Here is a 55589-nt window from a genome sequence, read left to right as displayed (position 1 = left end):
GACGAAGGCGGCGGCCCGGCCCTGGATGCCGTAGGCGCCGGCCTTGCCCATCGGTTCGCCGGTGGCGCAGTAGGCGGCGATTTCTGCTTCCGTGAGCGCCTTGAACCTGACTTCGGTGCGCGACACATCGCAGAAAACGGATTCCGGGGCATTGCGCCCGCTGGGCGATGCAAGCACGATGGCCGTGTGCACTTCATGGCGCGTGCCCGACAGGCGTTGCAGCATGCTTGCGGCGTCGGCCGCGTCGGCGGGCTTGCCCAGGATTTCATCTCCCATGATCACCGTCGTGTCGGCGGCCAGCACCGGGTGCAGAGACAGCGGCTCCGGCGACCGCGGCCAGGCATGCTCGGCCGCAGCGACGTCCACGCCCAGCCAGTGCAGGGCGCGCAAAGCCTTCTCGCGCGCCGTTCGCTGGACATAGGCGTCGGGGCTTTCGCCGGGCAGGCGCGGCTCGTCCTCGCCCGGCGGCGAAGGCACGTGCAGCACGGTGTGGGCGATACCGGCCTGGCATAGCAGTTCGTGCCGGCGGGGGCTGGCGGAGGCCAGGTAGATCATCGGCCGTTCCTCAGTCAAGCTGGATCAGCGTCATGCTGTCGGTGCCGACGTCGCTGTCCAGGACTCGGCCCCGGGTCAGGATGGCCCAGTCGCCCGGCTGGATGAGCTGCTTGTCCTTCAGCGCGGCCAGCGCCAGGGAGCCCAGTTTGTCCGCCGGCATGGCGGCCGGATCGAAGGGCATGGCGTAGACCCCGCGAAACAGGGCCACGCGGCGCTGGGTGGCTGCGTGGCGCGTGTAGCAATAGATGGGCACGCCGGAGCGGATGCGAGACATGATCAGCGGCGTGTGGCCGCTTTCGGTCAGGCTGATGATGGCCTTGACCCCCGGGAAATGGTTGGCCGCATACATGGCGGACAGGGCGATGGTTTCATCGCAGCGGCCGAACACCTCGCCTACGCGGTGCTGCGAACGCGTGGTGCCGGGCTCTTGTTCGGCCCCGAGGCAGATGCGGGCCATGGCGCCGACGGCTTCGACCGGATATTGGCCCGAAGCGCTTTCGGCCGACAGCATCACGGCATCGGTATAGTCCAGAACGGCGTTGGCGACGTCCGAGACTTCGGCCCGGGTGGGTACCGGGCTGTGCACCATGGATTCCATCATCTGGGTCGCCGTAATCACCAGTTTGTTGTGGGTGCGCGCATGCAGGATGATGCGTTTCTGGATGCCCGCGAGGCGGGCGTCGCCCACTTCGACGCCCAGGTCGCCGCGGGCGACCATGACGCCGTCGCTGGCATGGATGAGGTCGTCCAGGGCCTCGTCGTCAGCGACCGCTTCGGCGCGTTCGATCTTGGCAATGATCCACGCCTGGCTGCCCGCTTCGCGCACCAGCTTGCGGGCCTGGTGGATGTCGCGGCCATAGCGCGGGAAAGACACCGCGACGTAGTCCACGCCGATCTCGGCCATCACCTTGATGTCGGCCCGGTCTTTGTCGGTGAGGCTGTCGGCCGAGATGCCTCCGCCCCGCCGATTGATGCCCTTGTTGTCCGACAGCGGGCCGCCTTGCTCGACGACGGTGTGCACGGCCAGGCCGTCGACGCTCTGCACGCGCAATATGACCTTGCCGTCGTCGAGCAGCAGCTCGTCGCCCGGTGCGCAGTCCTGCACCAGGCTGGGATAGTCGATGCCCACGATGTGCTCATCGCCTTGCTGGGGCGGGTGCGCATTGCTCAGGGTGAAGGGCCGGCCCGCCGTGAGTGTAACGGCCTTGTCGCGGAAGCGGGCTATGCGTATCTTGGGCCCTTGCAGGTCGCCCATGATGGCGATGTAGCGGCCGTGCTTCGCAGCCAGGGCGCGCAACTGACGCACGCGCTGACGGTGGTCGTCCGCCGAGCCGTGCGAAAAATTCAGGCGCGCCACGTCCATGCCGGCCAGGATCAGTCGTTCGATGATTTCGTCGCTGGAGCTGGCCGGGCCCAGCGTGGCAACGATCTTGGTGCGGCGTTGTAGCATGCGGAAACGGCCTCCGTCGGGGCGCCGCGATCAGGCGCGGTGATAGGGATGGTTGACCATGATAGCCCACGCCCGGTAGATCTGTTCGGCCAGGACGACACGCACCATGGGGTGGGGCAGGGTCAGGGACGAGAGCCGGATCATGGCATGACAGGTTTTTTTGAGTTGGCCGTCCAGACCGTCGGGACCGCCGACCAGCAGGGCCACGTCGCGGCCCTGTTCTCGCCAGCTGGACAGCTCGGCGGAAAGAGCCATGGTGGTCAGGTCGCGGCCGTGCTCGTCAAGCGCGATGCGCAAAGCCTGGGCCGGAATGGCCGCTTCGATGCGCTTGGCTTCGGCCTCCATCATCTGCGCCGGTGTTTTTCCGCTGCTGCGGGGCTCGGGCTTGATCTCGCGGAGTTCGAGCGCGCAGTCGGAAGGCAGCCGCTTGGCGTAATCCTTCCACGCCTCTTCGACCCAGCGAGGCATGCGTACTCCGACGGCGATGACGAGAAGCTTCATGTTGGGGCGCGGATCATTGACGCGCTTCCGGCGGGGCGCTCAGGCGTCGTCGCCGCTGTCGAACGAGCCCGAAAACACGGGCTGGGTGGACTGGGGCAGCAGCTTGACCCGGACCGGCTTGTCTCCCCAGACTTCTTCGAGGTTGTAGTACTGGCGGATGCTGGGCTGCATGCAGTGTACGACGATGTCGCCCAGGTCGAGCAGCACCCATTCGCCGGTGTCCTGGCCTTCGTAGGCCACGATGGTGACTTTGTGGCGCCTGGCGCTGTCGGCGACGCTTTCGGCCAGTGCGCGCGTCTGGCGATTGGACGCGCCGCTGGCAATGACGACGCGGTCGAACAGGCTGGTGATGTGGCTGGTGTTGAACACCTTGATGTCCTGAGCCTTGACGTCTTCGAGGGCGTCGATGACCAGTCGTTGCAGTTTCTGAATATCCATAGGGTGACTATAACGTGAAGGGCGTCGATTTAGGAAACGGCGGACCGGTATAGCCCGTGGCGTTCGATGTATTGTGCGACGGCCGGGTGAAGCAGCCCGTCGACCGATGCGCCCTCCGCCAGCCGCTTGCGGATCTCCGAGGCCGAAACCGGCATGGGCGGGAACGGTATCTGCAGCAGCGGCCGCTGCGAGGCGTCCAGCAGCGCCTTCAGGTCCGGCGGCGGCGCCGCATCGGCGCCGGGACGCCGGGCCACCGCGAGGCGGGCCAGGGCGGCGATCTCGCGCCACTGGTGCCATGTGCAGAAGTTGGCCAGCTGGTCCGCGCCCAGTATCCACACGTATTCGGGGCCCGCGGGAAGCTGGCGCAGGGTGTCGACGGTGTAGGTCTTGCCCCCGCGCTCGATCTCGATGGGATTGATGCTTAGCTTGGCCGTGCCGGAGAGGGCCAGTTCCAGCATGGCCAGCCGCTGGGCCGAGGTCGCCGCCAGGGGGCCGCGCTGCCAGGGGGCGCTGGCGGGCAGCAGCTGGACTTCGTCGAGGGCCAGCTCGCGCAGGGCCGCCTGGGCCAGCGCGACGTGGGCCAGGTGCACGGGGTCGAAACTGCCCCCCAGCAGGCCGATGGACCTCACAGCCATTCGCGGGGGCGCAGATAGTCGTACAGCTCGGCCTCGGGCGTGCCCGCCTCGGGCTGCCAGTCGTAACGCCACGAAGCGAGCGGCGGCATGGACAGCAGAATGGATTCGGTGCGACCTCCCGATTGCAGGCCGAACAGGGTTCCGCGGTCGTAGACCAGATTGAACTCGACGTAGCGGCCGCGGCGATAAGCCTGGAAGTCGCGTTCGCGTTCGCCGTAGGAGGTGTCGCGCCGTTTCTCGACGATGGGCATGTAGGCGGGCAGGAAGCAGTCGCCGACCGAGCGGGTGAGATCGAAGCAGTCGTCGAAGCCTTCTTGATTGAGGTCGTCGAAGAACAGGCCGCCCACGCCCCGGGTTTCGTTGCGGTGCTTCAGGAAGAAGTATTGATCGCACCACTTTTTGTAGGCGGGGTATTTGTCGTCTCCGAAGGGCGCCACGGCATCGTGGCAGATGCGATGGAAATGGCGCACGTCCTCTTCGAAGGGATAGTAAGGAGTCAGGTCGAGCCCGCCGCCGAACCAGAATACGTCGTCGCCGCTGCCGTCTTCGGGCGCTCGGGCGACGAACAGCCGTACGTTCATGTGGGTGGTGGGCACATAGGGATTGCGCGGGTGCAGCACCATCGACACGCCCATGGCCTCCCAGTGGCGTCCGGCCAGGTCGGGCCGGTGGGCGCTGGCCGAAGGGGGCAAGGCGCGTCCGCGCACATGGCTGAACAGCACGCCGGCCCGTTCGAAAAGCGCGCCGCCCTCGAGCAGGCGGGAGAGCCCGCCGCCGCCTTCGTCGCGGGTCCAGCTGTCGGATTGGAACGAGGCGCCGTCCGCTTCTTCGAGAGCCTGCACGATGCGGGCCTGCAGGCTGGTGAAGTAGTCGTAGGCTAGAGAGATGGGCACGGACATGGTCGTTTCCTTGTTTGCGCTCGGCGATCGTGTCGGTCAGGAGTCGGCGTTGGGCAGGGCGCGCCAGCCGATGTCACGGCGATACTGGCTGCCTTCGAAGCGGATCTGCTGCACGACGCCATAGGCCGTTTCCTGCGCACGCTTCACGGAGTCGCCCAGCGCGGTGACGCACAGCACGCGTCCGCCGGAGGTCCTGAGCGTGCCGTCCGGGTCCAGCGCCGTGCCGGCATGGAAGACGGTGCATTCGTCTGTATTGGCGGGAATCGAGGTGATGGCGTCGCCGGTGCGAGGCGACTGCGGATAGCCGGCCGAGGCCATGACCACGCCCAGCGCGGTGCGCCTGTCCCAATCGAGCTGGGCCTGTTCGAGGGTGCCGTTGACGGCGTGCTCGAAGACGGTGGCCAGGTCGCCCTTGGCGCGCATCATAATGGGCTGGGTCTCGGGGTCGCCCATGCGGCAATTGAACTCCAGCACCTTCAGGGGGCGGGTGGCGTCGGGGCCTTCGCCTATCATCAGGCCCGCATACAGAAAGCCGGTGTAGGGATGGCCGTCTTTGGCCATGCCCTGCAAGGTGGGGTGGATGACTTCGCGCATGATGCGGTTGTGCAGCGCGGGAGTAATGATGGGGGCCGGCGAGTAGGCGCCCATGCCGCCCGTATTGGGCCCCTGGTCGCGGTCCAGGAGCCGCTTGTGGTCCTGGCTGCTTGCCAGCACCAGCACCTGCCGGCGGTCGCACATGACGATGAAGCTGGCCTCTTCGCCCTGCAGGCATTCTTCGATGACGACACGGGCGCCTGCCGCTCCCAGGCTGGCGTCGCACAGCATGTCGTCGATGGCGCCGATGGCTTCTTCCACAGTGGCGGCCACGACCACGCCCTTGCCGGCGGCCAGGCCGTCGGCCTTGATGACGATGGGGGCGCCTTGTTCACGGACATACTGCCTGGCCTGGTCGGCATCGGTGAAAGTGCGGTAGGCCGCCGTGGGGATATTGTGCCGCAGCATGAAGGCCTTGGCGTAATCCTTGGAGCTTTCGAGCTGGGCGGCGGCCTTGGTGGGCCCGAATATCTTCAGCCCCGCGGCCTGAAAGGCGTCGACCACGCCCGCGGCCAATGGCGCCTCCGGCCCCACCACGGTAAAGGCGATGCCTTCGCTGCGGGCGAAGTCGATGAGCTCGTCCGCGCCGGTGAGAGAGAGGTTTTCGAGGCGTTCGGACAGCGCCGTGCCGCCGTTTCCGGGCGCGACGAACACTTTCTGGACACGCGGCGATTGGGCCAGGCGCCAGGCAAGCGCATGTTCGCGGCCACCGCCGCCTATAACAAGAAGTTTCATGGGTGTTGGAAGCTCAAAATGACGCTGTGCGCCGCGCCATGGGCGAAGCGCACGGTTGTAAACGGATTATCGGAAAGCGTAACGCGAAAAACCTATGGAGGAATATATCGTTTTCCAGCATGGTCATGCCGTGCCCGCCCGCCTTGCGCGCACCGCTGCGGCTCAGGCGGATTCGGCGGACTCGTCGAAGGCGGCCGTGGTGTATACCTCTTGCACGTCGTCCAGGCCCTCGAGCATGTCCAGCATTTTCTGCATCTTCTCGGCGTCGTCGCCGGCAAGCTCGGTTTCGTTCAGCGCCTTCATGGTAAGCGCCTGCACTTCGGGCGTCAGCCCGGCGGCCTCGAAAGCTGCCTTGACGGCGGCATAGTCGGATGGCGGGCAGGTAACCTCGATGACACCTTCCTCGTCGGTCTGGACGTCGTCGGCGCCCGCTTCGAGGCCGATCTCCATGACCTGCTCTTCGGACGTGCCGGGCGCGAAGATGAATTGCCCGCAATGCTTGAACATGAACGCCACCGAACCTTCCTGGCCCAGATTGCCGCCATGCTTGGAGAAGGCGTGGCGTACTTCGGCCACGGTGCGCATGCGGTTGTCGGTCATGCAGTCGACGATGACCGCGGCGCCGCCGATGCCGTAGCCTTCGTAGCGGATTTCTTCGTAGTTGTCGCCGTCGGCGCCGCCGGCGCCGCGCGTGATGGCGCGCTGGATGTTGTCCTTGGGCATATTGGCCGCAGTGGCCTTGTCCCATGCCAGGCGCAGGCGCGGGTTGCTCTCCGGGTCGGGGCCGGCCTCGCGGGCGGCTACCGTGATTTCACGTATGATTTTTGTCCAGAGCTTGCCTCGTTTTGCATCCTGGCGACCCTTGCGATGCTGGATGTTCGCCCATTTACTGTGACCGGCCATAGTTAATGACTCAATATAAATGCAGAAGATAAACGGGGATTTTAACGCGTGCATCGTCGCGGTGCCGGAATTACACTACGGCTGCCGTCCCAAGCTATCGACAAGGTGAAAAATGGCTGAACCGATCTTTGTTGCACAAAGCGCCGAGGCGCCCGTCGTGATGCTGCCCAGGCTGGCCAATCGCCACGGCTGCATCACCGGCGCGACCGGCACCGGAAAGACCGTCACGCTGCAGGTGCTGGCCGAGGCCTTCTCGCGGCTGGGCACGCCGGTTTTCATGGCCGACGTCAAGGGAGACCTCAGCGGCATGTCCCAGGCCGCGCAGAACACTCCCAAGCTGCAGGCGCGTCTCGAGAAGCTCGGCCTGCCCGAGCCGCGATGGGGCGCATGTCCGGTCACGTTCTGGGACGTCTTCGGCGAGCAGGGCCACCCTGTGCGCGCCACCGTGTCCGACATGGGTCCCTTGCTGCTGGCCCGCATGCTCGAACTCAACGACACCCAGGAGGGCGTGCTGAATGTCGTGTTCAGCGTGGCCGACGACGAGGGCATGCTGTTGCTCGACATGAAGGACCTGCGCGCCATGCTGCAGCACGTGGCCGAGCGCGCGGCCGAATTGCGTCCGCGCTACGGAAATGTATCGGCAGCCTCGGTCGGGGCCATACAGCGCAGTCTGCTGCGCCTGGAGGCGCAGGGCGCCGAGCTTTTCTTCGGCGAACCCATGTTCGACGTCCACGACATGTTGCGGGTCGATGCCGGCGGCCAGGGCATGGTCAACATCCTGGCGGCCGACAAACTCATGCAGGCGCCTCGCCTGTATGCCGTGTTTCTGCTGTGGATGCTGGCTGAAATCTACGAATCCCTGCCCGAGGTCGGCGACCTGGACCGCCCCAAGCTGGTGTTCTTCTTCGACGAAGCGCATCTGGTCTTCTCGGATGCGCCCAGGGCCCTGCTCGAAAAGATCGAGCAGATCGTCAGGCTGGTGCGCTCCAAGGGAGTCGGCGTCTATTTCGTGACACAGAACCCGGCCGACATCCCGGACAGTGTGCTGGGCCAGTTGGGCAACCGCGTGCAGCATGCCCTGCGCGCCTTCACGCCGCGCGACCAGAAGGCCGTGAAGGTGGCGGCCGAAACCATGCGTTCCAATCCGGCGCTGGACATCACCGCGGCCATCACCGAGCTCGGCGTAGGCGAGGCGCTGATCTCCATGCTCGACGAAAAGGGCAGCCCCGGGGTGACACAGCGCGCCTGGATGGCGGCGCCGGGCAGCCGCATCGGCCCGGCCACCGACGCCGAGAGGCAGGCGGTGCGCCAGGCCTCGCTGTTGGCCGGCAAATACGATAAAGCGATAGACCGCGAATCGGCTTATGAATTGCTGCAGAAGCGCGCCGAGTCCGGAGGCGGGGCGAACGCGGCAAGCCGCGGGACGGCGCGCCCGGACCGGCCTGCAACCGCGGCTCAGACGGCGGACAACGGCATGCTCGGCGCCGTCAACGACTTCTTGTTCGGGTCGACCGGGCCCCGAGGCGGGCGGCGCGAAGGGGCCGTCCAGTCGGTGGCCAAGAGCATGATGCGCCAGGCCGCCAACAAGCTGATTCGCGGCGTGCTGGGGTCGCTGGTCTCCCGCCGCTGAACCCTTTGCCCTGTTTTCATCCGGAGTTTTGCAATGCAGACCGAAGTTATACGCATTATGCGCCACGGCGGACCCGAAGTCATGGAGATGTCCGTCCAGGACGTGCCCGAACCCGGAGAGGGCGAGGTCACCATCGAACAGAAGGCGATCGGGCTCAACTTCATCGACATCTACTTTCGCACCGGCCTGTACCGCCATCCGCTGCCGCACGGGCTGGGCTTCGAGGCGGCCGGCAAAGTGGTGGCGGTGGGCCCGGGCGTCACGCACGTGAAAGCAGGCGACCGGGTCGCTTACGCGCAGAGCCCGCTGGGCGCCTATGCCGGGGTGCGCACCATGCCCGCCTGGCAGGTGGTCAAGCTGCCGCGGGGCGTGGATTTCGAGTCGGCCGCGGCCATGATGCTCAAGGGCCTGACGGTGCAGTATCTGTTTCGCCAGACCTATCGCCTGCAAGGCGGCGAAACCATATTGTTCCATGCCGCCGCGGGCGGCGTCGGCCTGATCGCCTGCCAGTGGGCCCGAGCCCTGGGGGTGCGTTTGATCGGCACGGTGTCCGGACCCGAGAAGGCCGAGCTGGCCAGGCGCCATGGCGCCTGGGAGGTCATCGACTATTCGCGGGAAGACGTGGCGGCAAGAGTCTTGGAGCTGACCGACGGGCGCAAGGTGCCGGTGGTGTATGACGGCGTGGGCAAGAGCACCTGGCTGACATCGCTCGACTGCCTGCAGCCCCGCGGCTTGATGGTCAGCTTCGGCAATGCCTCCGGGCCCGTCGACGGGGTGAACCTGGGCATCCTGGCGGCGAAAGGGTCTTTGTACGTCACACGTCCCACCATCAGCGACTACACGCCGACGCAGGAGAAACTGGCCGCCGCCGCCAAAGACCTGTTCAGCCTGGTGGGCAAAGGCAGCATCCGGATGGAGATCGGCCAGCGCTTCGCCCTGCGCGATGTAGGCCGCGCGCACGAGGCCCTGGCTTCGCGTCAGACCATCGGCGCCACTGTCCTGCTGCCCGATTAAAGGCCGGGTAAACAAGAGGCGGAGCCGCGTTCAGTCTTCTTGATGATAGCGCCGCACGCGCTCGACTTCGTTCTTGGAGCCCAGGACGACGCCGATGCGTTGATGCAGAGCTTGAGGCTTGACGTCCAGGATGCGGGTTTCGCCGTCCAGCGCGGCACCGCCGGCCTGCTCGACGATGAAGGCCATGGGGTTGGCCTCGTACATCAGGCGCAGCTTGCCTTTCTTGCCCGAGGGACGTTCGTCGCGCGGGTACATGAAGATGCCGCCGCGCGTCATGATGCGATGCACGTCGGCCACCATGGAGGCGATCCAGCGCATGTTGTAGTCTTTGCCCAGCGGCCCGGTCGAGCCGGCGAGGCAGTCGTCGATATAGCGCTTGACGGGCGGCTCCCAGTGCCGCATGTTGGACATATTGATGGCGAATTCGGCCGTGTCCTCGGGAATCGTCAGGTTTTCTTCCGTCAGCAGCCAGGTGCCCATTTCGCGGTCGAGCGTAAAGGCCGCCACGCCGTTGCCCAGGGTCAGCACCAGCATGCTTTGCGGGCCGTACACGGCATAGCCGGCGGCAACCTGTTGGCTGCCCGGCTGCAGGAAGTCGCTTTCTTCGATGTCGCGCCCGGGGGCGTCCGAAGGTGCATGCAGGACCGAAAAGATGGTGCCGATCGAGACGTTGACATCGATGTTCGAGGAGCCGTCCAGGGGATCGAACAGCAACAGGTATTCGCCCTTGGGATAGCGGTTGGGAATGCGGTGCAGGGTTTCCATTTCTTCGGAAGCCATGGCCGCCAGGTGGCCGCCCCATTCGTTGGCCTCGAGCAGAATTTCGTTCGACATGACGTCGAGCTTTTTCTGTACTTCACCCTGCACGTTCTCGCTGTCGAGGCTGCCCAGCACGCCGCCCAGCGCTCCTTTGCTGACTGCGTGTCCGATCGCCTTGCAGGCGCGGGCCACCGTCTCGATCAACAGCCGGACTTCGGCCGGCACGGTCTGGTGGGTGCGCTGCTGTTCAACCAGATATTGGGTAAGCGTCTTGCGGTTCAAGAGGGACTCCTGTCAGATGTTCAAGGCTTTGGAGATGATCTCGGCGACGTTGCGCGAGAGCGGCTCGTGTTGCTGTATGCGCTGCAGCGCATCGCGCACGGCATCGCGGTTTGGGGGGATATAACGGGCCCAGTTGTCGAAGGCGCGCGCCAGGCGCGCGGCGATCTCGGGGTTGAGTGCGTCCAGGGCCAGCACCTGCTCGGCCCAGAAATCGTAGCCTTCAGGCCGGTGCACGCCCAGCATGTTGTTCATGCAGAACTGGAAAATCAATGACCGGGCCCGATTGGGATTGCGCAGCGTGAAGGCCGGATGCAGCATGAGGGCGCGAACGGTGTCGGTCCGGGTGGAGCAGGCCGTGGCCTGCAGGGCGAACCAGCGGTCGACCACCAGCGGATCGTGCTGCCACTGTTCGTAGAAGTGCTGCAGGGCGCGCGTCGCAGCGGGTGTGTCGCCCCGCGCCACCAAGGCCGACAAGCCACCCATGCGGTCCGTCATGTTGCGGGCGCCTTCGTACTGCGCCAGCGCCAGGCTTTCTGCCTGAGGGTGCTCGCCCGCCGCCAGATAGGCCAGGGCGAGGTTCTTGAGGGCCCGGCGGCCCGACGCGACCGCATCGGGGCTATAGTCTTCGGGCTCGGCGGCGGCGCAGGCCTCGTAGGTGTCGAGCCATGCATCGGCCAGTGCGCGGCCCAGGTGCGCGCGAAGGCCTTCGCGGGCCTGTGCCACGGCCAAGGGGTCCATGGGGTCGGTTCTTTCGAGCAGGACTTTGGCGGCGGGCAGGGTCAATACCCGCGCACGATAGGCATCGTTGAGGCTTTCGTCCTGAAGCAAGGCGCGCCAGGTTTGCACCAGTATGGTTTCGCCTTGCTCATTGTGTGCGGACCGCGCCATGGCCAGCAATCGGCGCGTGGCCAGCTCCTGTCCGGCTTCCCAGCGGGCGAATGGGTCGGTGTCGTGGCGCGCCAGCAAGGCCAGCTCGGCGTCGTCCCGCTCGTACTCGACAATGACCGGCGCCGAGAAATTGCGCAGCAGCGAGGCCACCGGCCGTTCGGCAATGTCGGGAAAGGTCCAGCTCTGTGATTCGGCGCACAGGTCGAGAACGACGGTTTCGTGGTCGCGCCCTTCGTGGCGAAGGGTCAGCGTGCCTCCCCGTGAGTCGAGCAGCCCCAGGGCAAAGGGAATGTGCAGCGGCGGTTTTTCCAGGGGTGGATTGTGCAGTTTCTCGATGCCGACCGGCGCGCACTGCTGGCGCAGCGTGATGCGGCATTCGCGGCGTTCGGCATCGTGTTGCAGCGTGACATGCACGCGCGGGGTGCCCGCCTGCGAATACCAGCGGCGGAAGACGTCGAGCGACTTGCCGGGGTGGCGCGCACGGTAGACCGAATCCATGGGGTCGACGAAATCGTCGCAGGTGACGGCCTGGCCGTCGTGGCGTCGGAAGTACTCGCGTATTCCGGCCTGGAAGCCTTCTTCGCCCAGCAGCGTGTGCTGCATGCGTATGACTTCGGCGCCTTTTTCGTAGACGGTGGCGGTGTAGAAGTTGGTGATCTCCTGATAGCTTTCCGGCCGGATCGGATGGGCCATGGGGCCGGCATCCTCGGGGAACTGCGCGACGCGCAAAGCCGTGACGTCGTCGATGCGCTTGACCGCCCGCGCGCTGCGGGCGGCCTCTTCGGACAGGCCGTGAGCCATCATGTCGGCCGAAAACTCCTGGTCGCGAAAAACCGTGAGCCCCTCTTTGAGCGACAGCTGGAACCAGTCGCGGCAGGTGACCCGGTTGCCGGTCCAGTTGTGGAAGTACTCGTGGCCGATGACGCTTTCGATGCCGTGGTAGCTGGCGTCGGTCGCGGTGTCGGGGTCGGCCAGCACGTAGGACGAATTGAATATGTTCAGGCCTTTGTTTTCCATGGCCCCCATGTTGAAGTCGCGCGCCGCGACCACCATGAAGCGGTCCAGGTCCAGCTGCAGGCCGAATCGCCGTTCATCCCATTGCACCGACCTGTGAAGGCAGTCGAGCGCCCACTCGGTCTTGTTGCGCGAGCCCTTGTCGCTGTATATCTGCAGCAGCGCATCGCGCCCGCCGCCGGTGCGGATGCGACGCTCGAGGCAGTCGAAGTCTCCGGCCACCAGCGCAAAGAGATAGCTGGGCTTTGGGTGCGGGTCTTCCCAGACGGCTTCGTGCCGCCCGTCCTCGAGCTGGCTGCCGGCCACCAGATTGCCGTTGGACAGCAGAAGGGGGTAAGAGGCCTTGTCGGCGCGCAGTGTAACGGTATAGCGCGACATGACGTCGGGCCGGTCGGGATACCAGGTGATGCGGCGAAACCCTTCGGCCTCGCATTGGGTAAAGAGGCTGTCGCCCGAAACGTAAAGACCCATCAGGGCGGAGTTTTCGGCGGGGCGGCATTCGCTGACCACGTCGACGGTAAAGCGCGGGCTTTTTGGAAACAGTGTCAGTGTTTCGTCGTCGAGACGGTATTCGCCGGGCCCGAGCTCGACGCCGTCGATGGCGACGGATATCAGGCTCAGTTCTTGCCCATTGAGCAGCAGCGGCGGCAAGCCGCCGTCAACGTTGCGCTCGACCTCGAAGCGTGCGTGCACACGGGTACGTTCCGCATCGAGATCGAATTGAAGCGCCACCTGAGGCAGCTTATACGGGTAAGGCTGATAATCGTGGCGTGAGATGGCGGGGGCGGTGTCTGTGCGCATGTAAATCGATCGGCCAAAGGGTTCGTGAATACAATGTATTGTAGTGGCAGGGTGTCCCCTGCGGTACCGCTGCGGCGGTGCAACCTTTTACGCCGCCGCGGGTCTGAGTTCTGGTGATCGCCATCTTTGGGAGCAAGGTATGTTGCAACGCACAATACGAGAAGCGGCCGCATGGTCGCGCATGCTTTTTGGCGTGGCCGCCCTCATGCTTCTGGCCGGCTGCGCCTCCACTTTATCGGCGCGCGTTACGACCTTCCAGCAATGGCCTGCCGACTCCCAGGGCGCCCATTACCGCATCGTGCCCCCTTCGGGCGATACGCTCGAGGTCCAGGCGTTTTCGGACATGATACGCGCGGCGATCGGACGCACCGGCCTGGTCGAAGCGCAGGGCGGCCAGAAACCCCGTTTCGACGTGCATTTCGAATATGGCAGCACGACGTCGCAGGAATGGGTCCAGCGCTTCTATGATCCGTATTTCGACGGCTTCGGGCCTTGGGGCTGGGGCGGCTATTACGGCGGGTACAGGGGTTGGGGCGGCGGAATCTATTACACGCCGTCCGTCGTGAACGTGCCGGTACGGGTCAATAAAAATACCCTTACCGTCACCATCAACGATAATCAGCGCCAGGGTGCGCAGGTATATAAATCGACGGCCGTCAGCACGTCCGGAAGCTTGGTTGAAGTCATGCCTTATTTGGCTCAGGCGGTATTCGACGGTTTTCCGGGCAACAACGGCCAGGTCCGCAATATCACTTACGAGCTGCAACATTAACGAGGCCGGAAATCGCAGCGTATTATGCTCGCCGCAACGCCTGTGCAGGGCTTTTTCGAGGGCGCCGGGCGCCCTCGGGCGGATTTTCTCAGCGTTTGATCAGGAATTGATCGCGGCTTTTACCCGCGGCTTCGGCTTCGCTGATCCAGCGCGGCGCCTTGCCGCGGCCGGTCCAGGTGGCACCTGTCTCGGGGTGCTTGTATTTGGGCGGCACGGTGCGTTTGGCCGCGGTGGCGGCCCGGGCAGGGCGGGCGGTTGAACGGGCCGGTTTTTTCTTGGTATAGGCGGCGGTGATTTCTTCGGGAGAGATGTCGTATTCGCGCATTGAACGCACGATGGAGGCTATGACAGGCGAGCGTTGCTTGGTTTGAAGCGCCTGGGCTTGCTTTTGAAGACGGGTAATTTCTTTCTGGATTTTCAACTGAAGTGCGGCGTACGTGTCGCGCGTCATTATCTTTCCTTGCCAGATAATCCATTAATAAAGGGGATTGCGAATAGACGTATTATTATGTGCCCGTATATTAATTCAATTGCATTATTAATAAAAGGCGCCAAAGCAAAACGTTCCAGCGGGCTTTTTGAATATGCACGCCTACCGAAACTTTATATTCAAATTTTTCCTATACCGATATTTGATTTTCTTGCGCGGCATATTAATTTTCAATGAATCAAGATGTCATTTCGAAAGATGTTTTATTATTACATTCGACATTTTTTGTAATTCTTTCGATGCGGCGATTGAATAAATGGACAACATGAGCAATATCGATGACTTTTGCGTGGCAGCCATACAAACCGTGTCCAGCGCGGACGTGCGCGATAATCTGGAACAGGCGGCAGCGTTAATACAGCAAGCGGCCGAACGCGGCGCGCAGATGGCCGTCCTGCCCGAATATTTCTGCCTGATGGGGCGGCGCGACGTCGACAAGGTCGCCCTGCGCGAGCAGCCCGGCACGGGGCCCATCCAGCAATTTTTGCGCGAGTCGGCCAGGCGCCATGGCATATGGCTCGTGGGCGGTACGCTGCCGCTTGAAAGCCCCGATTCCGGCCGCATCTATAACACGACGCTGGTCTATGACCCGCAGGGCGAACAAGTGGCGCGCTACGACAAGATCCATCTTTTCGGTTTCCGGCGCGGCGATGAGTCCTACGACGAGTCGGTCACCATTCGGCCGGGCGAATTGCAGCCGCGCACTTTCGATGCCCCTTGCGGCAAGGTGGGGCTCTCCATCTGCTACGATTTGCGGTTTCCCGAACTGTACCGGGCCTTCGGTGAAACGAGCCTCATTGTCGTGCCCGCGGCGTTCACGTATACGACCGGTTCGGCCCATTGGGAGACCCTGCTTCGAGCCCGCGCCATCGAGAACCAATGCTACGTGCTGGCGGCCGCACAGGGGGGCAAGCACGAGAACGGTCGCCGGACATGGGGGCATTCGATGCTGATCGACCCCTGGGGCGAGGTGCTGGATTGCCTGCCCGAAGGCCCGGGCCTTGCCGTGGGCGTCGTGAACCAGGGCCGCCTGGACGACGTCCGGCAGGCCCTGCCGGCCCTGCGGCACCGAACGCTGTAACCCACACTAATCACACCGTTAATTTATGAAAATCGCCGATCCTGCCATCCACGCCCTTGCCACTGCCAAGTCGTTGCTGCTCGACCCATGGGGTCTGACCGAGGCCGACATGGCGCGTGCCCTGGGCGAGATATTCACGCACAAGGTCGATTATGCCGACCTCTATTTTCAATACACGCGCAGCGAAGGCTGGAGCCTCGAAGAGGGCATCGTCAAGACCGGCAGCTTTTCCATCGGCCAGGGTGTCGGCGTGCGCGCCCTCAGCGGCGAGAAAACCGCCTTTGCCTACTCGGACACGCTCTCTCCCGATGCCTTGCTGTCGTCCGCGCGCGCGGTGCGCAGCATCGCCCGCCAGGGGGCCGGCCGGCAAAAGATCGTCGCGCGGCCCGATGCGGCCGGCCACGATCTGTATCCGGCCGTCGATCCGCTGAACACGCTTTCGGCGCCGGACAAGGTGGCGCTGCTCGAACGCCTCGAAGCCATGGCCCGCGCCGCCGACCCGCACATCATCCAGGTCATGGCCGGCCTGGGGGCCGAATACGACGTGGTCCTGGTCGCGGGCAGCGACGGCAGATTGGTGGCCGACGTGCGCCCGCTGGTGCGCCTGTCGCTGACCGTCATCGCCGAGCGGGATGGGCGCCGCGAGATGGGGCACGGAGGCGGCGGGGGCCGCGCCGGCCTGGCCTACTTCACCGACGACGTCCTGCGCTCTTATGTGCAACGCGCCACGCACGAAGCCCTGACCAATCTTTCCGCCCGTCCGGCGCCCGCCGGAGAAATGACGGTGGTGTTGGGGTCCGGCTGGCCCGGCATCCTGCTGCACGAGGCGGTCGGGCACGGCCTGGAGGGCGATTTCAACCGCAAGGGCTCCAGCGTCTTCGCCGGCCGGGTGGGCGAGCGGGTCGCCTCCAAAGGCGTCACCGTGGTCGATGACGGCACGCTGGCCGACCGGCGCGGCTCGCTCAATATCGACGACGAAGGCAACCCCACCCAGCGCAATGTCTTGATCGAAGACGGCATTCTGAAAGGCTATCTGCAGGATTCTCTCAATGCGCGCCTGATGAAGACCGCCGTTACCGGAAACGGCCGGCGCGAATCCTTCGCCCACCTGCCCATGCCCCGCATGACCAACACCTATATGCTGGCGGGCCGGGACGATCCGCAGGAAATCATCGCTTCGGTCAAGAAGGGGCTGTATGCCGTCAACTTCGGGGGCGGACAGGTCGACATCACCAACGGTAAATTCGTGTTCTCGGCCTCCGAGGCCTACATGATCGAAAACGGCAGGATCAGCTATCCGGTCAAGGGGGCCACCCTCATCGGCAATGGTCCGGACGCCATGACCCAGGTCAGCATGATAGGCAACGACCTCGAACTGGACTCGGGCGTGGGCACCTGCGGCAAGGACGGCCAGAGCGTGCCTGTCGGCGTCGGCATGCCCACTATCCGGATGGAAGGCCTGACTGTCGGCGGGACGGCCTGAAGCACCTCCCAAAAGAGTTACCATTTGTATCTGAAGCCGCTGCGGTCCGCAGCGGCTTTTTTCATTGCAGGGCGGGGGTTTCCAGCATATTTCGAACCCGCAACCTTACCCAAATACGGCGGTAATCCGGTTGACTCGAATGGTTCTGGACAATATGATTTGAGTAGAAATCAATTTAACTGAATTATTTCCTATCATGACGGATTTCGTTGAACCCCAAGCGTACGATTTGCGTATTTTGCGTGCCCTGCGCCGCATTACGCGATCCATTGCGCTGCATTCGCGGCAGCTGGCGGCGGGCAGCAACATTACTGCCCCGCAGCTCATCTGCCTGCGCGCGATCGTCGAGAAAGGCCCCATGACGGCCACGGCCATCAGCCGCGAAATCCATGTCAGCGCCAGCACGGTCGTGGGTATTCTCGACCGTCTGGAAGACAAGGAACTGATTCGGCGCGAACGCGGACGGGAAGACCGCCGCATCGTATTCGTTTCGGCCACTCAGGCCGGTATCACGCTCGCTCGGGAAACGCCTTCGCCGCTGCAAAAAAAGCTTGCGGACGCCCTGAACGAGCTACCTGAACTGGAGCAGGCCACGATTACGCTCTCGCTCGAGCGCATCGTCGATCTCATGGAGTCCGGCGGTGTGACCCCGGTCGAAGTGTCGGCCGAGCTTGCTTCCCCAATACTAGAGGTTCCCGACGGGCGCATCCCGCCTGAATCGGGTTTGGTAGTTTGATTGACGACACAGAAACTTATCTCTCCGCGCAGCCCGATACCGTGTCCGGCACGAGCCAAACGCAAACCGGACACGACACAGCACTGCGCCTTCCCAACAAGGCAGACGCTTCTGCCATTCACAAGCTCATCGAGCAGTGTCCGCCGCTGGACCTGAACTCGATCTACACCTACCTGCTTCTTTCCGAGCACTTCCGGCAGACCTGCGTGCTTGCCGATGGGCCGCAAGGCCCGGATGGGTTCATTTCAGCCTACATCCCCCCCGGCAAGCCCGACGTGCTGTTCATATGGCAGGTTGCGGTGCACGAGCGGGCGCGCGGACGCAGTCTCGGGCGGCGCATGCTGCTCGACCTTCTGGCAAGGCCGCAGCTTGCCGAGATACGCTACATCGAGACCACTGTGGGGCCCGACAATGCGGCCTCGCGGGGCATGTTCGCGGGACTGGCCCGCCACTTGCAAGCCGATGTCTCGGAGAGCGCTTTCTTCGACAGCCACTTGTTCGGCGATGCGGGCCATGACGACGAGCGGCTGATCCGTATCGGGCCATTGCGCCTGCCTCCCCCCGATATATAGCTGTTGCGGTTTTTTCGGCCGCCGCCCGGCGGGGCGGCTCGGGTCCGCGAGGGCCCTGGCTGTTTCTGAGACGTGAATCCCAATAACTTGAGAGGAAGATGATTATGGATTTGAATATTTTTGACCGGATGGAGTCCGAGGTCCGTGGCTACGTCCGGTCGTTCCCGGTAATTTTCAATCAGGCTCGCGGCTCGGTGCTGGTGGACGAAACCGGCAAAGAGTACATCGACTTCTTCAGCGGCGCGGGCACCCTGAACTACGGCCACAACAACCCCATCCTGAAGGCCAAGGTCATCGAGTACCTGAACTCCGACGGAGTGATTCATGGCCTCGACATGGCCACCACGGCCAAGAAGGATTTTCTGGAAACGGTCGACCGCGTGCTGCTGAAGCCGCGCAACTGGCAGTACAAGCTGCAGTTCACGGGACCCACCGGCACCAACGCCGTCGAGGCCGCCCTGAAGCTGGCCCGCCTGGTCAAGGGCCGTCCCAACGTCATTTCGTTCACGCACGGCTTTCACGGCGTGAGCGGCGGTTCGCTGGGCGTGACCGCGAACGCCAAGTTCCGCGACGCCGCAGGCGTATCGCTGGCCAACACTTCGTTCATGCCCTACGACGGCTATTTCGGCCCGGACGTGAACACCATCAGCTATCTGGAGCGCATGCTCGAGGATCCGAGCAGCGGCATGGACCGCCCCGCCGCGATCATCGTCGAGACGGTGCAGGGCGAGGGCGGAGTCAACGTCGCCACGGTGCGCTGGCTCAAGGACCTGGAAAAACTCTGCCGCCAGCACGACATGCTGCTCATCGTGGACGACATCCAGGTGGGTTGCGGCCGCACGGGCAGCTTCTTCAGCTTCGAGTCGGCCGGCATCAGCCCCGACATCATCACCTTGTCCAAGTCCCTGTCGGGATTCGGCCTGCCGATGTCGCTGGTGCTGTTCAAGCCCGAACTGGATATCTGGAAGCCCGGCGCCCATAGCGGCACTTTCCGGGGCAACAACATGGCATTCGTGACCGCCTCGCAGGCATTGGATAGTTACTGGGCCGACGAAGCATTCGCCACCGACGTGCAGCGCAAGGCGGGCATGGTGCGCGACTGGCTCGAGAATCTCGTTCATAGCTATCCCATGGCTGACTTGAGCGTGCGCGGCCGCGGCCTCATACAGGGCCTGGTCACGCCGGTGGGCGACGACATGGCCAATCAATTCGCGCGCAAGGCGTTCGAACAGGGCCTGGTCATCGAGACTTCGGGCGCCAATGACGAAGTGCTGAAGGTGCTTCCCGCCCTGACCATCCCCGAGGAGCAGCTCAAGGCCGGGCTGGAGATTATTGAGCGCAGCGTGGCGCAGGTTCTACAGGAAAAGGGCGTGAGTTCCAGCGCCCATGTTTTGAAATTTGGAGGTAAGCGTCGATGATAGTCAAGAACGTGAAGGACGTGATTGGCACCGAACACGAAGTCAAGACCGAGACCTGGCTCAGCCGCCGCGTGCTGCTGCAGAAGGACGGCATGGGTTTCTCGTTTCATGAAACCGTCATTTTTCCGGGCACCGAGACCCACATCCACTACCAGAACCATCTGGAAGCCGTGTGGTGCATCGAAGGCGACGGAGAAGTCGAAACCATCGCCGACGGCAAGAAGTACGCGCTGGGCCCGGGCGTGGTCTATGCGCTGGATCAGCACGACGAGCACTGGCTGCGTGGGGGCAAGGAGCCCCTGCGGGTGATCTGCGTGTTCAATCCGCCCCTGACGGGTTTCGAGGTTCATGACGAAGACGGAGTCTATCCGGCCGCGGTCACCGACGCGGCCTAGGCTTTCGAACATCGGGCGGGCGGGGCGGCCGGCGGTTTGCAAGCCGCCGCGCCGATCCGGCCCCGCCTTGAAAGGAGCAAGCTATGACTATGGGTGATTTATACGTTTCGCGAACGGACCGTGGTTCGGCCATCATCGCCCGGCAGGACCCGGTCGTATACGAGGGCGGCAGCTACGCCGACGCGCTGGACGCCGAGCAGATCGCGAGCTACAACCGCGACGGCTTCATCATGCTGCAGGATCTCTTCAGCGACGACGAGGTCGAAGCCCTGCTGGACGAGGTCAAGCGCATGAGCGTGGACGCCGACATCACCAGCCTGAAGGAAGCGATACGCGAGCCGGGCGGCGACGCCGTGCGCTCCATCTTCCGCGTGCACGAACTGAGCGACCGCATCGCCGCGCTGGCGCGCGATCCGCGCCTGATCCACGTGGCGCGGCAGATACTGGGCTCGGAAGTCTACATGCATCAATCGCGAGCCAACATGAAGCCCGGCTTCAAGGGCAAAGAGTTCTACTGGCATTCCGATTTCGAGACCTGGCACGTCGAGGACGGCATGCCCAATATGCGCGCCCTGAGTTGCTCGGTACTGCTGACCGACAACAACGAGTGCAACGGGCCGCTGATGCTGATTCCCGGTTCGCACATGCAGTTCATCTCGTGCCAGGGCCGGACGCCCGACGAGAACTACAAGAAGTCCTTGCGGGCCCAGGAATACGGCGTGCCCGATCCGCTCAGCCTGCAATTGCTGGCCGACCAGGGCGGCATCCGCCAGATGACCGGCAAGGCCGGCTCGGTGGTGTTCTTCGACTGCAACGCCATGCACGGCTCCACGGGCAATATCTCGCCCTGGCCGCGCGCCAACGTGTTCATGGTGTACAACAGCGTCGAAAACACGCTCAATCCGCCCAAGTACGGCCTGAAGCCGCGGCCCGAATACATTGCCGCGCGCAAGGATTTCTCGCCGCTGGAGCCGGCCGACGCGACCAGCGCCGTGGCGTGACGGCCTGAAGGTTCGCCTTGCGGCGAGCCCCGCACGATCGAAAAGCCCGAAGCCGTTTGCGGCCTTCGGGCTTTTTTGCCGCCGGGCCGCCCAAAGGCTCGGCGCCCCGGCAAAAAACGGCCCCCTTTGGGAGCAGCAAGCAGGCGTAGCCTGCGTGGCGTGGAGGCATTTTCTGCAGGGAGCGGCCGGTCGCTTCCCTGTGGAAGGGCCCTCAAGCCGGATTCAGGAAGGCGCTCAGGAATTCACGGGTACGCGCTTCGCGGGGTTCGGTGAACAGCTGCTCGGGCGGGCCGTCCTCGAGCACGCGCCCTTTGTCGAAAAAGCAGATGCGGTCCGATATCTGCTTGGCGAACTGCATCTCGTGCGTGACCAGCAACATGGTCAGGTCGTGCTCCTGGGCCAGCCGCTGGATGACGGTAAGCACCTCGCCCACCAGTTCGGGGTCCAGCGCCGAGGTGGGTTCGTCGAACAGCATGATGCCGGGCCGCATGGCCAGCGCCCGCGCGATGGCCACCCGCTGCTGCTGGCCGCCTGAAAGCTGGCTGGGGAATTTGTCGGCGTGCTCGCTCAGCCCGACCAGCTCAAGATATTCGTCGGCGCGCTGGCGCGCCTCCTGGCGCGACAGCTTGAGCACGTGCACGGGCGCTTCGGTGATGTTGCGGCGCACCGTCATGTGGGGAAACAGATTGAACTGCTGGAACACCATGCCCATTTCCTTGCGCATGTTGCGCAGATGGGCCTCGCCGGCGGGCACCAGGCTTCCGTTGCGCTCTTCATGCCACAGGGGTTTGCCCGCGACGTAGATGACTCCCTGGTCGATGTTTTCCAACGTCATCAGGATGCGCAGCACCGTGGACTTGCCCGAGCCCGACGGGCCGATGATGGTGACTTTCTCGCCCTTGTCGACGTGGAAATCCAGCTCGTCCAGTACGGTGACGTCGCCGAAGCGCTTGACGACACGCTCGAAGCGGATAATGGCTTGTTCGTTCATTTCAGCGGCAATCCTCGTTTTGGAAGGCGGGCGTCCAGATAGCGCACCCCCGCCGACGCGATCAGAGTAAGCACCAGATACAGGGCGCCCACCATGGAAAGCGGGATGACGTAATGGAAACTGCGGTCGCCGATGATCTGGGCGACCTTGAGCATCTCCAGCACCGATACGACCGACAGCACGGGCACGTCCTTCATGATGGAGACCAGGTAGTTGCCCAGCGCGGGAATGATGCGCGGCACGGCCTGAGGCAGGATGACGACACCGAAGGTGCGCAGCGGCGACAGGTCGAGCGCGCGCGCGGCTTCGGTCTGCCCTCTGGCCACCGACTCCAGTCCGGCGCGGTATACCTCGGACATATAGGCGCTGTATTGCACGCCAAGGGCCAGCGCGCCGGTCAGGAAGGCGGGCAGCAATATTCCGTATTCGGGCAGCACGTAATACAGGAAGAAAAGCTGTACCAGCAGGGGAGTGTCGCGCAGGAACTCGGTCAGTGCGCGCGCCGGCCAGGCGATGAAGCGCGAGCGCGCGGCCTTCAGCGCGGCCAGAACCAGCCCCAGCACGGCCGCCACCAGAAAGCCCAGCACAGTGGCCTGGATGGTGACCACCAGGCCGCGCAGCAGGATGGGCAGGATCGAGGCGGCGAACAGCCAGTCGTTGCTCGTGTCCCATTCGATGCCGAAAAGCATTAGACACCCCCCGCGCGCCAGCGCCCGACCGAGCGCTCGAGCAGCTTCATGATGGCGGTCAGCACCAGCGCCATGCCAAAGTACATCAGCAGCAGGATGGCGTAGATGGTGGTGCTGTCTTGAGTGAAGTTGCGGATCTGCTCGGCCTTGAAGGCCAGGTCGCCCAGGCTGATCAGCGAAACCAGGGCCGTGTCCTTCAGGTTCTGGACGGCCAGGTTGCCGAAGCTGGGCATCATTTCGGGAATGGCCTGGGGCAGGCTGATGCGCCACAGGGTCTGGCGCGGCGTGAAGTCCAGCGCCTTGGCCACTTCGTGCTGTTCGCGCGGCACGGCCTGCAGGGCGCCGCGCACCACCTCGGCGCCATAGGCGCCGATATTCAGGCTGAGGGCCAGCGCGCCGGCCGCCACCGGAGGCAGGCGCAGATTGATGCCCAGCGCCTCGCCGATGAGCGGCAGGGCGAAGTACAGCCAGAACAGCTGCACCAGCAGCGAGGTGCCGCGAAACACTTCGATGAAACCTACGGAGAGATAGCGGGCGGCCCGGTTCGGGGAGAGCCGGCCTACGCCGAACAGAAAAGAGAAGAAGGCGCCGCCGATGGTCGAGATGACGGTCAGCTGGACGGTGACCCATGCGCCTTCGAGCAAAGGCACGATATAGTTCATCCACTGCATGTCGGTCTCCTCGGCTCGGCCGCGGGCGTCGTGCCTGGGCGGGTGCACGGGTGTCTTGGTTCGTCCATGATCATCGGCCGGTCAATGGGCTGCGCACAATTGCTCGCGCGTGCGTTCGAAAGATTCCTCGGCGTCTATTTCGCTGAAGCCATGCCGGGCCATGATTTGCCGCCACGCCTCTGTCTGTTTGAACCGGGCCAGCTCTTCATCGACGGCCCGGACCAGGTCTTTCGAGTCTGTATTGAAGGTGAACGCGCCCCAGCTGCGGACCGGTTCGCCGTCGATGACGGGATCGGTGAATTCGGCGGCAGCCTCGACCCTGTCGTCCTTGCCCGCCAACTGATGGATGGTGGCGCTGGTGGCCGCGTAGGCTCCGGCGCGCCCCGTAGCCACGGTGGAGATCGCGTCGGAGTTGCTGGAGATGGTCACCATCCGTTCTTGCGGCACGTCTAGGGCCTGCATCATTTCAAGCTGGTCGGCGCCGGCCATGATGGCCACTTTGTCCTGGGAGCGGGCGAAGTGTTCGAAGGAGTGGATGTTCTTGGGATTGCCCTTGGCCACCAGCAGGCCTTCTCCGTACGAACTATTGGGTTGGGAGAACAGGACGTGGCCGCAGCGCTGGGGCAGGATGGCCATTTCAGCGGCGACCATGTCGAAGCGTTTGGCGCGCAGGCCCGGGATGAGGGCGCTGAAAGTGGTGCTGATCCACTCGATTTCTTTGATGCCCAATTGCTGGGCGATGTGCTGAGCGACGTCCGGCCCCACGCCTTGCGGTTTGCCGCGCAGGTCCATGTAGCCGTAGGGAATCTCGTTGGCGACGGCGATGCGCAGGCTGCCGCGCTTCTTGATCTGTTCCAGGGTGACGGCCTGGGCAAGCCCCGCCGCGCCCGCCAGCAGCGCCATCGCCATCAGCAATGCCGGCCATTTCTTCAGGGGTTTTTTGTCTGATTGGATCACGCCGTCGGATCGCTGCGCCCGGGGGCGGTGCGTGTAATTGATTCTCATAGGAATGATACCGTACAAAATCATTTCACTTCAAATCAATATCGAATCACGCCGCCTCAGGGCGAAACGGGATGCGGCTCGGGCAAAGCGACTGGCAGAACGAGGTTGGGGGACCTGATTCCAAACGCGCCATTGAACCGCTTTGTGGCAACGACTCGACAGCGGGGGATTTTTTCCTTGTCTGCGCGGGCTGGATCGTGGTAGCATCTACAGCATGAATCGTGCCGCTTACGCTTTCTTTTATTTTTATGCTTTTCCAACACCGCTGGTGGAGGAAGGGAAGCGTAGTACGCACTAAAACACCCAATTCCCAAAAAGCCGCCAGCAAAGTAGCTAGGCGGTTTTTTTTTGCCGCTGGGCCGCTGGCAATTACTGGAGTAGCTCGTGTCACACAATACCGACGATTTACGTATCCGAGAAATCAAAGAACTCAGCCCCCCCTCGCACGTCATGCGCGAGTTTGCCAGCACCCGCGAAGTGTCCGAAACCGTCTACGCCGCCCGCCGCGCGGTGCACGATGTGCTTCACGACGCGGACGACCGCCTGGTCGTCGTGATCGGCCCGTGTTCCATCCACAATACCAAGGGGGCCCTCGAATACGCCAATCGGCTCAAGGCCCAACGCGACCGCTTCCAGGGCGAGCTCGAGATCATCATGCGGGTGTACTTCGAAAAGCCCCGCACCACGGTGGGCTGGAAAGGCCTCATCAACGACCCGAACCTGGACGGCAGCTTCAACATCAATCAGGGGCTGCGCACCGCCCGCCAACTATTGCTCGAGGTCAACGCCATGGGCCTGCCGGCGGGTTGCGAATTCCTCGACATGATCACGCCGCAATACATCGCCGACCTGGTGTCCTGGGGCGCCATCGGGGCGCGCACCACCGAAAGCCAGGTTCACCGCGAGCTGGCTTCCGGTCTGTCGTGCCCGGTCGGCTTCAAGAACGGCACCGACGGCAACGTGCGCATCGCCATCGATGCCATCAAGGCGGCCTCGCAGCCGCATCACTTCCTGTCGGTCACCAAGGGCGGCCATTCGGCCATTGTCTCCACGGTGGGCAACGAAGACTGCCACGTGATACTGCGCGGCGGCAAGGCGCCCAATTACGATGCCGCCAGCGTCGAGGCCGCCTGCCAGGACCTGCTCAAGGCGGGTCTCAAGCCAAGAATCATGATCGACGCCAGCCACGCCAACAGCAACAAGGACTACACCAAGCAGCCCGAGGTCATCGAGGACGTCTGCGGCCAGGTGGCCTCGGGCGACCAGCGCATCTGTGGCGTGATGGTCGAAAGCCATCTCGTGGGCGGCCGCCAGGACCTCGTCGCCGGCAAGCCGCTCGTCTATGGCCAAAGCATCACCGACGGCTGCATCGACTGGGACGCTTCCGTGCAGGTGCTCGAGCGCCTGTCCGAGGCGGTGCGCGAACGGCGCCGGGTGGCGGTGCAGTCCAGCGCGGCCTGATGTCCGCGGCCGCGCCACCCGCCGCTCTGCCTTTTGCCGAGCCGATCACCGCTGAACCGGAGCCGACATGAACCCATTGCTGCAAGGCCGGGCCGATCGCCGCGCCATTCCGCCGGGCTTTCTCGATGCGCTGCGCGAACGGTTCGGCGCGGCGTTTTCCACGGCCGAGGCGGTACGCGAGCATCACGGGCGCGACGAATCCCCTTATCCGCCCATGCTGCCGGACGGCGTCGTCCATGCTTCGAGCGTCGAGGACATTGCCTGGGTGGCCGCCCATTGCCATCGGCATAACGTGCCGCTCATTCCTTTTGGCGCCGGCTCCTCGCTCGAGGGCCATGTGCTGGCCGTGCAGGGCGGCATCAGCCTGGACCTGTCCGGCATGGATCGCATTCTGGCGGTCGATGCCGGAGACCAGTGCGTGACGGTGCAGGCGGGGGTCAGGCGCAAGCAGCTCAACGAATATCTTCGCGATACGGGGCTTTTCTTCCCGGTCGATCCGGGCGCCGACGCGACCCTGGGAGGCATGGCGTCCACGCGCGCCTCGGGCACCAACGCGGTGCGATACGGCACCATGCGCGACAACGTGATGGCGCTCAAGGTGGTGACGGCCGACGGCCGCATCGTTGATACCGGCTCGCGCGCGCGCAAGTCCTCGGCGGGCTACGACCTCACAGCCGTCTTCGTCGGCAGCGAGGGCACGCTGGGCATCATCGCCGAGGTCACCGTTCGGTTGTATCCGCAGCCCGAAGCAGTGTCGGTTGCGGTATGCAATTTTCCGACGCTCGAGGACGCGGTGAACAGCGTCATCGAGATCATTCAGATGGGGGTGCCGATCGCCCGCGTGGAGTTCATGGACACGGACGCGGTCCGGGCCACCAATGCATACAGCAAGCTGGATCTGACTGAATCGCCGCTGCTGCTTTTCGAGTTTCATGGCAGCCCGGCGGGCGTCAAGGAACAGGCGCAGACCGTCGGCGAGATCACGGCCGGACACGGCGGCACAGACTTTCAGTGGGCCGAGCATCCCGAGGACCGGACGCGCTTGTGGACGGCCAGGCATCACGCCTATTTTGCCGGCGTGCAGTTGCGGCCAGGCTGCCGGGCTACGACGACGGACGTCTGCGTACCGATTTCGCAGCTTGCGCATTGCGTCAGCGCAACCGCGGCCGATCTCGAGACGGCGAGTTTTCCGCACACCATCGTGGGCCATGTGGGCGACGGCAACTTCCATGTGCTGATGATGATCGATCCGGACAAGCCCGAAGAGTGGCGCGAGTCCGAGCAGATCAACCGGCGCCTGGTCGAGCGCGCCATTGCCATGGGCGGCACCTGCACCGGCGAACACGGCGTGGGGCTGCACAAAATGGAATTCATGCAGGCCGAGCACGGCGATGGCGCGCTCGACCTGATGCGCGCGCTGAAGCGGGCTTATGACCCGCGGGGCATCCTCAATCCCGGCAAAACGATTCCTCCGGGCGAAGAGGGCGTAATCTAAAATAATGCAATGACTTCTTCTTCCGCAAGCAAGGGACGCGTCGTCGTCGGCATGTCCGGGGGCGTCGATTCGTCCGTCAGCGCCTGGCTGCTCAAGCAACAGGGCTACGAGGTCGTCGGCCTGTTCATGAAGAACTGGGAAGACGACGATGATTCCGAGTATTGTTCCACCCGCCAGGACTGGCTGGACGCGGCCAGCGTGGCCGACCTGATCGGCGTCGAAATCGAGGCCGTCAATTTCGCGGACGAGTACAAGGACCGTGTTTTTGCCGAGTTCCTGCGTGAGTATTCGGCCGGCCGCACGCCTAATCCCGACATCCTGTGCAATGCCGAGATCAAGTTCAAGGCCTTTCTCGACCATGCCATGTCCCTGGGCGCCGAGCTTATCGCCACGGGCCACTATGCGCGTGTGCGTGAAGTCGCCACGGAGCAGGGCAGCCGCTTCGAGCTGCTGAAAGGGCTCGATGCCACCAAGGACCAAAGCTATTTCCTGCACCGCCTGAACCAGGCGCAGCTGTCGCGCACCTTGTTTCCGCTGGGCGAGCTGCCCAAGACCGAAGTGCGCCGCATCGCCGCAGAACTGGGCCTGCCCAATGCCGCTAAGAAAGACTCCACCGGCATCTGCTTCATCGGCGAACGGCCCTTTCGCGAATTCCTCAACCGCTACCTGCCCACTCAAGAGGGGCCGGTCAAGACGCCTGAAGGAAAGGAACTGGGCCGCCACATGGGCCTGGCTTTCTATACCCTTGGACAGCGCAAGGGCTTGGGCATCGGCGGCGTGAAGGGCCGGCAGCGTGCCGATGGCACGGCCGATGCCTGGTACAGCGCGCGCAAGGACATCGAGAGCAACACCCTGTATGTGGTCCAGGGACACGATCATCCGTGGCTGCTGTCCAGCAGCCTGCGGGCGCAGGACGCAAGCTGGATCTCGGGTAGCCCGCCACCGGCGGGCGACTATGCCGCCAAGACGCGCTACCGCCAGCCCGATGCACGCTGCCATCTCGACGAGACCACGTCCGAGGGCGGGTTCGCGCTGAGTTTCGACGAACAGCAATGGGCCGTGACGCCGGGACAATCGGCCGTGCTGTATGACGGCGACATCTGCCTGGGCGGCGGCATCATCGTATAAGTGGGGCGCGTCAAGAGTAGTGTGATCACGCTTCACAGACGCCGTGGACAGCAAAAAGCCGAGTAATCACTCGGCTTTTTGCTGTCGGGATGGCTCAACGCAAAGATTGCGTCGACCGTTCGGCTTTACGGATTGAGCGCGATGTCTTGTGACTGAGGCTTGCCGGCCGGCGGCGCGCTGGCGGTGAAGGACGGGCGATCGTGGAGCTTCTCGGCCAGCAAGGCCAGGTTGGGATACTTGCCGCGCCAGTCGACCTGGCTGAGCCGAAGGTCGAGATAGCCGAGCGCACAGCCCACGGCAATATCGGCCAGGCTGAAGTTGACGCCCATACAGAAGGCGTTGGGTTCGAGGCCTTGCTCCATGAATTCGAGCGCCGCGTTGATCTTGCCATGCTGGCGGCGGATCCAGTCGGGGCTGCGCAGGTGTTCGGGACGCTGCGTGTTTTCGACCTGGATGGCGACGGCGGCGTCCATGATGCCGTCGGCGATGGCCTCCCAGCATTTGGTGGCGGTGCGGTCGCGGCTTGCCTGGGGCAGCAGACGGCCCACGGGCGAGAGGGTGTCGAGGTATTCGACGATGACGCGCGAGTCGAACAGACTGCCGCCGTCGTCCATGACCAGACAGGGAACCTTGCCCAAAGGATTGTATTGCTGGATCTGGGTTGCTTCCGACCATACATCATCGAGAACAAGCTCGTATTCGAGCTTTTTTTCCGCCATCACGACGCGTACCTTGCGTACGTAAGGGCTTGTCAACGAACCAAAAAGTTTCATGGCAAAGTCGGAAAGTTGCAGGCCCAAAAAGTATAGCAGGGAAGGCTGCGCAGAGGGCGCCGGCGCGGCTTTCGTCCCTGGTTGGAACGGCTGTTTTACACAATGTGTGGTTTATTCGCGGCGCGGGCCTGGGCCGCTGCGGCCGGCTCGCGCAAAAAGGGGACGGAACGGGCCGAATGCTAAAATGCGCCTTGATTTTTTCAACCAAAGAACGTCATGAAAATTGCCCAGCAGCTCAGTCAGTTGAACGCCCTGTCGCCCCTGGACGGGCGCTATGCCGCCAAGGCGGATCCTCTTCGCGCCCTGTTGTCCGAGGCCGGCTTCATGGCCCATCGGGTCGAAGTCGAAGTGGCCTGGCTGCTGGGCCTGGCCGAGGCGGGACTGCCCGAGCTGCCGGCCTTCTCGGACGAGTCGCGCGCGGCGCTGCGGCAACTGGTGGCCGACTTCTCCGAAGCCGATGCCGCCCGCATCAAAGAGATTGAAAAAACCACCAACCATGACGTCAAGGCAGTCGAATACTGGCTCAAAGAGCGGGTTGCCGGCAATGCGCAGCTTTCCGGCGCGGCCGAATTCATCCATTTCGCCTGCACCTCGGAAGACATCAACAACACCTCGCATGCCCTCATGCTGAGCCGTGCGCGCGAGCAGTTCATTCTGCCGCGTCTGGGCCAGTTGGCCGAGCGCCTCAAGGGCTTTGCAAGCCAGTTCGCCGACCAGCCCCTGCTGTCGCGCACCCATGGCCAGCCCGCCAGCCCCACCACGCTGGGCAAAGAGTTCGCCAACGTGGCCGCGCGCCTCGATCGCGCCCTCCAGGCCATCCGGGCCGTCGAGCCCCTGGCCAAGCTCAACGGCGCCACGGGCAACTACAACGCCCACCTGGCGGCCTATCCCGAAATCGACTGGCCGGCCTTCAGCGCCCGGGTGCTCGGCGAGCTGGGGCTGACCCAGAACCGCCACACCATCCAGATCGAGCCGCATGACTGGATGGCGGCGCTTTTCGACTCGGTGGCGCGCGCCAACACCATTCTTCTCGACCTGAATCGCGACATCTGGGGCTATATCTCGCTGGGCTACTTCAAGCAGCGCCTGAAAGAGGGCGAGGTGGGCTCCTCCACCATGCCGCACAAGGTCAATCCCATCGACTTCGAGAACTCCGAAGGCAATATCGGCCTGGCCAACGCACTGCTCAAGCACTTGTCCGAGAAACTGCCCGTCTCGCGCTGGCAGCGCGACCTGACCGATTCCACCGTGCTGCGCAACCTGGGCGTGGCCCTGGGCTATTGCGCAGTCGCATGGGATTCCTGCCTGCGGGGCCTGGACAAGCTGGAACTGAACGCGGCCGCCATCGATGCCGACATCGACAACTGCTGGGAAGTGCTGGCCGAACCGGTGCAGACCGTGATGCGGCGCTACGGCCTGCCCCAGCCCTATGAACAGCTGAAAGCCCTGACGCGCGGCAAGGGCATCACCCAGGAAGCGCTGTCCGGATTCATCGCCGGCCTGGACCTGCCCGCCGAACCGAAGGCTCGCCTGCTGGCCATGACGCCGCGCAGCTATGTCGGCCTGGCGCCCGAACTGGCGCGGGACGTGTGAACGACGGTTTGGTCCTCAAAAGGAGCAATTGGGATTTCTGAAGGGCGGTTTTGACCTTATAAAAAAACCGCCTGCCTCGCCCAAACAGGCCATGAAACTCTGTTAAAATTCCGGCGGGGCTTTAGCTCAGTTGGTAGAGCAGAAGACTCTTAATCTTTTGGTCGAGGGTTCGAGTCCCTCAGGCCCCACCAAAAACACTAGTAGTATCAGCAAGATAAGGTCGCTTCTTAGGCGGCCTTTTTCTTTTCCTGCTCGGTGTGTGCCCTAAATGTGGCGTTTCTACCGGGCACATACCGCTCCCGCCTACTGTAATTTCCTGGAGCCGTTTACGCCGTAATTTTTACGGCCCAGTGCCGGCTTGCGCGCTCGGGATTCTGTCCGGCCTTGCCCGGCCAGGCACGATGTTTGCTGTGTATTCATTTGTTAAAAACAAATACCAACAACATCATGTCAAAAAGCCTTAAAAATAACGAGATCATCACGGGCGTGGACATCTACATTACTCGCTCCGGTCGTATAGCTTTTCTGGAAGCCGTTCACGAGCGTCCCCTGAGTTCCAAAGCCTTTTCGGGCTATGTGTACGGGCGAATCGGCGGCAAGGTCATAGTGCGGCGATTGGAATGGCTGCCTTGCGGCGAGTGTGTAAGCAGCAACGATGATGGCGACCATATAGTACGCCGGGCTTAATGGAATATATGCTTCTGCCGGACGTATGCGCCCGAAAAAACAAACCCCGCCGAGGGCGGGGTTTGTAGGTTCAATGCTTCTTGTCGATGTGCGCCTTGGCTTGTATCAGGGCGTCTTCGCTGGCCGATTCGAAATCGAAATACACGGCAATTTCAGTATCGAGGTTTTCCCATTTGCGGCTGGGCGCTCCGGGAGCATCCGTGGTGATTCGTATGCCAGCCAGGAAAAGTCCCTCATCCTCGACTTCGATCAGCTCGATCCACCGGCCCTTATACGTCGACTCGATAATTGTCCGCATAACGGCCTCCTTTTGTGAGTCCTGGGTTATCCATACTACTGATAACTGTTCGGCCAGGTGTAGTATTTTGTAAGTACTACGCTATTGACCCGGGAGCCGAAGAAGGCTAGCCCCCTATGCCGCGTTCCAGCGCCCAGATGATGGCGGCGCCTCGGCGGTGTACGCCGATCTTGCTGTAGATGGCGGCCACGTGGTTGCGCACGGTGTGGCGCGAAATGCCCAGGGCGTCGCCGATTTCGCGGTCTTCCTTGCCCTGGCACATGAGGTTCAAGATCTCTTGTTCGCGCAAGGTGAGATCGGCCAGTTCTGTTTGATTGGTTGCCGCGCCATGGCGCCCGCGCAACTGGGCGAGTTTTTCGACGACGGTGCGGCTGAACCAGGAGGCGTCCTGCATGACCGCTTCGATGGCCTGCATCAGTTCGGCTTCGGTTCGTTTGCGCTGGGTGATGTCCTGAACCACCCAGAGTATGCACCGGTCGCTTCCTATGGTCACGATTTCGGCGGACGCGAGGCAGTCGAGAAACTGCCCCGAGCGCAAGCGCAGCTGCAACTCGGCATTGCGCAGGCTGCCGTTGCGTTCGAGCTGTCCGGCGAGCTTCTGATGGGTCTGGGGATCGACCCAGAGTTCCTGCCTGTCCAGAGCCTGGTTGGCATCGTCTTTGTCGGAACGGCCCGTGACGCGCAGGAAAGCTTCGTTGACCTCGAGCAGGCGGCCTTCTTCCATAGAGCTCAACGCCATGGGAACGGGGGCAAGCCGGAACGCGGTGGAGAATCTTTCTTCGGACTGGCGCAGGTCCGCTTCGGCCTGCTTACGCTCGGTGAGGTCGATGAAGGTGAAAAGCATGCTCGGCTCGCCGTCGACGTCCAGAGGCTGGCCGGCCACGATGACGTATTTGTCGCTACCGTCGGCCTGCTTGAGCACCGCCTCCATCTGGGGAATGGTTTGGCCGTGCTTGAGACATTCGATCGCCTTGTCGCGCTGTTCTGCTTCGCGCAGTACGTCGATCTCGTAGGACGAACTGCCCAGCAGATCGCTCTGGCGGTAGCCGGTCATCTGGGCGAACCCCCGATTGACCTTGATGTAACGCAGGTCGCTCAAGCGGCATATGATGGCGGGTGCGGGGTTGACGTCGAAGGTCTTTTCGAACCGCTCCTGCGCATCGAATTCATCGGTGGCGTCTTGCAGGACCAGCGCGCCGGCGCAGGAAAAGTCGGTCTGCTCGAGAGCCAAACCGCGAAACAGCAGGACGCGGTGATACGTTTCGTCGTCCTTGCGTGTAACGTGTACGTAGAGCTCGTTGAAGCTGCCTGTCCGGGTCAGGCGATCTATCGGATATTGTCCGGCAGCCAGTTTTCGCTGAGTACGGTATTTCAGCTGGTAGTGCTTGCGATAACCGGCGGCCGTTTCGCCGAGGTCTTCCATTCGGCTGACGTCGTGCATATTCAGCGCGGCGCCATTCGCCCATGCGATGCGGCCCCGTTTGTCTATCACGAGAATCCCTTCTGTGGATTCAGTCGCGAGTTCACGAAACAGGGTCTCGGTTTCGGCACCAAACGTGTCGGCGGCAGCGGTAGGAGAACGCATTTGAGCTCCTTGGTCGGGCAGCGGCTGTGTGGGCGACGCCATCTAGCTTAACCCATACTCGGCGCGGCTTTTCCGCCGTTTTGCGGCGGGCGCTCGATACCATGACAAAAATACTAGAAGGACTACTCCATTTGGATCTTTACAAGGGGTGGGTCTATCGATAAGCTTCCGGCATCGCGTTCTACATAAAGTATCGAACGCTCAATCAATCCTGGAAGTTGAAGTGTCCTACGGTGAATTCATAAAGCGGTTGAATAGAGGTATCGAAGGCCGGGTCAAGGGCTATTTCGAAGACGAAGAGGGCTGCCTTCTGTATCTCAGCCGCGACGATACGATCTACGTGCCTTCCATGTTCATCGAGAAGCGCTGCGAGGAGCTGCTCGAGCTGCTTCAGGACGCGATTCGGGAAGGCCTGGCCGGCACGCATGCCGTGGCCTTGAATGAGGATGTCCTGCAATTGCGCGAATCGTCGCGCTAGGGACTTTTAGTGTTGACAGGCCCTAGGCTTGATGTCTAGTTGACCGATTGCGAGGACTGGAGCTGCGACTGCATCTCCAGGATCAGCGCCTCGAGTTCGGGAGACGTCTGCAGCGCCAGAACGGGCACGCCCTGAGCGTTGGAGCCGCTTTGTTCCAGTTTCAGGGTGATGCTCTGGCCTTCGAAAGCCTTGGGATTGGCCTGAATCTGCACATACTGCTTCAACAGGCGGTCGACCGCTTTCTGGGCTTCGGCCAATTGGGTGGACACGGGCGCGTCGGCATGCAGCTTGAATTGCTGTTCGATCGTCTTGGCCAAGTCCCAACTGAAGAAAAGCAGGGCGTTTTGGCCGTGGCATTCGGGGTGGAGAAAACCCCAGGAATCGGCGGGAGAGTTCGTCAAAGTCGTATCGCTAAAAATGCGGTCAGCGCTGAGTGCGCTTGCGCACGGTTTTTCCGTCGTAGGCGTATACGTCTATTTTATCCGGCATCTGGCTGTTGGGCGTTTGCAGTAGGAAAGTACGCCCTTTGACCGTGACCTTGATCTGTTCGGAGCAGGATCCGAACGCGGGCGACACCGTATAGCCTTTTTCTTTGAGCACGACCCAGCGATACGAGATTGGGCAGTCGGCGTCGCCCGTGCTGATGGAAACCAGCGCAACCTGGGCGGTCGGCAGGCTGAAGGCATAAGGAATATTGAGCAGGCCTTCGACGACGGGAGCGACGTCGGCATTATTGAAATGCAGCCTGGACTCGTAGACGTATTCGTTGTTCTTGACCTGCAGGGTGCCGTAAGGCGTATCGAAAACCAGCCTGGAGGGCGCCACGGGCCAATTGGTGGAGGCTGCAGAAGCCCCGCCCAAGGTGGCCCCGAGCAGGCACAACAGCAGAAAAACCGGACGTGTCGGGTGGGGGCGACGCATAGTATTCTGAACGATCAGGACCTGCCTTCAGGCGAGCCGCGATAGTGCCTGCCGGCAGAACAAATGTTACAGGATAGGGCTCGGCAAGAAGAGAATGTAAAGTTCATTACATTCTATTCTATCTGCGTGACAGATTGAAGGTGTTTGGAAGAGTTCAGTAGCTCGAAAGGGCCAAGTAGAGGCCGGCGCCCAACAGCAGAACGAAGTACACGGCCGCACCGGCCAGCAGGCTTTGTACAGCGATGCGTTTTTTCTCTCGCCATCCCAGGCGGCCCCGCGTCGGTTGACGATACGCCGCCCACCACCAGGTGGCTGCCATGGCCAGTATGCTCAGAACGAGAAATCCGATTTTCATCCCGCTATTCTAGCGGGCGCGGCGCGGCTTGCGACCAACGCAGTCGAAGGGGCACAGGCTTCGGCGAGATGGGCGGAACAGGACCGCCCGGCTTCGATCCGGGCGGGAGGGAAGGCATGCGAGGCAGGGCGCCTGTTTTCGCGGTTCAGTAGATGGGAGTGCGTGTGATGGACACGCGCAGTTCGTTGAACGCTTGAGCCGCGGGGCTTTCGGGGCCGTTTTGTGCGATGGCCGTGCTGAGCTTGGTCTCGAGCCCTGCGCAGTAGCGGGCCCGAAGAGGTTCGGGCATTTCGTTCAGCTGTTCGATGAACGACGCTGCAAACTCGTCGCCCAGCCCGGTAAGATCGGCGAAGTTGACTTCGCCCGCTTCGTATTGGCGTGTGATTTTTAGTGCGCGGGCCCAGTACTGCTCGATGATTTCGTTCATGGCGGTCTCCTGAGTGTTGTGCCGTTGTCGACCCGTTTGTCCGAAGATTCAGTAGAAGCTTCGCGGCATGCTTGTGGCGAGCCGGGGCCGAGGGGGCAGCATAATTGTTGTGATTCGCCGCTTGGGCGCCGGGGTAACCGAAGCCAGTGAATCAGCGGCCAATGCCTGTACGAGGCTTGCGAAGCGCGGCAACCTGATCGGGTGCGGGCGCCTGCTCCGCCGGACCCAGAGTAGCAGAGTCGATCATTGTGTACTGTGACAAATTGAATGTTTCGTCTTACTTCCTATGAATTCATTGCGTGCCCGGACGCGGACGCAAGTGGCGCTTCATCTGAACGAGCGCGAGAAATCGACATGAACATGAAGTAATGTGTGAAGAAGTTCGCCTAGAACCCTGAATCGCCACCGCTTTCTTTTTTGAAAGAAGAACGGCCTTATCTGGGACGAATCGTTCCATGCGTATAACTCGGTCTGGCGCGCGGGCCGAAGCCCGGACACCATGTGTGCCACGACAAGGAAAAAACGGGTGGCGCGATGATGAGGCATTCTTCCAGGTGGACATGGGCGGCGGTGGCTTGCACGGTGCTGGCCTCTGGTTGCGCAAACCTGCCCGACTGGTCTTTGTTCGGCCCGCTGCATGGTGGCGCCAAGCCTGTCGCCGTGGGCGCCTACGACTTCTCCTGGCGTCTATCCGGCGACCGGCGTGCCGGGCCGCTTCAAGTGTTCGACGATGGACGTAGCACTTGGTTGCAGTTCATGCCGGATCAAGCGCTGCCGGCCATTTTCGCCCGCGGCGGGCAGGGTGACGAACTGCTGGACTATCGTCGCCAAGGTCCTTACGTTGTGCTTGACGGTGTCTGGCCGCTTCTGGTGCTGAAAGCCGGTTTGCTCGAAAGCCGTGTGGAACGCATCGCGGCCCGGGAACCCGACCAAGGTCCCGGCATGGGGGCGATGCGAGCGGACCCTGCGGAAGTGTCCGCGCCGGCGGGCGTTGCCGCCGATGAACCCCGGCTTGCAATACCGCTGCCGGTGTCCATGCCGCCTGCGGCGGGTACAGACGCGCCGGAGCCATTCTTTGCGGCGCCGGTGTTCCAGGTGTCGCCGCAGGACGGCAATCTGCGCCTCGCTTTGGGGCGCTGGGCCGCTTCTTCGGGGTGGACCTTCGAAGCCGAACACTGGGCTGTCGACGTCGATGTTCCCATCGTCGGCTCCGCTGCTTTCGACCTGGAATTCGACCAGGCCGTGCAGCAATTGCTAGCATCCACCGAGCTGTCCGACAGGCCGCTACAGCCCTGCTTCTATGCCAACAGAGTCTTGCGCGTGGTGCCCTATGCGCAAAGCTGCGACCGGACCGCGGCCCCGGAGCGCGCCTGATGAGTCCCTTGCGTTCCATGGCCGCGCTGTGCGTGATGATGGCGATGCCGGGCTGCGCGCTCGAACAGAAATTGCGAGAAATCGCGCTGTCCGCAGAGGCCGCGCATGCCCAGGTGGCCGACAAGCGCCGCGTTTTCGCTGACATGGTGGGCAATGCCGAGATGAGGCGCGCCGCCCAGCATGTCGACCGGCCCTGGGTGGCCGGCCGCGCCCAGCCTCTTGCGCGCGACGTCACGCTGCCGCCGGCACTTCGTGCCGATGTGCGCACCACACTGGTGTTTCCGGGCGCCGCGCTGGACTTGCCCGCCATTGCCCAGCGCATCACGCTGGCAACCGGCATTCCCGTCCACGTGAGGCCGGACGCGCTTTTGCCGCAAGAGCGCTTTGCGCCGCGCCTGGCGGGCGGCTCGAGCCTTTCGCCGGCCGGCGCCGCGCCGGCAACCATGCATCTGGCGGGCGAACCCGGCCCGCTCAGCAGCCTGCTCGACCGCATTGCCGCCGCGCTGGGCGTGCAGTGGCGTTACGCCGGCCAGCGCATCGAGTTCTATCGCACTGAAACCCGCATGTTCAACGTCCGGGCCCTTACCCTGAACGCCGATGCCGAAGCAGCCCTGGGATCGGGAACCGACACCACGGCACAGGGCTTCTCCAGCGCCTCCAAGACACGTTTGACCGGGGGCAAGGCGTCCTTGATGGAAGTGGTGCGTCAGCGGATCGAACCTTTTCTTTCGCAGGCGGGCGTGGTGGTGGCCGAACCCGGCGCCAGCTCGACGGTCGTGGTTACCGATACACCCGAAGTCCTGCAGCGCATTGCGAAATACCTCGAGCACGAAAACCGCTCGCTCACACGGCGCGTAAGGCTCATCGTCGACGAAATCACTCTGGCCGCCCAAGAGTCCGCCGAAGCGGGCCTGGACTGGAACCTGATATTTTCAAGCGCTCGAATCGCCGCCGCCGCCTTCATGCCCGGGGCCAATCTCGAGCAGGCGGGCGGAGTCGGGCTGGGACTGAAGCAAGCTTCCTTCAGCGGCTCCGAGGTCATTGTCCAGGCCCTTGGCCAGGCGGGAAAGATCGTCCGGCGCAGCAGCGTGCCGGTACTGACCCTGAACCGCCGGCCGGTGTCGCATGCAGTGCGCACCACTTTCTCGTACATCGACCAGGTCCAGACGACCGCGCTGCCCGATGGCGCCGGCGCAGCGCTGCCCACGGTGTCGGTCAGCCAGCGCGAGGAGACCGTGGGCTCGCTGCTGACGCTGGTGCCCGACGCTCAGGAAGACGGCCAGATCCTGCTTTCGGTCGCCTATGACAATACGGTGGCCCAGCCTCTCAAGTCGATCACCTTTGGCGACAGAAACCATCCGCTGCAATTGCAGCAGATCACCATCGACGGCAACGGCACTGTGCAGCAGGTGGCGCTCTGGCCCGGACAGCCGCTGGTCATCTCAGGCTTCGAGCGGCGTCAGGAAGAAACCGAGGCGCGCCGACTCAATCCGGGCTTTCCCATGCTTCTGGGCGGCAGCGACCGGGCTTCGAGCCAGCATCTGACCACCATCATGGTCGTCACCGCCCAACTCGAAGAAGGCTATTGACGGGGCCCGGCATGCACGAGATTCTGGTCCGCCCCGTTCTTTCGGTCCATCTTGCTTTCGGTCTCGAATGGCTGCCTCTGATCAGCGGCCGCGCCTCGAGCGCGGCCCGGCGCATTGCGCGCCGGCACAAAGCCACCCATGTGGTGCTCGACGGCGAGGCGCCGGCGTCTTTCGGTTATGGACTGTCCCGAAAGGCGTTGCGGCATGGGTCGCGCACCATGCATTCGGCCGCCCAGAACATGGCGCGGCTTTATCCGTCGGGCAGCGTGGCGGCCATTCTGCCCCTGCTTCCCGAGGGCCACTGGCTGGTGGCCGTGCACGAAGGCGCGGTGATGGCGCGAACCGACGTCGTCTATCGCTCGCCGGAGCAGGCCATGCGGGCCCTGCACGCTCTGCAGGCGGCCAATCCCCGCCTGGTCCTTCTGCCCGAGTCGAACGGTCCCACTTTGGAAGCGGTCGCAGGCGCTTCGGATTCCGGCACGGCGCTGCGCGACACCGGCCGGCGCCGGCGCCAATGGCTGCTGGGCGTATTCCTTCTGGCCGCCGCGCTGTTTGCGTGGATCTTGCTCGAGAAGCGGACTGGCTTGGCGGCGGCGCGATCCGGCCCGGCAGTCGTGGACGCCACGAAGATCCGGGCGCAATGGGAGGACGCGATCTCTCTGGCCGAGCGGGACATGGTCGTTCATGGCGTGGCAGCCACGCATGCGGCGCTACGTCATCTTTACGATACGCCCGCCGTCATTGCCGGCTGGGCGCTTGGGCGAGTCAGTTGCAGCGCCGACGGCCGGGCATGGCGTTGCGGCGCCGACTACGATCGCAAGCGGCTCGATGCCGACAACGACGGGATGTTGGCTTCCGCGCCGCCAGGCTGGCGGCTGGACTTTCCGTCGATCGACAGGGCGACCGCGTCGTGGTCCTTCCATACCGACATACCCCCCGCGGGGCCGCAAGACATCGACGATGCCGCGCATCACCGCCGCCATGTGCAAAGCGCCTGGCAAGGTATTCGTCCCTCCTTCAGCAGGATGGCGCTGGGCCCGCCTCGCCGGGTCGAGATTCGGCCGCCCTTGGATGCCGACGGGCGTCCTTTGCCACGCCCTGCGGGCCTGCGCGCCTATGCCAGAAAAAAAGTCGAATTCGAGGGACCGCTGCGCTCGATCAGCCTTCTGCTGCCTCATACACGCTCCATCGCCTGGCGATCCATCACATTGACCTTGGGCGAAGCCGCGCGTCCCACGCTCGTCTCAAGCCGATTGCGTGTCATGTTCCACGGAGACCTTTATGAACGCCACGAAACGGACACCGCTGAGAATCCCGAGGCCGATCAACGGCCTGAAAGCCGCAGCATGGCTGCTGAAAGCGGGGCTGTCCGCAGTCATGGCCTGCTGGATGGAAACGCCGGCCGCCTCTGAAACCGATGAACTTGCCTCCGACCAGATCTCGGTGCGCGAACTGATGCGCCTGGAGACGGCCCAGGCTCTGCAGCGCATGCGCGCGGCCACGGCCGGGTCCGCATCGGACACCTCGCCGCTTCGCATGTCCTCGTCGTCAGGCGGGCAAGCTCCGGCGGCGCGTCTGGTCGCCATCTACGGGGTGGGGCGCAAGCTCATGGCCGAGGTCCGGGTCGATGGCCAGACACTGCTGTTCATGCGGGGCCGGCCCGAAGCGGTCGGGCTGGGCAGGGCGCACGCCATGCGTTTGCTGGCTATTTCCGACCGCTGCGTCGAGGTGGCGATGCAGGGGCGCCGCGAGTCCTTGTGCGCCGCGCCCGCCGGCGTGGACGGAAACTGAGCATGCGGACCGCCTGGCCCAGGCTGGTGCGCCCGCGCCTTGCCGAACCCTCGATCGCCCCGCCTCGTTTCGACAGCGCCGACGCGCCCGTGTTCGAGGGTCTGGACGACATACTGGACATGCGTCCCGCCTTCATGCGTTCACTCAGCCGCGAACTCGACGTCGAGTCGCTTGCGGCAAGGTTGTGTCCGATACTGCTCGAAGACGGCACGGTGGCGATTCTGGCTTTGGCCGAGCATGTCGGCGGCGACCAGGCCGATGCGCTTGCGCGCCACGTGCTGCGTCGCGGCTATCGCCTGGCCGCGCAACAGCGCTATGTTCTGCCGGCTCCGCTGCTGCTCGCCATCGCGCGGGGCCAAGTGACGCCCGGCACGGCGGCGCGGCGCAATCTTCCGGACCGCCACGCGGGAACGGCCTTGTCCGATGCCTTCCAGGACATGCTCGAATGGGGCGTGCGCCACGAGGCCAGCGATCTGCACATCAACATCCATTTGCGCGAACCCGAATCCGAAGTCCGTTTCACGCTGTCGGGACGCTATGTCTCGCCCGAGCGATTCCAGCGCATACCGACCCGCACGCTCATGGACATGCTGGCCGTCGTCTGGATGGACGTGCGGGGCGGCAATGGCGCGGTATTCGACCCCTCCGCCGAACAGCAGGGCAGCCTGGTCAAGAGGGTGGACGGCCGCAGGGTGTTGCTGCGCTGGGCGTCGCTGGCTGCCGAGCGGGGGCCCAGCGTATGCCTGCGCCTGCTCCATCGCGACGCGCTGGCCGAAGCGCCCTCGCTGGCCGCGCTCGGCTATCTGCCGCATCAGTGCGCCGCGATTGAATCCGCCATGGCCACGCAGGGCGGGGCCATCGTATTCTCGGGAGCGGTGGGTTCGGGCAAGTCGACCAGTCTCGCGGCATTGATCGCGCGGGTGCCTTCCGACCGCAAGGTCATCACTCTGGAGGACCCCGTCGAATATCTCATACCCAACGCCGTGCAGAACAGCGTGGCGCGCGAGCTGCATGAAACCGCCCACGACGACTACGGCTCAAAACTGCGCACGCTCAAGCGCTCCGCCATGAACGACGTATTGCTGGGCGAAGTGCGCGATCTGGAGTCGGGACGCGCATTCCTGGATCTCGTCGGCTCGGGGGTCAACGTATACACGACGACTCACGCTGCGTCGGCCGCGCTGGTGGGCGACCGGCTGGCTTCCGACTTCATCGGAGTGCCGCGCGACTTCCTGGCTACGCCCGGCGTCCTCAAGCTGCTCGTGCATCAGGCGCTTCTGCCTCTGCTGTGTTCCGAGTGCTGCCTGGGCCTGGCCGACGCGGCCGCCCTCCAGGCACCGCCTGAAGGAGTCCCGTCCTGGCAATCATGGTTCGAGGTCCTGCGACGCCTCTATGATGCCGACCCCGCACGCTTGCGCCTGCGCAATCCGGTCGGATGCCCCGCATGCCGGCAGCCGGGCGCTCCGCATCTCGCCGGCCATCGCGGGCGCACCGTGGTGGCCGAATATATCGAGCCGGCGCTGGACCACGAGTTGCTGCGCTGCATACGCCGAGGTGAAAGCCTGGCCTATCTCGGCAAGCCGCAGGCGGCCTTTCCGGGCATGCACCGGCCCGAAGCGTTTGCCGCCATCTTGCATTGCGCGATGTACAAAGCCCTGTCGGGACACATTGACGTGCGAGAAGTCGAGCGCAGCTTCATGCCGCTATCGGTCCAGGCGCGCATCCAGCGCTTGAATCCCGGCGCCGTGACGAGGATGCGGGCATGAGAAGCCTGGCTCCCGCAGACGCCGTCGGCGCTTTGTTCGCCTTCCTGGTCTCCAGGCTGGACAGGCGGCTCTTCATGCCCGCGCGGGCCGACTACTACGAGTTTCTATCCGCCCTCATGGAGGGCGCCAAGGGCCGGCATACCTTGCGCGACATCTTCGATCGAGATGCCCGCCGCTACGCGGGAACCGTGCGAGGCCGGCTGTCCAGCGCCTGGAGCCGCAACTATCCCGCGGCGGGAGGAGACCTTTATGCGACCTGGATCGGCTGCTTTCCGGCCAGCGAGCTCGCCATCATCCGCGTCGCGCAACTCGCGGGCAACGAGACCCTGGTGCGTACGCTGGGCGACCTCGCCCATGCATTGCGACTGTCCATGCGTTCCAGGCATATCGTATGGGTCACCGTGTGGTCGGGTGTCCTGTCCCTTTGCGTTCTGACGGCCACCGTGCTGGCCGTGCCGCAATTCACCGTGCCTCGCCTGGCGCAACTGTTCGGCGCGCTGCCGCCCGAATATTTCGGAACCTGGACGCGGGCCCTGCTTGCTTTCGCCGCCCTGGTGCAGGCGGCATGGGTTCCGGTTTTCACCGCATTGCTCGTGGGCGGCGCCGCGCTGTGCTGGTCCATTCCCAATCTGACGGGCGCCGTGCGAAGCCTGCTCGATCAGGTTTCCATATGGAAGATCCATCGCTGTCTCAGCGCCTTGCGTTTCATGTCGGTGCTCACCGTGGTGCTGCGGCGGCAAGGCGCAACCCAGTTGCGCACCGCCTTGGCCATGCTGTGCGCCGGTGCTTCGCCCTGGATGCGCGGGCATCTGGACGACATGCTGAGCCGCATCGATCACGGCCTCGTGGGCGCCGACACCTTCGACACCGGTTTGCTCGATCGCGAACTGTATTGGTATTTGCAGGACATGGCCGAGGCGCGGGGCCTGGTGAACGCCTTGGTGCTGGTGCGCGATCGCCTGGGGGGCCGGGTGTTGGCGCAAGTGGCGCGGCAAGCCCAGGTGCTGCGGTGGTCGCTGCTGGCCTGTTGCGTGGCGGGCATGCTGGCGCTGGGCCTGTGGCACTACGCCGTCATCGACGAGTTGCGCCGCTCTCTCATGATTTTCTATGCGAGCCAATGAATCCGGCCCGCTTTATCACCGCCCCAAGGAGCTTTCCATGAACCATGCATTTCGCAATGCCGATCGCCAGCGCGGCTTTTCCCTGGTCGAGGTTTCCATCGTTACGGCCATCGTGCTGCTGCTGGCCATCATCGGTATTCCAGCCATAGGCAGCTATGTGGTCGAAAACAAGGTGCCCAAGGCGGGCGAAGAACTGGCGCGCTTCATCCTGCAAACCAAGGTCAATGCGCCCAATGGCACGTCCTTGCCCTACGCCGCCATCGAGACGGCGCATTTTGCCACCCTGGCGCGCGATTCAAGCGTTTTCTCGGTCATCGGTGCGGATGCCGCCATGCGGGTGCTGCATGGCCTGGGGTCCGAAGGCGAGGTCACTGTGCAGCCCGCGGCCTCGGGTGCAGCGTTCTCCATCGGGCTGTCGCGCGTCCATCATGCCGCATGCCCCTCGCTGGCGTCCATCATGCAGCGAGTGTCGGACATCATCACGCTGACGCCCGACGGCGGTGGGGCGTCCATCGTAAAAGACGCCTCGACCCCATACAGCGCGCTAGCGGTCGAAACCCGATGCGCGCGGGGCGACGCCAACGATTTTCTTTTCACCGTCAGCTGATTCGAGGCGCCATGGTTCCGCAACGAGGTTTCGCCCTTCTCGAGCTGGCCGTCGTGGTGCTGATCGCCACCCTCGCGGCCGTCTTCGCCGCCGATCGATTGGCGCAACGCGCCCGGGATGCGATGGCCGAAGGGCACGCCGCGTGGATGACATCGTTGCGGCAAGCGGCGCAGCGATATGTCGAACGCCATGCGGCGATGCTGGCCGAAGAGGGTGAAGCGGCTCGGCTCGATGGATTTGCCGATGCCTTCGCCCCCACCCTGGCCGAGTTGAAGACGGCCGGGCTGCTGTCGCCTGGCTTTCCTGCTCAGGGCGCTCGCGGCCTGGGCGGCCGGGTGCTGCTGATTCGCGGCGCGGACTGCCCCTCGTCCTCGTGCCGGATCGAGGCGCTGGTCCATAGTGACGGGCCTTTGGGACGCGCCGCCTCGAACGGCCCCGACCCTTCCATGGTGGCCCATTGGCTGGGCGCCGCCATGGGCTGGGGCGGTGCGGTCATGCCCGACCGAATGCAGCAGATAAGCGGGGCCGCGTTCTCATTTCCCAATCCGCCGGTGGCGGGCATGGCCCCGCTGCCGGGCGGCACCGTGGCGATGGCGGTAACCGCCGAGCAGTTGGGCGCCCTCGACTACCTCAGGGTGGAAGACCGGCGCGATCCCCGTTTCCGGGGTTCGGCAAGCATAGCGGGCGATCTCAGCACCGGCGCCGCGCTGCTCGTTCACGATCATCTTCGCATCGGCGGCCAGGCTCGGGCGCAAACGGTGTGCGAGATCGAAGGGGCCATCGTCCAGGAGCGCTACGGAGGCTTGCTGGTGTGCCGCGAGGGGCAGTGGCGCTCGGCGGGCGGCAGCGGCGGGGGAGGCTATTCCATAAACAGCCTGACGGGCTGTGTCGCGGCGGGGGCCAATCCCGTAACGGGAGGCTGTTCCTGCCCCGCGGCGCATCTACCCGTGCGCGTTGCCGACAGCATGTCGGCAGTGCCCTCCGAGGGGCGCACCCGAGGCTATATCTGCGTGGGTTGAGAACCACCTCACGGCACCTGCCATGCGGCGATCGCGTCGCGTTCGGCCTGCGTCATCTGGGTGAGATTGCCCAGCGGCATGTAATTATTGGCCACCACCTGCTTGACGAGGTCGGGATGGGCGAGCAGGTCTTGCTCGGATTCGAGCGCCATGCCGGCCGGGGCCGCGGGGAAGCCGGGCTGGGTCGGGTGGACGGCATGGCATTGCACGCAGCGCGCATGCACGATCTGCATGACCTGGGCGGTGGTGACCGCTTCGCTTTGTTCTCCCCGGGCTGCGGGCGCGGCGGGCCGGGGCGCGGCGAGATAGCCGATGACGACCAGCAAGGCGACACCCACGATGGGATAGACCAGCTTGTTCTGCCCGCTGTGGCGCAGCACGAAATACTGGCGTATGGAGGCCCCGGAAAAGATGAACAGGCTGAGAATGATCCAGGCGTAGGGCCCGCTGTAGGTGAATGAATAGTGGTTGCTGAGCATCAGCAGCACCACGGGCAGGGTGAAGTAGGTGTTGTGCACCGAGCGCTGCTTGCCCCGTTTGCCGTCCAGCGGATTGGGCTCGCGCCCCGCCTTCAGGGCGTCGACCATGCGATGCTGGCCGGGAATGATCCAGAAGAACACGTTCGCGCTCATGCAGGTGGCCATGATGGCCCCCGTGATGAGAAACGCCGCCCGGCCCGGGAAAATCATGCAGGTCAGGTAAGCCACTACCACCATCATGACCGCCACCGCGATGCTGAGTACGCCGTCGCGCTCCATGTTGGGACTTATGCGGCGGCACAACTGGTCGTAGACCACCCAGCCCAGCAGCAGAAAGGCGATGGCCAGAGCGCTGGCCTGCCAGCCCGACATCGAGGCGGCCCACTCCCAGCTGCTGCCGGGATTGACCAGGTAGAAGCCGGGCTTGACCAGGTACATGGCGGCGAACAGGGCGAAACCCGACAGCCAGGTGGTGTACGCCTTCCAGAAAGACCAGTGCAGGTCGTCGGGCAGTTCGGCGGGATTGGTCAGGTACTTTTGGTTGTGATAGAAGCCGCCGCCGTGCACGGCCCACATTTCGCCGAATACGCCGCGTTTTCTACTTTCGGCCGATTGCGGCGGGCGCAGGCTGTTGTCGAGCATGACGAAGTAGATCGACTCGCCTATCCAGGCGATGGCGGCCACCACGTGCAGCCAGCGCAGAAGCACATTGCCGAATTCCAACAGGTAAGCATCCATGGGTGTTCATCCCTTTGCATGGCAGGCCGCCGACCCCGGCGGCGCGCCTGATATCAACTGCCGCGATAGGTGGAGTAGGACCACGGTGTGACGACGAGCGGCACGTGATAATTCTGCTGCGGATCGGCGACGCCGAAATTGATGGTGACCTGGTCCAGGAACGGCGGATCGGGCAGGGTGGCGCCTTTGCCGGCAAAGTACTCGCTCACGTGGAATACGAGTTCATAGCGGCCGATTTGCAGGCTGTCGCCCTGCAGCAAGGGCGCATCGCAGCGCCCGTCGGCGTTGGTGACCGTCTGCACAAGGCGTTTCCGGCCTGTTCCCTGGACGGCATAGAGCTCGACGGCCACGCCGTTTGCCGGCGTGCCGTGCATGGTGTCGAGCACATGCGTGGAAAGTTTTCCCATGGTGTCTCCGGTTGCCTGCTTGAACTGCCAGGTTGTTGTCGTAAGCGGGGAAATCCGGTGGAAACCCGGATTGTCAACAATTTATGTTGACGATTCTGTTTTACGTGCCAATAATTGTCAATAGCGATTTGCCATATCCCCATCCACGGAGTGAACATGCTTCGCCTTGACCAGCGTGCCACGCGCGGTAGCGACATCGCGGCGCCCAAAGCTTCTTCGTTGTTGGAAGGGGGGCTTGGCGGTGGCGAGGTCGACCGTGTTTATGCAGATATTTTCGATGCGGTGATGGACCGCCGCCTGTTGCCCGGCGCCAAGCTGACCGAGGCGGTGCTGTGCGAGGTCTTCCGGTGCTCGCGCGCAACGGTCAGGGCGGCGCTGGCCCAGTTGGCGCACGACAAGATCGTGGTGCTCAGGCCCAATCGAGGCGCCTTCGTGTGGCGGCCCAGCCAGGCCGAAATGCGCGACGTTTTCGAGCTCAGGCGCGACATGGAGTGTCTGCTGATCGACAAGCTCGTCGCCTTGCCCGACCTGGCCGAGCGCCTGCAACCCCTGCGCGACATGGTGGGACAAGAGCGCCGTGCTTTCGAATGCGGCGACCGCATCAGCTGGCTGAGGCTGTCCAACGCCTTTCACGTGAAGCTGGCACAGTTGGCGGGCAACGAGGCGCTGACCGAGCTGATGCACAGCCTTTGTTCCCGCACCACTCTCATCATCGCCTATCGGGACACTCCCGGCGCCAGCACCTGCTCGTACATAGAGCACGAGCAGATCCTCGACCGGCTGGCCGCCGCCGACCGCGCGGGCGCCCGCGAAGCGATGTCACATCATTTGCGCGATTGTGAAGAGCGCATGCTGGAGTCCTCCTCGGGACGGTTCGACCCCTGGGCGGCCTTCAGCGTCAAGCCCGAGGAGCACTCATGAGCGAAGCCTATCCCCGCGACCTGGTCGGCTACGGACGCAATCCTCCCTTGGCCGACTGGCCCGGCGAGGCCAGGGTGGCGGTGCAGTTCGTCCTCAATTACGAAGAGGGCGGCGAAAGCTGCGTGCTGCACGGCGATGAAGCCTCGGAGCAGTTTCTGTCCGAAATCATCGGCGCGGCGGCCTATCCCGACCGGCACCTGTCCATGGAGTCCATCTACGAATATGGTTCGCGTGCAGGCGTGTGGCGCATTTTGAAGGAGTTCGAGCGCCGCGGTTTGCCGCTGACCGTCTTCGGCATCGGCATGGCGCTGGAGCGCAATCCCGAGGTTGCCCGGGCGCTGCTCGAACTGGGGCACGAAATCGCCGCCCACGGCTATCGCTGGATCCACTATCAGAACGTGCCCCCCGAGATCGAGCAGGCGCACATGCGCCAATGCGTCCAGGCCATCCAGGCGATCACCGGCAGCGCGCCCTCCGGCTGGTACACCGGGCGGGACAGCCCCAACACCCGTCGCCTGGTGGTCGAGCACGGCGGCTTTCTCTATGATTCCGACTACTATGGCGACGACCTGCCGTTCTGGCGCCGGGTGAGGCTGTCCGACGGTTCGGTCAAGCCGCACTTGATCGTGCCCTATACCCTCGATTGCAACGACATGCGCTTTGCCACGGCGCAGGGCTTCAACACCGGCGATCATTTCTACGCTTATCTGAAGGACGCCTTCGACGTGCTGTACGCCGAAGGCCAGCACACGCCCAAGATGATGTCGATCGGCCTGCATTGCCGGCTGGTGGGCCGGCCGGGGCGTTTCGCGGGCTTGCAGCGCTTCCTGGACCATGTCCAGCAGCACGAGCGCGTCTGGATATGCCGCCGGGTCGACATTGCGCGTCACTGGAGCCAGCGCCATCCCTACCATGAGCAGGCCGCGAAGGAGGGCGCATGAGCACCACTATCACGCTTGCCGAGCTCAATGCGCTGCCTTCCGGGCAGTTCGTGAACCTGCTGGGCGGCATCTTCGAGCATTCTCCCTGGGTAGCCGAACAGGTGGCTTCCGCGCGTCCTTTCCGGGACATCGACAGTTTGCACCAGGCCATGGTCGAGCGCATCGCCGCCGCCGGGCCCGAGGCGCAGAGGGCTCTTATTCGCGCCCACCCCGAGCTGGCCGGAAAAGCGGCGGTACGCGGCGAACTCACGCCTGAGTCCACGTCTGAACAGCAAGGGGCCGGCCTGGATCGTTGCACTCCGGAGGAGTACAGCACGCTCACTGCGCTGAACCAGGCCTACCGCGAAAAATTCGGTTTTCCCTTCATTCTGGCGGTGCGCGGCCATGACCGGCAAAGCGTCATCCGCGAATTCAGGCGGCGCCTGGCGTTGTCGCCGCCTGAAGAAACCGCCGAATGCCTGGAGCAGATCTACAAGATCGGGCGATTCCGCCTCGATGACCTGGTTCGCAAGCCCAGCGTTTGAGCTTGCCGATTCTTCTCTTTCTGGAGTGATGTTTCATGGCCGCCCCCAATTTGCCCGCAGGCACTGTAATCAACGCAGCACCCGTCGCCGAACTGCCGGCCTTTGCCGTTCGCCATGCCAACCTGGCCTCGGCCGATTTCGGCGCGCGCGTCGTAGCGTGTTCCGATGATTTCTTCGGCGAGGCCGACCGCATGCTGCAATCTTCCGAGTCGGTATTCATCGTGGGCAAGTTCGACGACCACGGCAAGTGGGTGGACGGCTGGGAAACCCAGCGCCGGCGCCACGGAGGCCACGACCACGCGGTCGTGCGGCTGGGCCTGCCGGGCGTCATCAAAGGGCTGGATATCGATACCAGCCACTTCACCGGCAACTATCCGCCGGCTGCGTCGGTCCAGGGCTGCTATTGCGCCGGCGAGGCGGACCCCGGGGAAGACGCGTCCTGGACGGACATCATCCCCGCCACGCCCCTGTCGGGCGGTTCGCATCATTTTCTGCCGGTCAGCGACGAGCGTCCCTGGACGCACCTGCGCCTTAGTATCTATCCCGACGGCGGCGTCGCCCGCTTCAGGGCCTACGGCCAGCCCCTGTGCGATTGGGCCGCGAAAGACCCCGAGGCGCTGCACGAGGTATCGGCCCTGGCGGCCGGTGGCCGCATCGTCAGCTACAACGATGCCCACTTCGGCGTGCCTTTCCGCCTCATCATGCCCGGCCGCGGCGTGAACATGGGCGACGGCTGGGAAACCCGGCGCCGCCGCGATCCGGGCTACGACTGGTGCATCGTCGAACTCGGCCATGCCGCGCTGGTCGAAAAGATAGAAGTCGATACAGCGCATTTCAAGGGCAACTATCCCGACCGCGTTTCCATACAGGCGGCGCGGGTCGATCAGGGTACGGACCAGTCCATCACCACGCAGGCCATGTTCTGGCCCGAGCTTCTGGGCGAACAGAAAACCGAGATGGACAAGCAGCATTTTTATTCGGGCGAGCAGATCCGGCCGCTGGGCCCGGTCACCCACGTCCGGCTCAACATGTTTCCCGATGGCGGCGTCAGCCGGCTGAGGATATGGGGACGCCTGGCCCGCTAGGGGCCGAACCCGCGTACGGAGAGATCATGGCCATACTCAAGCTCGAATGGTTGGATAAGGATGCCTTTGCCCCCTTCGGCGACGTGATCGAAACGGGCGAGCGGCCATGGTTTCCCATCAACGGGGGGACGACGCGCCGCTACCACGATCTGGCGCGTGTCCAGGTCGAGGGCGAGGACGGCCACGCCGGCATCAGCATGGCGCGCGGCGACGCGTTCCATTTTCCATTGCGCATTGCCATGCTCGAGCGCCACACCCTGGGAAGCCAGGCCTGGATACCCTGCAACGGGACGCCGTTCATCGCCGTGGTGGCGCCCGACGGCGCGGGCGACCGGCCCGACGAAGCCACCATCCGCGCCTTTTACGTGGCGCCCGAACAAGGCGTGAATTACCGCCAGGGAACCTGGCACCATCCCCTGATGTCGCTGGGCCGCCAGGGCGATTTCATCGTCATCGACCGCATCGGCACCGCACCCAATTGCGACGAGTACGTGCTGCATGAAGTGCGTACGATCGACGGCAGCTTTCGCGACGAAGGTATATAGTGTCCTTTAGGGGCACGACACTACAATACAAGAGCGGGCGAGGACACGCCATCGCCTGCCGTGGAGACCATATGAACGTTCGACACGTCATCCGCTTTTATCTGAACGGCGTGCTTCACGAACTCACGCCGCAATCGCCCACACAGACCGTGCTGCAGTACCTGCGCGAAGAGCGCCGGCTGACGGGAACCAAAGAGGGCTGCGGCGAAGGCGACTGCGGCGCATGCACCGTCACCCAGGCCAGCCTCGCGGCCGACGGCCGCCTGGTCTTCCAGGCGATCAATGCCTGTATCCGCTTTCTGCCCACGCTGGACGGCAAGGCGGTCTGGACGGTCGAGTCGCTGGAAGACGGCGGTGCACTGCATCCGGCCCAGCAGGCCATGGTCGACCATCACGGCTCCCAGTGCGGCTTTTGCACGCCGGGCTTCGTCATGTCCATGTACACCATGTACCAGAATGGACACACCCGTCCCGCACGCCACGAAGCGCTCGACCATTTGTCCGGCAACCTCTGCCGTTGCACCGGCTACCGTCCCATCATCGATGCGGCCTGCGGCATGGACGCTTATCCGGCGGCCAAGCTGGATCACGACGAGGTGCGCAGGCAGCTGCAGGCGCTGCGCGATGCGGACGCGGGCATGCCGGCGCTCGAAGCGGCCGGCCAGACGTACTTTGCGCCCACCACGGCCGATGAACTGGCCGCGCTTTATGAGCGGCATCCCGACGCCGTGCTGCTGGCGGGAGGCACGGACGTCGGGCTGTGGGTCACCAAGCAGCTCAAGACTCTGCCCGCCGTCATCTATCTCGGCGACATCGCCGAGCTGGACCGCATCGAAAAGCGTGACGGCGCCTTGCGCATAGGCGCGGCGGCGTCCCTGAACGACGGGTACGAAGCCCTGGTCGCCGAGTATCCCGAGGCGCACGAGCTCTGGAAACGCTTTGCCTCCATGCCCATACGCAACTCGGGCACGCTGGTGGGCAATGTGGCCAACGGTTCGCCCATAGGCGACAGTGCGCCTTTCCTCATCGCCATCGGCTCGTCCGTCGTGCTGCGCAAAGGCGGTCGCCGCCGCGAACTGCCGCTCGAGGACTTGTACCTGGACTACCGCAAGCAGGCTCGCGAGCCGGGCGAATTCGTCGAGGCCGTCATCGTGCCCTTGCGCAGCCCGCGATGCCAGGTGGCGACCTACAAGCTCTCCAAACGCTTCGACCAGGACATTTCGGCCGTGTGCAGCGCTTATGCGCTCATCATCGAACAGAACAGGGTGGCATCGATTCGCATCGCGCACGGCGGCATGGCGGCGACGTCCAAGCGGGCGCGCCATGCCGAAAAAGCCTTGTTGGGCCGTGAGTGGACCGAGGCAAGCGTGGCGGATGCCATGCAGGCGCTCGACCGCGACTACCAGCCCTTGAGCGACATGCGGGCTTCCGACGACTATCGCCGCAAGTCCGCCCGCAACCTGCTGTATCGCTTCTATCTCGAAAGCACCGGCCAGGCCGATGCGCGCATCCAGATGAAGGGGGTGTCATGAGCAAGATCCATCACACCGTAGGGCAGCCGCTGGCGCATGAAAGCGCGCGGCTGCACGTCACGGGCGAGGCGCTGTACACCGACGACCTGCCCGAGCAGCACGGCACGCTGCACGCCGCGCTGGGGCTGTCCCGGCGCGCGCACGCCGCCATTGTTTCCATGGACCTGTCCAAGGTGAGGGCGGCGCCCGGCGTGGTCGAGGTCGTCTGCCTGGACGACGTGCCCGGCGAAAAATACGTCGGCGCCTACGTCCATGACGAGCCGGTCTTCGCCGACGGCCGTGTCCAGTACGTCGGGCAGCCGCTGTTCGCGGTGGCCGCCACCTCGCACGACGCGGCGCGGCGCGCCGCCCAGCTGGCCGAGGTGCAATACCGGGATCTCGATCCGGTGCTTTCGGCCGACGCGGGCGCCGAGCGCGAGTCCTACGTGCTGCCGCCGGTGCGCATCTCGCGCGGCGACGTGCAGGCCGAACTGGGCAAGGCGCGGCATCGCCACCAGGGGCGCCTGTACTGCGGCGGGCAGGAACAGTTCTATCTCGAAGGCCAGGTCGCCTATGCCCAGCCGGGCGAAAACGACGAGATGCTGGTCTACAGCTCTACCCAGCATCCCACCGAGATGCAGGGCATGATCGCCCACATGCTGGGCCGGCCCCTGCACACTGTCAGGGTGCAGTGCCGCCGCATGGGAGGCGGCTTCGGCGGCAAAGAAAGCCAGTCCTGGCCCTTCGCCACCGCGGCGGCCCTGCTGGCGTGGCGCACGGGCCGGCCCGTCAAGCTGCGCCCCGATCGCGACGACGACTTCATGATCACGGGCAAGCGGCACGACTTCTCGGCCAGCTACGACGTTTCGTACGACGCCCAAGGCGTGATCGGCGCGGTGTCGTTCGAGCAGCGGCTGCGCTGCGGTTATTCGGCCGATCTGTCGGGCGCGGTCGCCGACCGCCAGGTCTTCCACACCGACAACGCCTACTATCTGCCCGCCTTCGATATTCTCTCTTTGCGCGTCAAGACCAACACCCAGTCCAATACTGCATTCAGGGGCTTCGGCGGGCCGCAGGGCATACTGTGCATCGAATACGCGCTGGATGACATTGCCCGGCGCCTGGGCCTGGACCCGCTCGACGTGCGCAAGCGCAATTTCTACGGTGTCGACGAGCGCAATGTCACTCCCTACGACACGGTGCTGGAGGACAACGTCATCCAGCAGTTGGTCGATCAACTCGAGACATCGTGCGACTACCGGCGCCGCCGGGACGAGATCCGGCGCTTCAATGCCGACAGCAAGGTGCTTAAAAAAGGCCTGTCGCTGGTTCCGGTCAAATTCGGCATCTCGTTCACCGCCACCCATCTGAACCAGGCGGGCGCCCTCGTCCATGTCTATACCGACGGCTCCATCCTGGTCAATCACGGCGGCACCGAAATGGGCCAGGGGCTCAATACCAAGGTGGCGCAGATCGTCGCGGAAGAATTCGGCGTCGACATCGACCAGGTGCGGGCCTCGGGCACCGATACCTCGAAGGTGGCCAATACCTCGGCCACGGCGGCATCGACGGGCACGGATCTGAACGGCAAGGCCGCTCAGGACGCCTGCCGCAAGATCAAGGCGGCCCTGGCCGCCTTCGCCGCCGACCAGTACGGCTGCGACGAACAGCACATCCGGTTTCAAGCCGGCCAGGTTCATTGCGGCAACCGCGTCATACCGTTTCGAGAGCTCGTGCAGAAGGCCTATATGGCGCGCGTCCCGCTCTGGTCGTCGGGCTTCTACAAGACGCCCAAGATCCACTACGACATGAAGACGCTGACGGGGCGGCCCTTTTACTATTTCGTCTACGCGGCCGCCTGTTCCGAAGTCGTCATCGACACCCTGACCGGCGAGAACCGCCTGCTGCGCACCGACATCCTCTACGATGCGGGGCGGCCCATCAATCCGGCCGTCGACCTGGGCCAGATAGAAGGGGGCTTCATACAGGGCGCAGGCTGGCTCACTTCCGAAGAGCTGTGGTGGGACGAGCAGGGCGCGCTGAAAACGCATGCACCTTCCACATACAAGATACCCTCGGTCTCCGACTGCCCCGACCATTTCAAGGTCGAGTTCTTCGACAACGGCAATACCGAGAACAATATCTATCAGTCCAAGGCCATGGGCGAGCCGCCCTTGCCTCTGGCCATCTCGGTCTTCCTGGCCATACGGGACGCCATCGCCTCGGTGGCCGAGCTCCGCGCCGACATCCCGCTTGACGCGCCGGCCACCGCCGAGCGCATTCTGCAGACGCTGGACGCGGTCGCGCCCGGCCGCTTCTCCCTCGCCGCGGGGTCGCGGACCGAGGCCGACATGGCCGCCGAGCCCATGGAGCTTTCGGCCGGGCCGAGTGGCGGAACAGTGCAATGAACACCGCGCTCCGGTCGCCGGTAGCGTCCATCCATAGTCGATGGCTGGAGGCGGCCTGCTCCCGCCTTTTGCGGGGCGAGCCGCTGGTGCTGATCACCGTCGCACGGGCTTTGGGGTCCACCCCCCGCGATGCCGGCACCCGCATGTGGGTCGACGCCGAAGGGGCGCATGCCACCATCGGCGGCGGCCATCTCGAGCTGCTGGCAATCGAGGTCGCGCGTGCCATGCTGGCCGATGCGGGCGAGCCGCCCGCGCAACTGCGCCACTATTCCCTTGGCCCGAGCCTGGGCCAATGCTGCGGCGGCGCCGTCTGGCTGGCTTTCGAGCGCCTGGAAACGCAAGACCTCGCCTGGTGCGATGCGCTTCACGAAGTGCTTGCGGGCGGCGCGGCCGCCCGGCGCACTCGGCGCATTCGCCCGGCCCGTGACGGCGAGGCCCATGCTTGCAACGTGCACGTCGAAGCAGTGGAAGGCTCCGACATCGACCAGCCGGATGCCCGGTGGCATGAAGATGAAGGCCTGCTGATCGACTTCACGCCCGCCTCGGCGCCCCTGGTCGTGGTGTGCGGGGCGGGGCATGTGGGCAAGGCCATCGTGCGCGTTCTGGCCGAGCTGCCCCTCAACGTTGTCTGGCTCGATCCGCGCGAGGACGAGTGGCCCGCCCACCTGCCCGACAATGTCCGCTGCCTGAACGGCGACGCCGACGACGTCCAGGACCTGCCGGACGATGCCTACTGGCTGGTGCTGACGCACAGCCACGCGCTCGATCTGGAAATCATCGAGCGCGTGTTGCGGTACAAGTCATTCCGCTATCTCGGCCTGATCGGCTCGGACACCAAGCGGGCCAAATTCCGTGCGCGGCTGCTGCGCAAGTTTCCTTCCGAGCTGGTGGATCGCATGATATGCCCCATAGGCATCGTTGAAACCTCCAGCAAGCTGCCGGGCGTGATCGCGGTGTCGGTGGCGGCCCAGATCGCGGACCTGCTCGAGCACGCCTCCAAGCCGGCGGAAGCGGCGGGCGCCTGACGGGGGACGCCGCTTGGTGTTTTGCGCGCAACACCCTCTATAATGATTGGTTACCTACCTTTAATTGCGCGCGTTTTTCCCTGATGAAAACCACCGAAATCCGTCAAAAGTTCCTCTCGTTTTTCGAATCGAAGG

General features: G+C 63.9%; 57 protein-coding genes and 1 tRNA gene (2 of these 58 only partly in view). 33 read left to right on the top strand and 25 right to left on the bottom strand.

The window, feature by feature from the left end; translation table 11 throughout:
* The 8 genes from CSC67_RS18115 to CSC67_RS18080 all read right to left on the bottom strand — a co-directional run.
* Nucleotides 1-555, bottom strand: the 5' portion of a protein-coding gene (locus tag CSC67_RS18115; RefSeq protein ID WP_118995855.1) for a Maf family protein. 90 nt of this gene lie to the left of the window's left edge; only the first 555 of its 645 coding nucleotides appear in the window; the start codon lies at nt 553-555; its stop codon lies off the left edge, out of view.
* 10 nt (nt 556-565) lie between these two features.
* Nucleotides 566-2005, bottom strand: coding sequence for a pyruvate kinase (pyk, locus tag CSC67_RS18110; protein ID WP_118995854.1), 1440 nt, complete (start codon nt 2003-2005; stop codon nt 566-568).
* A gap of 30 nt (nt 2006-2035) precedes the next feature.
* On the bottom strand, nt 2036-2506 hold the full coding sequence (rlmH, locus tag CSC67_RS18105; protein WP_118995853.1) for a 23S rRNA (pseudouridine(1915)-N(3))-methyltransferase RlmH: 471 nt from the start codon (nt 2504-2506) through the stop codon (nt 2036-2038).
* A gap of 39 nt (nt 2507-2545) precedes the next feature.
* The gene (rsfS, locus tag CSC67_RS18100; protein ID WP_118995852.1) at nt 2546-2944 is read right to left on the bottom strand and encodes a ribosome silencing factor; all 399 of its coding nucleotides are present in this window, start codon (nt 2942-2944) and stop codon (nt 2546-2548) included.
* A 29-nt stretch (nt 2945-2973) separates the two neighbouring features.
* Nucleotides 2974-3579, bottom strand: coding sequence for a nicotinate (nicotinamide) nucleotide adenylyltransferase (nadD, locus tag CSC67_RS18095; RefSeq protein ID WP_118995851.1), 606 nt, complete (start codon nt 3577-3579; stop codon nt 2974-2976).
* A complete protein-coding gene (hemF, locus tag CSC67_RS18090; protein WP_118995850.1) occupies nt 3570-4478 on the bottom strand; it encodes an oxygen-dependent coproporphyrinogen oxidase in 909 nt (302 codons plus the stop codon). The genes nadD and hemF overlap by 10 nt, the downstream gene beginning before the upstream one ends.
* 36 nt (nt 4479-4514) lie before the next feature.
* Nucleotides 4515-5807 (bottom strand): phosphoribosylamine--glycine ligase, encoded by a 1293-nt coding sequence (gene purD, locus CSC67_RS18085; protein ID WP_118995849.1) that lies wholly within the window; start codon nt 5805-5807, stop codon nt 4515-4517.
* Between the two features lie 162 nt (nt 5808-5969).
* Nucleotides 5970-6710, bottom strand: coding sequence for a YebC/PmpR family DNA-binding transcriptional regulator (locus tag CSC67_RS18080; protein WP_118995848.1), 741 nt, complete (start codon nt 6708-6710; stop codon nt 5970-5972).
* 112 nt (nt 6711-6822) lie between these two features.
* Here CSC67_RS18080 and CSC67_RS18075 point away from each other — a divergent pair, with 112 nt between their 5' ends.
* Nucleotides 6823-8340 (top strand): helicase HerA-like domain-containing protein, encoded by a 1518-nt coding sequence (locus CSC67_RS18075; RefSeq protein WP_118995847.1) that lies wholly within the window; start codon nt 6823-6825, stop codon nt 8338-8340.
* A gap of 33 nt (nt 8341-8373) precedes the next feature.
* A complete protein-coding gene (locus CSC67_RS18070; protein WP_118995846.1) occupies nt 8374-9354 on the top strand; it encodes a quinone oxidoreductase family protein in 981 nt (326 codons plus the stop codon).
* A 30-nt stretch (nt 9355-9384) separates the two neighbouring features.
* Here CSC67_RS18070 and CSC67_RS18065 read toward each other — a convergent pair whose 3' ends face one another.
* On the bottom strand, nt 9385-10395 hold the full coding sequence (locus tag CSC67_RS18065; protein WP_118995845.1) for a class 1 fructose-bisphosphatase: 1011 nt from the start codon (nt 10393-10395) through the stop codon (nt 9385-9387).
* Between the two features lie 12 nt (nt 10396-10407).
* Entirely contained in the window at nt 10408-13098 is a 2691-nt protein-coding gene (gene pepN, locus CSC67_RS18060) for an aminopeptidase N (protein ID WP_118995844.1), read from the bottom strand.
* 139 nt (nt 13099-13237) lie between these two features.
* Here pepN and CSC67_RS18055 point away from each other — a divergent pair, with 139 nt between their 5' ends.
* The gene (locus CSC67_RS18055; RefSeq protein ID WP_118995843.1) at nt 13238-13870 is read left to right on the top strand and encodes a DUF4136 domain-containing protein; all 633 of its coding nucleotides are present in this window, start codon (nt 13238-13240) and stop codon (nt 13868-13870) included.
* 88 nt (nt 13871-13958) lie between these two features.
* Here the strand turns inward: CSC67_RS18055 and CSC67_RS18050 are convergent, their stop codons facing one another.
* Nucleotides 13959-14321 carry an H-NS histone family protein gene (locus tag CSC67_RS18050; RefSeq protein ID WP_118995842.1) on the bottom strand — a complete coding sequence of 121 codons (363 nt, stop codon included), beginning with the start codon at nt 14319-14321 and terminating at the stop codon, nt 13959-13961.
* 295 nt (nt 14322-14616) lie between these two features.
* Here CSC67_RS18050 and CSC67_RS18045 point away from each other — a divergent pair, with 295 nt between their 5' ends.
* The 7 genes from CSC67_RS18045 (at nt 14617) to thpD (ending at nt 21046) form a co-directional block, all read left to right on the top strand.
* The gene (locus CSC67_RS18045) at nt 14617-15441 is read left to right on the top strand and encodes a carbon-nitrogen hydrolase family protein (RefSeq protein ID WP_118995841.1); all 825 of its coding nucleotides are present in this window, start codon (nt 14617-14619) and stop codon (nt 15439-15441) included.
* Between the two features lie 25 nt (nt 15442-15466).
* Nucleotides 15467-16924 carry a metalloprotease TldD gene (gene tldD / locus CSC67_RS18040; protein ID WP_118995840.1) on the top strand — a complete coding sequence of 486 codons (1458 nt, stop codon included), beginning with the start codon at nt 15467-15469 and terminating at the stop codon, nt 16922-16924.
* 196 nt (nt 16925-17120) lie between these two features.
* Nucleotides 17121-17660, top strand: coding sequence for a MarR family winged helix-turn-helix transcriptional regulator (locus tag CSC67_RS18035; RefSeq protein WP_118995839.1), 540 nt, complete (start codon nt 17121-17123; stop codon nt 17658-17660).
* Nucleotides 17657-18232, top strand: coding sequence for a diaminobutyrate acetyltransferase (ectA, locus tag CSC67_RS18030; RefSeq protein WP_118995838.1), 576 nt, complete (start codon nt 17657-17659; stop codon nt 18230-18232). Before CSC67_RS18035 ends, ectA begins: the two co-directional genes overlap by 4 nt.
* Nucleotides 18233-18336: 104 nt before the next feature.
* Nucleotides 18337-19650 (top strand): diaminobutyrate--2-oxoglutarate transaminase, encoded by a 1314-nt coding sequence (ectB, locus tag CSC67_RS18025; RefSeq protein ID WP_118995872.1) that lies wholly within the window; start codon nt 18337-18339, stop codon nt 19648-19650.
* Nucleotides 19647-20045, top strand: coding sequence for an ectoine synthase (locus CSC67_RS18020; protein ID WP_116519103.1), 399 nt, complete (start codon nt 19647-19649; stop codon nt 20043-20045). The genes ectB and CSC67_RS18020 overlap by 4 nt, the downstream gene beginning before the upstream one ends.
* Before the next feature lie 83 nt (nt 20046-20128).
* Complete coding sequence (gene thpD, locus CSC67_RS18015) at nt 20129-21046, top strand: ectoine hydroxylase (RefSeq protein WP_118995837.1); 918 nt, start codon at nt 20129-20131, stop codon at nt 21044-21046.
* 211 nt (nt 21047-21257) lie between these two features.
* Here the strand turns inward: thpD and ehuA are convergent, their stop codons facing one another.
* From ehuA to ehuB, 4 genes are all read right to left on the bottom strand, one after another.
* Complete coding sequence (gene ehuA, locus CSC67_RS18010; protein ID WP_118995836.1) at nt 21258-22037, bottom strand: ectoine/hydroxyectoine ABC transporter ATP-binding protein EhuA; 780 nt, start codon at nt 22035-22037, stop codon at nt 21258-21260.
* Nucleotides 22034-22726, bottom strand: coding sequence for an ectoine/hydroxyectoine ABC transporter permease subunit EhuD (ehuD, locus tag CSC67_RS18005; protein ID WP_118995835.1), 693 nt, complete (start codon nt 22724-22726; stop codon nt 22034-22036). The genes ehuA and ehuD overlap by 4 nt, the downstream gene beginning before the upstream one ends.
* The gene (ehuC, locus tag CSC67_RS18000; protein ID WP_425337670.1) at nt 22726-23388 is read right to left on the bottom strand and encodes an ectoine/hydroxyectoine ABC transporter permease subunit EhuC; all 663 of its coding nucleotides are present in this window, start codon (nt 23386-23388) and stop codon (nt 22726-22728) included. The genes ehuD and ehuC overlap by 1 nt, the downstream gene beginning before the upstream one ends.
* A gap of 90 nt (nt 23389-23478) precedes the next feature.
* Nucleotides 23479-24402 carry an ectoine/hydroxyectoine ABC transporter substrate-binding protein EhuB gene (ehuB, locus tag CSC67_RS17995; protein ID WP_245220282.1) on the bottom strand — a complete coding sequence of 308 codons (924 nt, stop codon included), beginning with the start codon at nt 24400-24402 and terminating at the stop codon, nt 23479-23481.
* Nucleotides 24403-24786: 384 nt separating this feature from the next.
* On the opposite strand from ehuB, the gene aroG reads away from it, so the two are divergent.
* The 3 genes from aroG (at nt 24787) to mnmA (ending at nt 28486) form a co-directional block, all read left to right on the top strand.
* Nucleotides 24787-25863: a 3-deoxy-7-phosphoheptulonate synthase AroG gene (gene aroG, locus CSC67_RS17990; RefSeq protein WP_118995833.1), complete on the top strand. Its 1077-nt coding sequence runs from the start codon at nt 24787-24789 to the stop codon at nt 25861-25863.
* A 67-nt stretch (nt 25864-25930) separates the two neighbouring features.
* On the top strand, nt 25931-27358 hold the full coding sequence (locus CSC67_RS17985; protein ID WP_118995832.1) for an FAD-binding oxidoreductase: 1428 nt from the start codon (nt 25931-25933) through the stop codon (nt 27356-27358).
* 9 nt (nt 27359-27367) lie between these two features.
* Entirely contained in the window at nt 27368-28486 is a 1119-nt protein-coding gene (gene mnmA, locus CSC67_RS17980) for a tRNA 2-thiouridine(34) synthase MnmA (RefSeq protein WP_118995831.1), read from the top strand.
* A gap of 125 nt (nt 28487-28611) precedes the next feature.
* On the opposite strand, the gene CSC67_RS17975 is transcribed toward mnmA, so the two are convergent.
* Nucleotides 28612-29259, bottom strand: coding sequence for a glutathione S-transferase N-terminal domain-containing protein (locus CSC67_RS17975; protein WP_118995870.1), 648 nt, complete (start codon nt 29257-29259; stop codon nt 28612-28614).
* A gap of 216 nt (nt 29260-29475) precedes the next feature.
* Between CSC67_RS17975 and purB the strand changes: the two genes are divergently transcribed.
* Nucleotides 29476-30852, top strand: a complete 1377-nt coding sequence (purB, locus tag CSC67_RS17970; RefSeq protein WP_118995830.1) for an adenylosuccinate lyase — start codon at nt 29476-29478, stop codon at nt 30850-30852.
* A gap of 115 nt (nt 30853-30967) precedes the next feature.
* A tRNA-Lys gene (locus tag CSC67_RS17965) sits at nt 30968-31043 on the top strand.
* Nucleotides 31044-31302: 259 nt separating this feature from the next.
* On the opposite strand, the gene CSC67_RS17960 is transcribed toward CSC67_RS17965, so the two are convergent.
* From CSC67_RS17960 to CSC67_RS17950, 3 genes are all read right to left on the bottom strand, one after another.
* Nucleotides 31303-31521, bottom strand: coding sequence for a hypothetical protein (locus tag CSC67_RS17960; RefSeq protein ID WP_118995829.1), 219 nt, complete (start codon nt 31519-31521; stop codon nt 31303-31305).
* Between the two features lie 88 nt (nt 31522-31609).
* Nucleotides 31610-31837: a hypothetical protein gene (locus tag CSC67_RS17955; RefSeq protein WP_118995828.1), complete on the bottom strand. Its 228-nt coding sequence runs from the start codon at nt 31835-31837 to the stop codon at nt 31610-31612.
* A 106-nt stretch (nt 31838-31943) separates the two neighbouring features.
* Nucleotides 31944-33422: a helix-turn-helix transcriptional regulator gene (locus CSC67_RS17950; protein ID WP_118995827.1), complete on the bottom strand. Its 1479-nt coding sequence runs from the start codon at nt 33420-33422 to the stop codon at nt 31944-31946.
* A 223-nt stretch (nt 33423-33645) separates the two neighbouring features.
* On the opposite strand from CSC67_RS17950, the gene CSC67_RS17945 reads away from it, so the two are divergent.
* Entirely contained in the window at nt 33646-33900 is a 255-nt protein-coding gene (locus CSC67_RS17945; protein ID WP_118995826.1) for a hypothetical protein, read from the top strand.
* Between the two features lie 35 nt (nt 33901-33935).
* Here the strand turns inward: CSC67_RS17945 and CSC67_RS17940 are convergent, their stop codons facing one another.
* From CSC67_RS17940 to CSC67_RS17925, 4 genes are all read right to left on the bottom strand, one after another.
* A complete protein-coding gene (locus CSC67_RS17940; RefSeq protein ID WP_118995825.1) occupies nt 33936-34301 on the bottom strand; it encodes a hypothetical protein in 366 nt (121 codons plus the stop codon).
* A 22-nt stretch (nt 34302-34323) separates the two neighbouring features.
* Nucleotides 34324-34821: a hypothetical protein gene (locus tag CSC67_RS17935; RefSeq protein WP_118995824.1), complete on the bottom strand. Its 498-nt coding sequence runs from the start codon at nt 34819-34821 to the stop codon at nt 34324-34326.
* 154 nt (nt 34822-34975) lie between these two features.
* Complete coding sequence (locus CSC67_RS17930) at nt 34976-35176, bottom strand: hypothetical protein (RefSeq protein ID WP_118995823.1); 201 nt, start codon at nt 35174-35176, stop codon at nt 34976-34978.
* A 145-nt stretch (nt 35177-35321) separates the two neighbouring features.
* Nucleotides 35322-35603, bottom strand: a complete 282-nt coding sequence (locus tag CSC67_RS17925) for a hypothetical protein (protein ID WP_118995822.1) — start codon at nt 35601-35603, stop codon at nt 35322-35324.
* Nucleotides 35604-36137: 534 nt separating this feature from the next.
* Here CSC67_RS17925 and CSC67_RS17920 point away from each other — a divergent pair.
* From CSC67_RS17920 to CSC67_RS17885, 8 genes are read left to right on the top strand one after another with little or no spacing between them, the layout of a single operon-like run.
* The gene (locus CSC67_RS17920; RefSeq protein WP_135227479.1) at nt 36138-36977 is read left to right on the top strand and encodes a TrbG/VirB9 family P-type conjugative transfer protein; all 840 of its coding nucleotides are present in this window, start codon (nt 36138-36140) and stop codon (nt 36975-36977) included.
* Complete coding sequence (locus CSC67_RS17915) at nt 36977-38566, top strand: hypothetical protein (RefSeq protein WP_118995820.1); 1590 nt, start codon at nt 36977-36979, stop codon at nt 38564-38566. The genes CSC67_RS17920 and CSC67_RS17915 overlap by 1 nt, the downstream gene beginning before the upstream one ends.
* An 11-nt stretch (nt 38567-38577) precedes the next feature.
* A complete protein-coding gene (locus CSC67_RS17910) occupies nt 38578-39978 on the top strand; it encodes a type IV pilus inner membrane component PilO (RefSeq protein WP_118995819.1) in 1401 nt (466 codons plus the stop codon).
* Nucleotides 39956-40357 carry a hypothetical protein gene (locus CSC67_RS21395; protein ID WP_118995818.1) on the top strand — a complete coding sequence of 134 codons (402 nt, stop codon included), beginning with the start codon at nt 39956-39958 and terminating at the stop codon, nt 40355-40357. Before CSC67_RS17910 ends, CSC67_RS21395 begins: the two co-directional genes overlap by 23 nt.
* Nucleotides 40358-40359: 2 nt before the next feature.
* Complete coding sequence (locus tag CSC67_RS17900) at nt 40360-42123, top strand: ATPase, T2SS/T4P/T4SS family (protein WP_245220281.1); 1764 nt, start codon at nt 40360-40362, stop codon at nt 42121-42123.
* Nucleotides 42120-43244 carry a general secretion pathway protein gene (locus tag CSC67_RS17895; protein WP_118995817.1) on the top strand — a complete coding sequence of 375 codons (1125 nt, stop codon included), beginning with the start codon at nt 42120-42122 and terminating at the stop codon, nt 43242-43244. The genes CSC67_RS17900 and CSC67_RS17895 overlap by 4 nt, the downstream gene beginning before the upstream one ends.
* Before the next feature lie 37 nt (nt 43245-43281).
* Nucleotides 43282-43851 (top strand): type 4 pilus major pilin, encoded by a 570-nt coding sequence (locus CSC67_RS17890; RefSeq protein ID WP_118995816.1) that lies wholly within the window; start codon nt 43282-43284, stop codon nt 43849-43851.
* An 11-nt stretch (nt 43852-43862) separates the two neighbouring features.
* Nucleotides 43863-44870 (top strand): type II secretion system protein, encoded by a 1008-nt coding sequence (locus tag CSC67_RS17885; protein ID WP_118995815.1) that lies wholly within the window; start codon nt 43863-43865, stop codon nt 44868-44870.
* 8 nt (nt 44871-44878) lie between these two features.
* Here the strand turns inward: CSC67_RS17885 and CSC67_RS17880 are convergent, their stop codons facing one another.
* On the bottom strand, nt 44879-46087 hold the full coding sequence (locus tag CSC67_RS17880) for a urate hydroxylase PuuD (RefSeq protein WP_118995814.1): 1209 nt from the start codon (nt 46085-46087) through the stop codon (nt 44879-44881).
* A 53-nt stretch (nt 46088-46140) separates the two neighbouring features.
* Nucleotides 46141-46494, bottom strand: coding sequence for a hydroxyisourate hydrolase (gene uraH, locus CSC67_RS17875; RefSeq protein ID WP_118995813.1), 354 nt, complete (start codon nt 46492-46494; stop codon nt 46141-46143).
* Between the two features lie 156 nt (nt 46495-46650).
* Here uraH and CSC67_RS17870 point away from each other — a divergent pair, with 156 nt between their 5' ends.
* The 9 genes from CSC67_RS17870 to alaS form a co-directional block, all read left to right on the top strand.
* Nucleotides 46651-47415 (top strand): GntR family transcriptional regulator, encoded by a 765-nt coding sequence (locus CSC67_RS17870; RefSeq protein ID WP_118995812.1) that lies wholly within the window; start codon nt 46651-46653, stop codon nt 47413-47415.
* Complete coding sequence (gene puuE, locus CSC67_RS17865; RefSeq protein WP_118995811.1) at nt 47412-48356, top strand: allantoinase PuuE; 945 nt, start codon at nt 47412-47414, stop codon at nt 48354-48356. Before CSC67_RS17870 ends, puuE begins: the two co-directional genes overlap by 4 nt.
* The gene (gene uraD, locus CSC67_RS17860) at nt 48353-48880 is read left to right on the top strand and encodes a 2-oxo-4-hydroxy-4-carboxy-5-ureidoimidazoline decarboxylase (protein ID WP_118995810.1); all 528 of its coding nucleotides are present in this window, start codon (nt 48353-48355) and stop codon (nt 48878-48880) included. The genes puuE and uraD overlap by 4 nt, the downstream gene beginning before the upstream one ends.
* Before the next feature lie 35 nt (nt 48881-48915).
* Nucleotides 48916-49965, top strand: coding sequence for an allantoicase (gene alc / locus CSC67_RS17855; protein WP_118995809.1), 1050 nt, complete (start codon nt 48916-48918; stop codon nt 49963-49965).
* A 26-nt stretch (nt 49966-49991) separates the two neighbouring features.
* Nucleotides 49992-50510: an ureidoglycolate lyase gene (locus CSC67_RS17850; protein WP_118995808.1), complete on the top strand. Its 519-nt coding sequence runs from the start codon at nt 49992-49994 to the stop codon at nt 50508-50510.
* A gap of 71 nt (nt 50511-50581) precedes the next feature.
* Nucleotides 50582-52042, top strand: a complete 1461-nt coding sequence (gene xdhA, locus CSC67_RS17845) for a xanthine dehydrogenase small subunit (RefSeq protein ID WP_118995807.1) — start codon at nt 50582-50584, stop codon at nt 52040-52042.
* Complete coding sequence (gene xdhB, locus CSC67_RS17840) at nt 52039-54429, top strand: xanthine dehydrogenase molybdopterin binding subunit (RefSeq protein ID WP_118995806.1); 2391 nt, start codon at nt 52039-52041, stop codon at nt 54427-54429. The genes xdhA and xdhB overlap by 4 nt, the downstream gene beginning before the upstream one ends.
* Nucleotides 54426-55454 (top strand): xanthine dehydrogenase accessory protein XdhC, encoded by a 1029-nt coding sequence (gene xdhC, locus CSC67_RS17835; protein WP_118995805.1) that lies wholly within the window; start codon nt 54426-54428, stop codon nt 55452-55454. The genes xdhB and xdhC overlap by 4 nt, the downstream gene beginning before the upstream one ends.
* 83 nt (nt 55455-55537) lie before the next feature.
* Nucleotides 55538-55589: the start of an alanine--tRNA ligase gene (alaS, locus tag CSC67_RS17830; protein WP_118995804.1), read on the top strand. Its footprint extends 2573 nt past the window's final position; the window shows 52 of its 2625 coding nt (coding positions 1-52); its start codon is at nt 55538-55540; its stop codon lies off the right edge, out of view.

This window comes from Pusillimonas caeni, assembly GCF_003545815.1.
Taxonomy (GTDB): domain Bacteria; phylum Pseudomonadota; class Gammaproteobacteria; order Burkholderiales; family Burkholderiaceae_B; genus Pusillimonas; species Pusillimonas caeni.
The sequence above is the reverse complement of the archived record's forward strand: the minus strand, read 5'-3'. Positions and strand labels throughout refer to the sequence as shown.

Bases quoted from the DNA above. Each gene is read 5' to 3' on its own strand.
- pyk (WP_118995854.1), bottom strand. From the start codon at position 2,005: ATGCTACAACGCCGCACCAAGATCGTTGCCACGCTGGGCCCGGCCAGC.
- rlmH (WP_118995853.1), bottom strand. From the start codon at position 2,506: ATGAAGCTTCTCGTCATCGCCGTCGGAGTACGCATGCCTCGCTGGGTC.
- rsfS (WP_118995852.1), bottom strand. From the start codon at position 2,944: ATGGATATTCAGAAACTGCAACGACTGGTCATCGACGCCCTCGAAGAC.
- nadD (WP_118995851.1), bottom strand. From the start codon at position 3,579: ATGGCTGTGAGGTCCATCGGCCTGCTGGGGGGCAGTTTCGACCCCGTG.
- hemF (WP_118995850.1), bottom strand. From the start codon at position 4,478: ATGTCCGTGCCCATCTCTCTAGCCTACGACTACTTCACCAGCCTGCAG.
- purD (WP_118995849.1), bottom strand. From the start codon at position 5,807: ATGAAACTTCTTGTTATAGGCGGCGGTGGCCGCGAACATGCGCTTGCC.
- CSC67_RS18080 (WP_118995848.1), bottom strand. From the start codon at position 6,710: ATGGCCGGTCACAGTAAATGGGCGAACATCCAGCATCGCAAGGGTCGC.
- CSC67_RS18075 (WP_118995847.1), top strand. From the start codon at position 6,823: ATGGCTGAACCGATCTTTGTTGCACAAAGCGCCGAGGCGCCCGTCGTG.
- CSC67_RS18070 (WP_118995846.1), top strand. From the start codon at position 8,374: ATGCAGACCGAAGTTATACGCATTATGCGCCACGGCGGACCCGAAGTC.
- pepN (WP_118995844.1), bottom strand. From the start codon at position 13,098: ATGCGCACAGACACCGCCCCCGCCATCTCACGCCACGATTATCAGCCT.
- CSC67_RS18055 (WP_118995843.1), top strand. From the start codon at position 13,238: ATGTTGCAACGCACAATACGAGAAGCGGCCGCATGGTCGCGCATGCTT.
- CSC67_RS18050 (WP_118995842.1), bottom strand. From the start codon at position 14,321: ATGACGCGCGACACGTACGCCGCACTTCAGTTGAAAATCCAGAAAGAA.
- CSC67_RS18045 (WP_118995841.1), top strand. From the start codon at position 14,617: ATGGACAACATGAGCAATATCGATGACTTTTGCGTGGCAGCCATACAA.
- tldD (WP_118995840.1), top strand. From the start codon at position 15,467: ATGAAAATCGCCGATCCTGCCATCCACGCCCTTGCCACTGCCAAGTCG.
- CSC67_RS18035 (WP_118995839.1), top strand. From the start codon at position 17,121: ATGACGGATTTCGTTGAACCCCAAGCGTACGATTTGCGTATTTTGCGT.
- ectB (WP_118995872.1), top strand. From the start codon at position 18,337: ATGGATTTGAATATTTTTGACCGGATGGAGTCCGAGGTCCGTGGCTAC.
- CSC67_RS18020 (WP_116519103.1), top strand. From the start codon at position 19,647: ATGATAGTCAAGAACGTGAAGGACGTGATTGGCACCGAACACGAAGTC.
- thpD (WP_118995837.1), top strand. From the start codon at position 20,129: ATGACTATGGGTGATTTATACGTTTCGCGAACGGACCGTGGTTCGGCC.
- ehuA (WP_118995836.1), bottom strand. From the start codon at position 22,037: ATGAACGAACAAGCCATTATCCGCTTCGAGCGTGTCGTCAAGCGCTTC.
- ehuD (WP_118995835.1), bottom strand. From the start codon at position 22,726: ATGCTTTTCGGCATCGAATGGGACACGAGCAACGACTGGCTGTTCGCC.
- ehuC (WP_425337670.1), bottom strand. From the start codon at position 23,388: ATGAACTATATCGTGCCTTTGCTCGAAGGCGCATGGGTCACCGTCCAG.
- ehuB (WP_245220282.1), bottom strand. From the start codon at position 24,402: ATGAGAATCAATTACACGCACCGCCCCCGGGCGCAGCGATCCGACGGC.
- CSC67_RS17985 (WP_118995832.1), top strand. From the start codon at position 25,931: ATGAACCCATTGCTGCAAGGCCGGGCCGATCGCCGCGCCATTCCGCCG.
- mnmA (WP_118995831.1), top strand. From the start codon at position 27,368: ATGACTTCTTCTTCCGCAAGCAAGGGACGCGTCGTCGTCGGCATGTCC.
- CSC67_RS17975 (WP_118995870.1), bottom strand. From the start codon at position 29,259: ATGAAACTTTTTGGTTCGTTGACAAGCCCTTACGTACGCAAGGTACGC.
- purB (WP_118995830.1), top strand. From the start codon at position 29,476: ATGAAAATTGCCCAGCAGCTCAGTCAGTTGAACGCCCTGTCGCCCCTG.
- CSC67_RS17960 (WP_118995829.1), bottom strand. From the start codon at position 31,521: ATGGTCGCCATCATCGTTGCTGCTTACACACTCGCCGCAAGGCAGCCA.
- CSC67_RS17955 (WP_118995828.1), bottom strand. From the start codon at position 31,837: ATGCGGACAATTATCGAGTCGACGTATAAGGGCCGGTGGATCGAGCTG.
- CSC67_RS17950 (WP_118995827.1), bottom strand. From the start codon at position 33,422: ATGCGTTCTCCTACCGCTGCCGCCGACACGTTTGGTGCCGAAACCGAG.
- CSC67_RS17935 (WP_118995824.1), bottom strand. From the start codon at position 34,821: ATGCGTCGCCCCCACCCGACACGTCCGGTTTTTCTGCTGTTGTGCCTG.
- CSC67_RS17930 (WP_118995823.1), bottom strand. From the start codon at position 35,176: ATGAAAATCGGATTTCTCGTTCTGAGCATACTGGCCATGGCAGCCACC.
- CSC67_RS17925 (WP_118995822.1), bottom strand. From the start codon at position 35,603: ATGAACGAAATCATCGAGCAGTACTGGGCCCGCGCACTAAAAATCACA.
- CSC67_RS17920 (WP_135227479.1), top strand. From the start codon at position 36,138: ATGATGAGGCATTCTTCCAGGTGGACATGGGCGGCGGTGGCTTGCACG.
- CSC67_RS17915 (WP_118995820.1), top strand. From the start codon at position 36,977: ATGAGTCCCTTGCGTTCCATGGCCGCGCTGTGCGTGATGATGGCGATG.
- CSC67_RS17910 (WP_118995819.1), top strand. From the start codon at position 38,578: ATGCACGAGATTCTGGTCCGCCCCGTTCTTTCGGTCCATCTTGCTTTC.
- CSC67_RS21395 (WP_118995818.1), top strand. From the start codon at position 39,956: ATGGAAACGCCGGCCGCCTCTGAAACCGATGAACTTGCCTCCGACCAG.
- CSC67_RS17900 (WP_245220281.1), top strand. From the start codon at position 40,360: ATGCGGACCGCCTGGCCCAGGCTGGTGCGCCCGCGCCTTGCCGAACCC.
- CSC67_RS17895 (WP_118995817.1), top strand. From the start codon at position 42,120: ATGAGAAGCCTGGCTCCCGCAGACGCCGTCGGCGCTTTGTTCGCCTTC.
- CSC67_RS17890 (WP_118995816.1), top strand. From the start codon at position 43,282: ATGAACCATGCATTTCGCAATGCCGATCGCCAGCGCGGCTTTTCCCTG.
- CSC67_RS17885 (WP_118995815.1), top strand. From the start codon at position 43,863: ATGGTTCCGCAACGAGGTTTCGCCCTTCTCGAGCTGGCCGTCGTGGTG.
- CSC67_RS17880 (WP_118995814.1), bottom strand. From the start codon at position 46,087: ATGGATGCTTACCTGTTGGAATTCGGCAATGTGCTTCTGCGCTGGCTG.
- uraH (WP_118995813.1), bottom strand. From the start codon at position 46,494: ATGGGAAAACTTTCCACGCATGTGCTCGACACCATGCACGGCACGCCG.
- CSC67_RS17870 (WP_118995812.1), top strand. From the start codon at position 46,651: ATGCTTCGCCTTGACCAGCGTGCCACGCGCGGTAGCGACATCGCGGCG.
- puuE (WP_118995811.1), top strand. From the start codon at position 47,412: ATGAGCGAAGCCTATCCCCGCGACCTGGTCGGCTACGGACGCAATCCT.
- uraD (WP_118995810.1), top strand. From the start codon at position 48,353: ATGAGCACCACTATCACGCTTGCCGAGCTCAATGCGCTGCCTTCCGGG.
- alc (WP_118995809.1), top strand. From the start codon at position 48,916: ATGGCCGCCCCCAATTTGCCCGCAGGCACTGTAATCAACGCAGCACCC.
- CSC67_RS17850 (WP_118995808.1), top strand. From the start codon at position 49,992: ATGGCCATACTCAAGCTCGAATGGTTGGATAAGGATGCCTTTGCCCCC.
- xdhA (WP_118995807.1), top strand. From the start codon at position 50,582: ATGAACGTTCGACACGTCATCCGCTTTTATCTGAACGGCGTGCTTCAC.
- xdhB (WP_118995806.1), top strand. From the start codon at position 52,039: ATGAGCAAGATCCATCACACCGTAGGGCAGCCGCTGGCGCATGAAAGC.
- xdhC (WP_118995805.1), top strand. From the start codon at position 54,426: ATGAACACCGCGCTCCGGTCGCCGGTAGCGTCCATCCATAGTCGATGG.